Annotated in this window: 57 protein-coding genes, 3 pseudogenes and 1 riboswitch (1 of these 61 only partly in view); of the genes and pseudogenes, 37 read left to right on the top strand and 23 right to left on the bottom strand. The window is 71.6% G+C overall.

What is annotated here, in order from left to right; genetic code table 11:
* From dut to ACIP4X_RS30400, 7 genes are all read left to right on the top strand, one after another.
* Positions 1 to 33, top strand: partial view of a dUTP diphosphatase gene (dut, locus tag ACIP4X_RS30430; RefSeq protein ID WP_358737089.1) — the end only. 519 nt of this gene lie to the left of the window's left edge; only the last 33 of its 552 coding nucleotides appear in the window; its start codon lies beyond the left edge, outside the window; the stop codon is at positions 31 to 33.
* A gap of 1 nt (position 34) precedes the next feature.
* Positions 35 to 796, top strand: a complete 762-nt coding sequence (locus tag ACIP4X_RS30425; protein WP_358737091.1) for a DUF3710 domain-containing protein — start codon at positions 35 to 37, stop codon at positions 794 to 796.
* Between the two features lie 200 nt (positions 797 to 996).
* On the top strand, positions 997 to 1,689 hold the full coding sequence (locus ACIP4X_RS30420) for an ABC transporter ATP-binding protein (protein WP_358737093.1): 693 nt from the start codon (positions 997 to 999) through the stop codon (positions 1,687 to 1,689).
* A 235-nt stretch (positions 1,690 to 1,924) separates the two neighbouring features.
* Positions 1,925 to 4,468: an ATP-binding protein gene (locus ACIP4X_RS30415; RefSeq protein ID WP_401351440.1), complete on the top strand. Its 2,544-nt coding sequence runs from the start codon at positions 1,925 to 1,927 to the stop codon at positions 4,466 to 4,468.
* Complete coding sequence (locus ACIP4X_RS30410; protein WP_358737097.1) at positions 4,465 to 5,148, top strand: response regulator; 684 nt, start codon at positions 4,465 to 4,467, stop codon at positions 5,146 to 5,148. Before ACIP4X_RS30415 ends, ACIP4X_RS30410 begins: the two co-directional genes overlap by 4 nt.
* A 41-nt stretch (positions 5,149 to 5,189) precedes the next feature.
* The gene (locus tag ACIP4X_RS30405) at positions 5,190 to 5,588 is read left to right on the top strand and encodes an OB-fold nucleic acid binding domain-containing protein (RefSeq protein ID WP_358737099.1); all 399 of its coding nucleotides are present in this window, start codon (positions 5,190 to 5,192) and stop codon (positions 5,586 to 5,588) included.
* A 3-nt stretch (positions 5,589 to 5,591) separates the two neighbouring features.
* Complete coding sequence (locus ACIP4X_RS30400) at positions 5,592 to 6,356, top strand: DUF3159 domain-containing protein (RefSeq protein WP_391457287.1); 765 nt, start codon at positions 5,592 to 5,594, stop codon at positions 6,354 to 6,356.
* 145 nt (positions 6,357 to 6,501) lie between these two features.
* Here the strand turns inward: ACIP4X_RS30400 and ACIP4X_RS30395 are convergent, their stop codons facing one another.
* From ACIP4X_RS30395 to ACIP4X_RS30385, 3 genes are all read right to left on the bottom strand, one after another.
* On the bottom strand, positions 6,502 to 7,170 hold the full coding sequence (locus ACIP4X_RS30395; protein ID WP_100570644.1) for a TrkA family potassium uptake protein: 669 nt from the start codon (positions 7,168 to 7,170) through the stop codon (positions 6,502 to 6,504).
* A complete protein-coding gene (locus ACIP4X_RS30390) occupies positions 7,170 to 7,841 on the bottom strand; it encodes a TrkA family potassium uptake protein (RefSeq protein ID WP_358737103.1) in 672 nt (223 codons plus the stop codon). Before ACIP4X_RS30390 ends, ACIP4X_RS30395 begins: the two co-directional genes overlap by 1 nt.
* Before the next feature lie 132 nt (positions 7,842 to 7,973).
* A complete protein-coding gene (locus tag ACIP4X_RS30385) occupies positions 7,974 to 8,117 on the bottom strand; it encodes a hypothetical protein (protein ID WP_358737149.1) in 144 nt (47 codons plus the stop codon).
* Positions 8,118 to 8,280: 163 nt separating this feature from the next.
* Here ACIP4X_RS30385 and ACIP4X_RS30380 point away from each other — a divergent pair, with 163 nt between their 5' ends.
* The 3 genes from ACIP4X_RS30380 (at position 8,281) to ACIP4X_RS30370 (ending at position 12,539) form a co-directional block, all read left to right on the top strand.
* Positions 8,281 to 10,341: an APC family permease gene (locus ACIP4X_RS30380; RefSeq protein ID WP_358737105.1), complete on the top strand. Its 2,061-nt coding sequence runs from the start codon at positions 8,281 to 8,283 to the stop codon at positions 10,339 to 10,341.
* 147 nt (positions 10,342 to 10,488) lie between these two features.
* Positions 10,489 to 11,847: a TRAM domain-containing protein gene (locus ACIP4X_RS30375; protein WP_391457282.1), complete on the top strand. Its 1,359-nt coding sequence runs from the start codon at positions 10,489 to 10,491 to the stop codon at positions 11,845 to 11,847.
* 485 nt (positions 11,848 to 12,332) lie between these two features.
* Positions 12,333 to 12,539, top strand: a complete 207-nt coding sequence (locus ACIP4X_RS30370) for a hypothetical protein (protein WP_401351436.1) — start codon at positions 12,333 to 12,335, stop codon at positions 12,537 to 12,539.
* Positions 12,540 to 12,779: 240 nt separating this feature from the next.
* Here ACIP4X_RS30370 and ACIP4X_RS30365 read toward each other — a convergent pair whose 3' ends face one another.
* Positions 12,780 to 14,207, bottom strand: a complete 1,428-nt coding sequence (locus tag ACIP4X_RS30365; protein ID WP_391457280.1) for a hypothetical protein — start codon at positions 14,205 to 14,207, stop codon at positions 12,780 to 12,782.
* A gap of 113 nt (positions 14,208 to 14,320) precedes the next feature.
* On the opposite strand from ACIP4X_RS30365, the gene ACIP4X_RS30360 reads away from it, so the two are divergent.
* The gene (locus tag ACIP4X_RS30360) at positions 14,321 to 15,556 is read left to right on the top strand and encodes a molybdopterin-dependent oxidoreductase (protein ID WP_391457278.1); all 1,236 of its coding nucleotides are present in this window, start codon (positions 14,321 to 14,323) and stop codon (positions 15,554 to 15,556) included.
* A gap of 334 nt (positions 15,557 to 15,890) precedes the next feature.
* Here the strand turns inward: ACIP4X_RS30360 and ACIP4X_RS30355 are convergent, their stop codons facing one another.
* The 3 genes and pseudogenes from ACIP4X_RS30355 to ACIP4X_RS30345 form a co-directional block, all read right to left on the bottom strand.
* A complete protein-coding gene (locus ACIP4X_RS30355; protein ID WP_358737113.1) occupies positions 15,891 to 16,655 on the bottom strand; it encodes a class I SAM-dependent methyltransferase in 765 nt (254 codons plus the stop codon).
* Between the two features lie 155 nt (positions 16,656 to 16,810).
* A pseudogene (locus ACIP4X_RS30350) lies at positions 16,811 to 17,413 on the bottom strand (DUF2064 domain-containing protein); the annotation flags it as partial.
* Positions 17,410 to 18,105 (bottom strand): glycosyltransferase family 2 protein, encoded by a 696-nt coding sequence (locus ACIP4X_RS30345; RefSeq protein ID WP_358737116.1) that lies wholly within the window; start codon positions 18,103 to 18,105, stop codon positions 17,410 to 17,412. The gene ACIP4X_RS30345 and the pseudogene ACIP4X_RS30350, both read right to left, overlap by 4 nt.
* A 123-nt stretch (positions 18,106 to 18,228) precedes the next feature.
* Between ACIP4X_RS30345 and ACIP4X_RS30340 the strand changes: the two genes are divergently transcribed.
* Complete coding sequence (locus ACIP4X_RS30340) at positions 18,229 to 18,963, top strand: response regulator transcription factor (RefSeq protein ID WP_358737117.1); 735 nt, start codon at positions 18,229 to 18,231, stop codon at positions 18,961 to 18,963.
* A gap of 2 nt (positions 18,964 to 18,965) precedes the next feature.
* Positions 18,966 to 20,078 carry a HAMP domain-containing sensor histidine kinase gene (locus ACIP4X_RS30335; RefSeq protein ID WP_358737118.1) on the top strand — a complete coding sequence of 371 codons (1,113 nt, stop codon included), beginning with the start codon at positions 18,966 to 18,968 and terminating at the stop codon, positions 20,076 to 20,078.
* Between the two features lie 8 nt (positions 20,079 to 20,086).
* On the opposite strand, the gene ACIP4X_RS30330 is transcribed toward ACIP4X_RS30335, so the two are convergent.
* Entirely contained in the window at positions 20,087 to 21,088 is a 1,002-nt protein-coding gene (locus tag ACIP4X_RS30330; RefSeq protein ID WP_391457273.1) for an NAD-dependent epimerase/dehydratase family protein, read from the bottom strand.
* Between the two features lie 142 nt (positions 21,089 to 21,230).
* Complete coding sequence (locus ACIP4X_RS30325; RefSeq protein ID WP_391457271.1) at positions 21,231 to 21,677, bottom strand: hypothetical protein; 447 nt, start codon at positions 21,675 to 21,677, stop codon at positions 21,231 to 21,233.
* A 247-nt stretch (positions 21,678 to 21,924) separates the two neighbouring features.
* Here ACIP4X_RS30325 and ACIP4X_RS30320 point away from each other — a divergent pair, with 247 nt between their 5' ends.
* The 3 genes from ACIP4X_RS30320 (at position 21,925) to ACIP4X_RS30310 (ending at position 25,196) form a co-directional block, all read left to right on the top strand.
* The gene (locus tag ACIP4X_RS30320; RefSeq protein WP_391457269.1) at positions 21,925 to 22,401 is read left to right on the top strand and encodes an SbcC/MukB-like Walker B domain-containing protein; all 477 of its coding nucleotides are present in this window, start codon (positions 21,925 to 21,927) and stop codon (positions 22,399 to 22,401) included.
* 223 nt (positions 22,402 to 22,624) lie between these two features.
* Positions 22,625 to 22,978 (top strand): DUF2399 domain-containing protein, encoded by a 354-nt coding sequence (locus ACIP4X_RS30315; protein WP_358737124.1) that lies wholly within the window; start codon positions 22,625 to 22,627, stop codon positions 22,976 to 22,978.
* Between the two features lie 790 nt (positions 22,979 to 23,768).
* Positions 23,769 to 25,196 (top strand): non-reducing end alpha-L-arabinofuranosidase family hydrolase, encoded by a 1,428-nt coding sequence (locus ACIP4X_RS30310; RefSeq protein WP_358737126.1) that lies wholly within the window; start codon positions 23,769 to 23,771, stop codon positions 25,194 to 25,196.
* A gap of 471 nt (positions 25,197 to 25,667) precedes the next feature.
* On the opposite strand, the pseudogene ACIP4X_RS30305 reads toward ACIP4X_RS30310, so the two are convergent.
* From ACIP4X_RS30305 to ACIP4X_RS30295, 3 genes and pseudogenes are all read right to left on the bottom strand, one after another.
* Positions 25,668 to 25,832: pseudogene (locus ACIP4X_RS30305) on the bottom strand (tRNA (adenosine(37)-N6)-threonylcarbamoyltransferase complex transferase subunit TsaD); the annotation flags it as partial.
* Positions 25,833 to 25,905: 73 nt separating this feature from the next.
* A pseudogene (locus ACIP4X_RS30300) lies at positions 25,906 to 26,181 on the bottom strand (hypothetical protein); the annotation flags it as partial.
* A gap of 5 nt (positions 26,182 to 26,186) precedes the next feature.
* The gene (locus ACIP4X_RS30295) at positions 26,187 to 26,468 is read right to left on the bottom strand and encodes a transcriptional regulator (protein ID WP_401351432.1); all 282 of its coding nucleotides are present in this window, start codon (positions 26,466 to 26,468) and stop codon (positions 26,187 to 26,189) included.
* Between the two features lie 102 nt (positions 26,469 to 26,570).
* Here ACIP4X_RS30295 and ACIP4X_RS30290 point away from each other — a divergent pair, with 102 nt between their 5' ends.
* From ACIP4X_RS30290 to ACIP4X_RS30280, 3 genes are read left to right on the top strand one after another with little or no spacing between them, the layout of a single operon-like run.
* On the top strand, positions 26,571 to 27,221 hold the full coding sequence (locus ACIP4X_RS30290) for a HEAT repeat domain-containing protein (protein ID WP_401351430.1): 651 nt from the start codon (positions 26,571 to 26,573) through the stop codon (positions 27,219 to 27,221).
* Positions 27,215 to 28,252 carry a MerR family transcriptional regulator gene (locus ACIP4X_RS30285; protein ID WP_401351428.1) on the top strand — a complete coding sequence of 346 codons (1,038 nt, stop codon included), beginning with the start codon at positions 27,215 to 27,217 and terminating at the stop codon, positions 28,250 to 28,252. Before ACIP4X_RS30290 ends, ACIP4X_RS30285 begins: the two co-directional genes overlap by 7 nt.
* Before the next feature lie 11 nt (positions 28,253 to 28,263).
* Complete coding sequence (locus ACIP4X_RS30280) at positions 28,264 to 28,602, top strand: thioredoxin family protein (protein WP_358737134.1); 339 nt, start codon at positions 28,264 to 28,266, stop codon at positions 28,600 to 28,602.
* Here the strand turns inward: ACIP4X_RS30280 and ACIP4X_RS30275 are convergent.
* Together ACIP4X_RS30275 and ACIP4X_RS30270 are read right to left on the bottom strand one after the other, a co-directional pair.
* The gene (locus ACIP4X_RS30275) at positions 28,556 to 29,416 is read right to left on the bottom strand and encodes a YhjD/YihY/BrkB family envelope integrity protein (protein ID WP_391457265.1); all 861 of its coding nucleotides are present in this window, start codon (positions 29,414 to 29,416) and stop codon (positions 28,556 to 28,558) included. The two genes, ACIP4X_RS30280 and ACIP4X_RS30275, sit on opposite strands and share 47 nt — an antisense overlap.
* Before the next feature lie 138 nt (positions 29,417 to 29,554).
* On the bottom strand, positions 29,555 to 29,728 hold the full coding sequence (locus ACIP4X_RS30270) for a CsbD family protein (protein WP_391457263.1): 174 nt from the start codon (positions 29,726 to 29,728) through the stop codon (positions 29,555 to 29,557).
* A 138-nt stretch (positions 29,729 to 29,866) separates the two neighbouring features.
* Between ACIP4X_RS30270 and ACIP4X_RS30265 the strand changes: the two genes are divergently transcribed.
* Positions 29,867 to 30,037, top strand: a complete 171-nt coding sequence (locus ACIP4X_RS30265; protein ID WP_358737139.1) for a hydrophobic protein — start codon at positions 29,867 to 29,869, stop codon at positions 30,035 to 30,037.
* Between the two features lie 107 nt (positions 30,038 to 30,144).
* Here ACIP4X_RS30265 and ACIP4X_RS30260 read toward each other — a convergent pair whose 3' ends face one another.
* From ACIP4X_RS30260 to ACIP4X_RS30250, 3 genes are all read right to left on the bottom strand, one after another.
* A complete protein-coding gene (locus tag ACIP4X_RS30260; RefSeq protein WP_401351425.1) occupies positions 30,145 to 31,353 on the bottom strand; it encodes a phosphatidylserine/phosphatidylglycerophosphate/cardiolipin synthase family protein in 1,209 nt (402 codons plus the stop codon).
* A gap of 85 nt (positions 31,354 to 31,438) precedes the next feature.
* The gene (locus tag ACIP4X_RS30255) at positions 31,439 to 31,639 is read right to left on the bottom strand and encodes a DUF397 domain-containing protein (RefSeq protein ID WP_358734968.1); all 201 of its coding nucleotides are present in this window, start codon (positions 31,637 to 31,639) and stop codon (positions 31,439 to 31,441) included.
* Positions 31,636 to 32,487 carry a helix-turn-helix transcriptional regulator gene (locus tag ACIP4X_RS30250; RefSeq protein ID WP_358734970.1) on the bottom strand — a complete coding sequence of 284 codons (852 nt, stop codon included), beginning with the start codon at positions 32,485 to 32,487 and terminating at the stop codon, positions 31,636 to 31,638. The genes ACIP4X_RS30255 and ACIP4X_RS30250 overlap by 4 nt, the downstream gene beginning before the upstream one ends.
* Before the next feature lie 191 nt (positions 32,488 to 32,678).
* Here ACIP4X_RS30250 and ACIP4X_RS30245 point away from each other — a divergent pair, with 191 nt between their 5' ends.
* Positions 32,679 to 33,107 carry an ATP-binding protein gene (locus tag ACIP4X_RS30245; protein WP_358734971.1) on the top strand — a complete coding sequence of 143 codons (429 nt, stop codon included), beginning with the start codon at positions 32,679 to 32,681 and terminating at the stop codon, positions 33,105 to 33,107.
* A gap of 7 nt (positions 33,108 to 33,114) precedes the next feature.
* Here ACIP4X_RS30245 and ACIP4X_RS30240 read toward each other — a convergent pair whose 3' ends face one another.
* Positions 33,115 to 34,227: an aminotransferase class V-fold PLP-dependent enzyme gene (locus tag ACIP4X_RS30240; protein ID WP_401351422.1), complete on the bottom strand. Its 1,113-nt coding sequence runs from the start codon at positions 34,225 to 34,227 to the stop codon at positions 33,115 to 33,117.
* Positions 34,228 to 34,422: 195 nt separating this feature from the next.
* Positions 34,423 to 34,563: riboswitch (cobalamin riboswitch) on the top strand.
* A 36-nt stretch (positions 34,564 to 34,599) separates the two neighbouring features.
* Between ACIP4X_RS30240 and ACIP4X_RS30235 the strand changes: the two genes are divergently transcribed.
* Positions 34,600 to 34,815: a CbtB-domain containing protein gene (locus ACIP4X_RS30235; RefSeq protein ID WP_358734975.1), complete on the top strand. Its 216-nt coding sequence runs from the start codon at positions 34,600 to 34,602 to the stop codon at positions 34,813 to 34,815.
* 21 nt (positions 34,816 to 34,836) lie between these two features.
* A complete protein-coding gene (locus ACIP4X_RS30230; protein WP_358734977.1) occupies positions 34,837 to 35,592 on the top strand; it encodes a CbtA family protein in 756 nt (251 codons plus the stop codon).
* A gap of 68 nt (positions 35,593 to 35,660) precedes the next feature.
* Here the strand turns inward: ACIP4X_RS30230 and ACIP4X_RS30225 are convergent, their stop codons facing one another.
* The gene (locus ACIP4X_RS30225) at positions 35,661 to 36,233 is read right to left on the bottom strand and encodes a histidine phosphatase family protein (protein ID WP_391457253.1); all 573 of its coding nucleotides are present in this window, start codon (positions 36,231 to 36,233) and stop codon (positions 35,661 to 35,663) included.
* 8 nt (positions 36,234 to 36,241) lie between these two features.
* Positions 36,242 to 37,006 carry a DeoR/GlpR family DNA-binding transcription regulator gene (locus ACIP4X_RS30220; RefSeq protein WP_358734980.1) on the bottom strand — a complete coding sequence of 255 codons (765 nt, stop codon included), beginning with the start codon at positions 37,004 to 37,006 and terminating at the stop codon, positions 36,242 to 36,244.
* 91 nt (positions 37,007 to 37,097) lie between these two features.
* Between ACIP4X_RS30220 and ACIP4X_RS30215 the strand changes: the two genes are divergently transcribed.
* Positions 37,098 to 38,393, top strand: a complete 1,296-nt coding sequence (locus ACIP4X_RS30215; RefSeq protein ID WP_401351419.1) for an MFS transporter — start codon at positions 37,098 to 37,100, stop codon at positions 38,391 to 38,393.
* Here the strand turns inward: ACIP4X_RS30215 and ACIP4X_RS30210 are convergent.
* Positions 38,340 to 39,410: a LacI family DNA-binding transcriptional regulator gene (locus ACIP4X_RS30210; RefSeq protein ID WP_401351417.1), complete on the bottom strand. Its 1,071-nt coding sequence runs from the start codon at positions 39,408 to 39,410 to the stop codon at positions 38,340 to 38,342. The genes ACIP4X_RS30215 and ACIP4X_RS30210 overlap by 54 nt on opposite strands.
* Before the next feature lie 221 nt (positions 39,411 to 39,631).
* On the opposite strand from ACIP4X_RS30210, the gene ACIP4X_RS30205 reads away from it, so the two are divergent.
* The 8 genes from ACIP4X_RS30205 to ACIP4X_RS30170 all read left to right on the top strand — a co-directional run bounded on the left by ACIP4X_RS30205 (position 39,632) and on the right by ACIP4X_RS30170 (position 47,815).
* Positions 39,632 to 40,636: an asparaginase gene (locus ACIP4X_RS30205; protein WP_358734985.1), complete on the top strand. Its 1,005-nt coding sequence runs from the start codon at positions 39,632 to 39,634 to the stop codon at positions 40,634 to 40,636.
* 234 nt (positions 40,637 to 40,870) lie between these two features.
* On the top strand, positions 40,871 to 41,764 hold the full coding sequence (locus tag ACIP4X_RS30200) for a polysaccharide deacetylase (protein ID WP_326804520.1): 894 nt from the start codon (positions 40,871 to 40,873) through the stop codon (positions 41,762 to 41,764).
* The gene (locus tag ACIP4X_RS30195) at positions 41,761 to 43,158 is read left to right on the top strand and encodes an MFS transporter (RefSeq protein ID WP_358734987.1); all 1,398 of its coding nucleotides are present in this window, start codon (positions 41,761 to 41,763) and stop codon (positions 43,156 to 43,158) included. Before ACIP4X_RS30200 ends, ACIP4X_RS30195 begins: the two co-directional genes overlap by 4 nt.
* Before the next feature lie 84 nt (positions 43,159 to 43,242).
* Positions 43,243 to 44,046: an SDR family NAD(P)-dependent oxidoreductase gene (locus tag ACIP4X_RS30190; RefSeq protein ID WP_401351414.1), complete on the top strand. Its 804-nt coding sequence runs from the start codon at positions 43,243 to 43,245 to the stop codon at positions 44,044 to 44,046.
* A gap of 47 nt (positions 44,047 to 44,093) precedes the next feature.
* On the top strand, positions 44,094 to 44,843 hold the full coding sequence (locus tag ACIP4X_RS30185) for an SDR family NAD(P)-dependent oxidoreductase (protein ID WP_401351412.1): 750 nt from the start codon (positions 44,094 to 44,096) through the stop codon (positions 44,841 to 44,843).
* A gap of 23 nt (positions 44,844 to 44,866) precedes the next feature.
* Entirely contained in the window at positions 44,867 to 45,445 is a 579-nt protein-coding gene (locus ACIP4X_RS30180; RefSeq protein WP_358734992.1) for a hypothetical protein, read from the top strand.
* A 302-nt stretch (positions 45,446 to 45,747) separates the two neighbouring features.
* Complete coding sequence (locus tag ACIP4X_RS30175) at positions 45,748 to 46,767, top strand: glycoside hydrolase family 11 protein (RefSeq protein WP_358734994.1); 1,020 nt, start codon at positions 45,748 to 45,750, stop codon at positions 46,765 to 46,767.
* Between the two features lie 43 nt (positions 46,768 to 46,810).
* Entirely contained in the window at positions 46,811 to 47,815 is a 1,005-nt protein-coding gene (locus tag ACIP4X_RS30170) for a polysaccharide deacetylase family protein (protein ID WP_401351410.1), read from the top strand.
* Between the two features lie 99 nt (positions 47,816 to 47,914).
* Here the strand turns inward: ACIP4X_RS30170 and ACIP4X_RS30165 are convergent, their stop codons facing one another.
* Positions 47,915 to 49,636 (bottom strand): hypothetical protein, encoded by a 1,722-nt coding sequence (locus tag ACIP4X_RS30165; RefSeq protein ID WP_401351408.1) that lies wholly within the window; start codon positions 49,634 to 49,636, stop codon positions 47,915 to 47,917.
* A gap of 316 nt (positions 49,637 to 49,952) precedes the next feature.
* Between ACIP4X_RS30165 and ACIP4X_RS30160 the strand changes: the two genes are divergently transcribed.
* From ACIP4X_RS30160 to ACIP4X_RS30145, 4 genes are all read left to right on the top strand, one after another.
* Positions 49,953 to 50,342 carry a cell division protein SepF gene (locus ACIP4X_RS30160; protein WP_358735000.1) on the top strand — a complete coding sequence of 130 codons (390 nt, stop codon included), beginning with the start codon at positions 49,953 to 49,955 and terminating at the stop codon, positions 50,340 to 50,342.
* Between the two features lie 34 nt (positions 50,343 to 50,376).
* Positions 50,377 to 50,772 (top strand): MazG-like family protein, encoded by a 396-nt coding sequence (locus ACIP4X_RS30155; protein WP_391457237.1) that lies wholly within the window; start codon positions 50,377 to 50,379, stop codon positions 50,770 to 50,772.
* A gap of 185 nt (positions 50,773 to 50,957) precedes the next feature.
* A complete protein-coding gene (locus tag ACIP4X_RS30150; protein WP_358735124.1) occupies positions 50,958 to 51,464 on the top strand; it encodes a DUF6099 family protein in 507 nt (168 codons plus the stop codon).
* Positions 51,465 to 51,506: 42 nt separating this feature from the next.
* Positions 51,507 to 52,430: a TIGR03560 family F420-dependent LLM class oxidoreductase gene (locus ACIP4X_RS30145; protein ID WP_391457236.1), complete on the top strand. Its 924-nt coding sequence runs from the start codon at positions 51,507 to 51,509 to the stop codon at positions 52,428 to 52,430.
* A gap of 29 nt (positions 52,431 to 52,459) precedes the next feature.
* Here the strand turns inward: ACIP4X_RS30145 and ACIP4X_RS30140 are convergent, their stop codons facing one another.
* Positions 52,460 to 52,930: an NUDIX domain-containing protein gene (locus ACIP4X_RS30140; protein WP_391457234.1), complete on the bottom strand. Its 471-nt coding sequence runs from the start codon at positions 52,928 to 52,930 to the stop codon at positions 52,460 to 52,462.
* A gap of 292 nt (positions 52,931 to 53,222) precedes the next feature.
* Here ACIP4X_RS30140 and ACIP4X_RS30135 point away from each other — a divergent pair.
* The coding region (locus ACIP4X_RS30135) for a 3' terminal RNA ribose 2'-O-methyltransferase Hen1 (protein ID WP_401351405.1) at positions 53,223 to 54,231 on the top strand (1,009 nt) is incomplete at its 3' end.

The raw sequence follows: 54,231 nt of genomic DNA, 5'->3' as shown, positions 1-54,231 counted from the left end.
GCTTCGGTCGTATCCGACCGGGAAGGACAGTGACGTGTTCGGACGTCGCAAGAAGAAGGATGCCGCCGAGGACGCGGCCGGCGAGACCGAGCAGGTCGTCGACAGCGTCGACACCGAGGCGGACGTGGAGGGCGAGCGCGAGCGCGTGCGGCTCGAGCCCGGACCGCGGCCCGACGGGCCCTGGGACAGCTCCGAGGTGCGCGAGCCGGCCGAGGGCCGCGTGGACCTCGGCGGGATGTTCGTCCCGGGTGTCGAGGGCATGGAACTGCGGGTCGAGGTCGCGGGCGACGCGATCGTCGCGGCGACCGTCGTCCTGCACGACAGCGCCATCCAGTTGCAGGCCTTCGCCGCGCCCAAGCGCGAGGGCATCTGGGGCGAGGTGCGCGAGGAGATCGGCAGCGGCATCACCCAGCAGGGCGGCATCGTCGACGAGGTCGAGGGGCCGCTGGGCTGGGAGCTGCGCGCGCAGGTGCCGGTGCAGCTGCCGGACGGCACGGGCGGCTACCAGGTCGTGCGTTTCGTCGGCGTGGACGGTCCCCGCTGGTTCCTGCGCGGGGTGATCTCCGGGCAGGGCGCGGTGCAGCCGCAGGCGGCCGGACTGCTCGAGCAGATCTTCCGGGACACCGTCGTGATCCGCGGCGAGGGCCCGATGGCGCCCCGCGACCCGATCGTCCTGAAGCTGCCGAACGACGCGCAGATGGTGCCCGAGGGCGTCCAGCAGGACGAGGGCCAGTCCCGCTTCTCCGGCGGAATGGGCCAGCTCCAGCGCGGACCGGAGATCACCGAGGTCCGCTGACCGCGGTCAGCCGGACACCGTCCTCTCATCGACAGGACCCAGGGCCGTACCTCCGGGGGTGCGGCCCTTCGCCGTGCGGGGACTCTCCGCGGTCCCGGCCGGAAACCTTCGCGGACGTCCGTCCGTTTGGATATTGAACGGACGGGCGCGGCTGGTGATACTGGCGCCCTGTCCAACGGGGGCGTGAACGGGGAGGGCACATGAGCCAGGTGATCACCGAGACCATGGTGCGCGTGGAGGACGTGCACAAGTCCTACGGGCAGGGGGAGGCCGCCGTGCACGCCCTGCGCGGGGTCTCCTTCGAGGTCCCGCGGGGCGAGCTGGTCGCCCTCAAGGGCCGCTCGGGCTCCGGCAAGACCACGCTGCTGAACATCGTCGGCGGGCTCGACGAGCCGGACCGCGGACGGGTCCACGTCGACGGCAGCGACCTGTCCGAACTCGGCGAGGAGGGCCTCCTCGCCCTGCGCCGGGACCACGTCGGGTTCGTCTTCCAGTCCTTCGGGCTCATCCCGATCCTCACCGCCGCGGAGAACGTCGGCGTGCCGATGCGGCTGCGCCGCGCCGATCCGCGCGTCCGGGAGGAGCGCGTCGAGCTGCTGCTGTCCCTGGTCGGCCTCGCCGACCACGCCCGGCAGCGGCCCGGTGAGCTCTCCGGCGGCCAGCAGCAGCGCGTGGCCATCGCCCGCGCCCTCGCCAACGAGCCGGCGCTCCTGATAGCCGACGAGCCGACCGGCCAGCTCGACGCGGAGACCGGCCACGCCGTGATGGAGCTGCTGCGCGCCGTCGTCCGCAGCGAGCGGGTCACCGCACTGGTCGCCACCCACGACGCGACCTTGCTGGACCTCGCCGACCGGGTGCTGGAGCTGCGCGACGGCAGGATCGTCGAATCATGACGCCCTGACATCCTGAGTCCTGACGCCTTGACGCGCCGATCCCTTATGCCGTACGGCCGTGACGCCGTCGTATCGCCGTGGCGCGATTCCGTCCCGGCGCCGCGCACGTCGGGGGTCGTGTCCGTCAGGGTTGCGTCAAAGACGGCCATCCGCCCCCGCGCGACCCCTTATGTCGCGATTATCGGCCGTAAGGTCGACGCGGCATACGCAGCCGTGACGGGAAGACAATGGGGCCATGGGACGCGGCAAGCTTCGGATCTACCTCGGTGCGGCACCGGGCGTCGGCAAGACGTACGCGATGCTGGCCGAGGCGCACCGCAGGGTGGAGCGGGGCACCGACTGCGTCGTGGCGTTCGTCGAGCACCACGACCGGCCGCGCACCGAGGTGATGCTGCACGGCCTTGAGCAGGTCCCCCGCAAGGCGCTGGAGTACCGCGGGAGCACGTTCACCGAGATGGACGTCGACGCCGTGCTGCGGCGCGCCCCGGCCGTCGCCCTGGTGGACGAACTCGCCCACACCAACATCCCCGGCTCCCGCAACGCCAAGCGCTGGCAGGACGTGGAGGAGCTGCTCGCGGCCGGTGTCGACGTCATCTCCACGGTCAACATCCAGCACCTGGAGTCCCTCGGCGACGTGGTCGAGTCGATCACGGGCGTACGGCAGCGGGAGACCGTCCCGGACGAGGTGGTGCGGCGGGCCGACCAGATCGAGCTGGTCGACATGTCGCCGGAGGCCCTGCGCCGCCGGATGGCCCACGGCAACATCTACAAGTCGGACAAGGTCGACGCCGCCCTGTCCAACTACTTCCGGCCCGGCAACCTCACCGCGCTGCGCGAGCTGGCCCTGCTGTGGGTGGCCGACCGGGTCGACGAGTACCTCCAGCGCTACCGCAGCGAGCACCAGGTCTCCAGGATCTGGGGCTCGCGCGAGCGGATCGTGGTCGGGCTGACCGGCGGCCCCGAGGGGCGCACGCTGATCCGCCGGGCGGCCCGGCTGGCCGAGAAGGGAGCCGGCGGGGAGGTCATGGCCGTCTACATCGCCCGCAGCGACGGACTGACCGCCGCCTCCCCGAAGGAGCTGGCCGTCCAGCGCACCCTCGTGGAGGATCTGGGCGGCACCTTCCACCACGTCGTCGGCGACGACATACCCGCCGCGCTGCTCGACTTCGCCCGCGGGGTCAACGCCACCCAGATCGTGCTGGGCTCCTCACGCCGCAAGACCTGGCAGTACGTCTTCGGGCCGGGTGTGGGCGCCACGGTGGCCCGTGAGTCGGGCCCCGACCTCGACGTGCACATCGTCACCCACGGGCAGGTCGCCAAGGGGCGCGGACTGCCGGTGGCCCGCGGCGCCCGGCTCGGCCGCGCCCGGATCGTCTGGGGCTGGACGGTGGCGGTCGCCGGACCGGTGGCCCTCGCGCTGCTGCTGAACGCCGGGGACCTCGGCCTGGCCAACGACATGCTGCTGTTCCTGGCCCTGACGGTGGCCGCGGCGCTGCTGGGCGGGCTGCTGCCGGCACTCGCCTCGGCAGCCGTCGGATCGTTTCTGCTGAACTACTACTACACCCCGCCCCTGCACCGGCTCACCATCGCCGACCCCAAGAACATCGTCGCCATAGCGATCTTCGTCGGCGTCGCCGTGTCCGTGGCCTCGGTGGTGGACCTCGCCGCCCGCCGCACCCACCAGGCCGCCCGGCTGCGCGCCGAGGCGGAGATCCTCTCCTTCCTCGCCGGCAGCGTGCTGCGCGGCGACACCAGTCTGGAGGCGCTCCTGGACCGGGTCCGCGAGACCTTCGGCATGGAGTCGGTGGCGCTGCTCGAACGTCTGAGCGACGTGGACCCCTGGACCTGCGCCGGCCGCGTGGGCACGGGCGGACCGCTCCAGCGCCCGGAGGACGCCGACGTGGACATGCCGGTCGGGGACCACATGGCGCTGGCGCTGACCGGACGGGTGCTGCCCGCCTCCGACCGCCGGGTGCTGGCCGCCTTCGCCGCCCAGGCCGCCGTCGTGCTGGAGCGCAGGCGCCTCCAGGAGGAGGCCGACCAGGCCCGCGCCCTCGCGGAGGGCAACCGCATCCGCACCGCGCTGCTCGCCGCCGTCAGCCACGATCTGCGCACCCCGCTCGCCGGGATCAAGGCGGCCGTCTCCTCGCTCAGGTCCGAGGACGTCGAGTGGTCAGAGGAGGACCGCGCGGAACTGCTCCAGGGCATCGAGGAGGGCGCCGACCGGCTCGACCACCTCGTGGGCAACCTGCTCGACATGTCCCGCCTCCAGACCGGCACCGTCACCCCGCTGATCCGCGAGATCGACCTCGACGAGGTGGTGCCGATGGCGCTGGGCGGGGTGCCCGAGGACAGTGTGCACCTGGACGTACCGGAGTCCCTGCCGATGGTCGCCGTCGACCCCGGGCTGCTGGAGCGCGCGGTCGCCAACCTGGTGGAGAACGCCGTGAAGTACAGTCCGCCGGACGAGCAGGTGCTGGTGTCCGCCAGCGCCATGGCCGACCGGGTCGAGGTCCGGGTCGTCGACCGCGGACCGGGTGTCCCCGACGAGGCCAAGGACCGTATCTTCGAGCCGTTCCAGCGGCACGGCGACGCCCCGCGCGGGGCCGGTGTGGGCCTCGGCCTCGCCGTGGCACGCGGCTTCGCCGAGGCCATGAGCGGCACGCTCAACGCCGAGGACACGCCCGGTGGCGGTCTGACGATGGTCCTCACCCTGCGGGCCGCGGAGCGCCTTCGCGGCCCCGCGCGACTCGCCGAACCAGAAAGGCAAACCACATGACGCGGGTGCTGGTGGTCGACGACGAGCCGCAGATCGTGCGCGCCCTCGTGATCAACCTCAAGGCACGCAAGTACGAGGTCGACGCCGCCTCCGACGGCAGGACCGCCCTCGACCTCGCCGCCTCCCGCCATCCCGACGTGGTCGTGCTCGACCTCGGCCTGCCCGACATGGACGGCGTGGAGGTGATCAGGGGCCTGCGCGGCTGGACCCGGGTGCCCATCCTGGTGCTGTCCGCCCGGCACTCCTCCGACGAGAAGGTCCAGGCGCTGGACGCGGGCGCCGACGACTACGTCACCAAGCCCTTCGGCATGGACGAGCTGCTGGCCCGGCTGCGGGCCGCCGTCCGCCGCGCCGAGCCCGTCGGGAGCGGCGAGGACGGCGTGCTGGTGGAGACCGAGGACTTCACCGTCGACCTGGCCGCGAAGAAGGTCAACCGGGCCGGCAAGGACGTACGGCTGACCCCGACCGAATGGCATCTGCTGGAGGTGCTGGTGCGCAACACCGGCCGCCTGGTCAGCCAGAAGCAGCTGCTCCAGGAGGTGTGGGGGCCGTCGTACGGGACGGAGACGAACTATCTGCGCGTGTACATGGCACAGCTGCGCAGGAAGCTGGAGGCCGACCCCTCGCACCCCAAGCACTTCGTCACCGAACCGGGGATGGGCTACCGCTTCGAGAAGTGAGCGGTTACGTCCCCCTCGGGGACCCCCGGTACGCTTCAGACATGAGTGCTGTTCCTCGTTCAGACAAGCCGGTGGGCCGATTCCGGCGCATGCTCGACCGGCTTTCCTCGTCGCAGGAGGACCTGGAGTCCGAGGAGCTGCGCGAGGACGCCGAGACCGCGGGCTGTACCCGTATCGGCGACTGCAGCGACCGGCAGATCGTCACGGTTACTGGTACCTTGCGCACGGTCACCCTGCGTCCGCGTGCCGGAGTCCCGGCCCTGGAGGCCGAGTTGTTCGACGGCACGGCCGCCCTGGACGTGGTGTGGCTGGGCAGGCGCTCCATCGTCGGTATAGAACCGGGGCGCAGGCTGATCGCATCGGGCCGGATCTCGATGAGCCGGGGCCGCCGGGTGCTGTTCAATCCCAAGTACGAACTGCGACCCCTGGGACGGGAGTAGCCGGTGACGTCACTCGACAAGCCGACCGAAGACACGACCGCCGACCACGATGCCCGGGCGGTGACGGAGGCCGCCCTGTTCGAGGCGTTCGGCGGGGTGCGGGGCATGGTCGAGACGGTGCTGCCCGGCCTCCTCTTCGTCACCATCTTCACGATCAACAAGGACCTGCACTGGTCGGCGATCGCCGCGCTGGCCGTGTCGCTGGTGCTGGTCGTGGTCCGGCTGGTGAGGCGGGACACCGTCAAGCACGCCTTCAGCGGTGTCTTCGGTGTCGCCTTCGGTGTCGTCTTCGCGATGATGACCGGCAACGCCAAGGACTTCTACCTGCCCGGCATGCTCTACACGCTGGGCCTGGCCGTGGCGTACATCGTGACCACGCTGGCCGGGGTCCCGCTGATCGGTCTGATGCTCGGCCCGGTCTTCAAGGAGAACCTCTCCTGGCGCACCCGCAACCCGGGCCGCAAGAAGGCCTACGCCAAGGCGAGCTGGGCCTGGGGCCTGATCCTGCTCGCCAAGTGCGCGATCCTCTTCCCGCTGTACTGGTGGGCCAATACCGCCCAGCTCGGCTGGGTCCTGGTCATCCTGAAGATCCCGCCGTTCCTGCTGGCGGTCTGGCTGACCTGGGTCTTCCTCGCCAAGGCGCCCGCGCCCATCGACGTGTTCGCGGAGATGGAGGCGGAGGAGAAGGCCGAGGAGGAGCGCAAGGCGGCCCTGACGCGGGAGCACGGCGAGGAACCGGCCGCAGGCCGTCACCGCCGCCAGAACTGAGCACCGCCGCCAGAACTTGACACCTCCGTGCACGGCGAAGGGGCGCCCCGGATCTCCGGGCGCCCCTTCGCCGTACACGGGCGCCGGTGCTCGTACCGGGCGCCCCTCGCCGCCGCGCGGAACCCGCACGCGTGCCCCGGCGCGCTCAGCGCTCCCGGCGCACCGACAGCAGGTCCTCCAGCTGCTCCTCACGGGCCTGCGCGGCCACGAACAGCAGCTCGTCACCCGCCTCCAGGGAGTCCTCCCGCGACGGGGTGAGCACCCGGGTGCCGCGGATGATGGTGACCAGCGAGGTGTCCTCGGGCCACTCGACGTCCCCGACCTGGGTGCCGGCCAGCGCCGACTCCTCCGGCAGGGTCAGCTCCACCAGGTTGGCGTCGCCGTGGCTGAAGCGCAGCAGCCGTACCAGGTCGCCGACGCTCACCGCCTCCTCGACCAGCGCGGACATCAGCCGCGGCGTGGACACGGCCACGTCCACGCCCCAGGCCTCGTTGAACAGCCACTCGTTCTTCGGGTTGTTCACACGGGCCACCACCCGCGGCACCCCGTACTCCGTCCTCGCCAGCAGGGAGACGACCAGGTTCACCTTGTCGTCGCCCGTCGCGGCGATCACCACGTTGCAGCGCTGGAGCGCGGCCTCGTCCAGCGAGGTGATCTCGCAGGCGTCGGCCAGCAGCCACTCGGCCTGCGGCACGCGCTCGACCGAGATGGCGGTCGGCGCCTTGTCGATGAGAAGGACCTCGTGGCCGTTCTCCAGGAGCTCGCCCGCGATCGAGCGACCGACCGCGCCGGCACCGGCAATGGCGACCCTCATCAGTGACCGCTCTCCTCTTCCGGGCCCTCGGCGAACGCCGCCTCGACCTTCTCCACGTCGTCCGTCCGCATCATCACGTGCACGAGGTCGCCCTCCTGGAGCACCGTCTGCGAGCTCGGCAGGATCGCCTCGCCGAGACGGGTCAGGAACGCCACCCGGACGCCCGTCTCCTCCTGGAGCCTGCTGATCTTGTGACCCACCCACCTCGGGGAGGCGTGCACCTCGGCGAGCTGGACGCCGCCGGTGGGGTCGCGCCACAGCGGCTCGGCACCCGAGGGCAGCAGCCGGCGGAGCATCTGGTCGGCCGTCCAGCGGACCGTGGCCACGGTCGGGATCCCCAGGCGCTGGTACACCTCGGCGCGGCGGGGGTCGTAGATACGGGCCGCGACGTTCTGCACGCCGAACATCTCGCGGGCCACCCGGGCCGAAATGATGTTCGAGTTGTCCCCGCTGGAGACGGCAGCGAAGGCTCCGGCCTCCTCGATGCCCGCCTCGCGCAGGGTGTCCTGGTCGAAGCCGATCCCGGTGACCCTGCGGCCACCGAACCCGGGGCCCAGCCGGCGGAAGGCGGTGGGGTCCTGGTCGATCACGGCGACCGTGTGCCCCTGCTGCTCCAGGGTCTGGGCGAGAGCGGAACCCACTCTCCCGCAGCCCATGATGACGATGTGCACGACCGTCCTTCCGATGTCAATAGCGACTGCTCAGCCCCATCAGGGTCTCAGACAGAGGGACAAGCTACACATGCCCGGTCCGGGGCGGGCACCCCCTGTCGCGTCCTTAACGCCTCCGCGGTGCGCGGCGCCTCACTCGGCCCCGAGGCGTCCCACTCCGGTCCGCTCGGCCTCGAAGGGCCGGCGCCGCGTGATGCTGCGCACGCTGCGCAGGGTCAGGAATCCGAGGCCGAGCAACGCTGCGGCGGCGCCGATCAGCTCCGCGGTAGGGGGCACGGGACCTCCGGGGGGTCGGCGGGGAGCGGGGTCCAGACATCAAGGCACGGCGAACACCCCGCCTGCGGAATTCGCAGGGTCTTCGGTACCGGAATTCACTCGTGAGGCAGATCTGGACCGGTGGGTGCACGACCCCGGGGCCCAACGCCTACGATGCTCTGTTGTGTCCAAACTGACCGACGTGCCCAAACGTATTCTGATCGGGCGCGCACTGCGCAGTGACCGGCTGAGCGAGACGCTCCTGCCGAAGCGCATCGCCCTACCCGTCTTCGCCTCCGACTCGCTGTCCTCCGTGGCCTACGCGCCCGGCGAGGTGCTGCTGGTCCTGTCCGTCGCGGGCGTGTCGGCGTACCACTTCAGCCCCTGGATAGCGGTCGCGGTGGCCGTGCTGATGCTGACCGTGGTCGCCTCCTACCGGCAGAACGTGCACGCCTACCCGAGCGGCGGCGGCGACTACGAGGTGGCGACCACCAACCTCGGCTCCAAGGCGGGCCTGACCGTCGCCAGCGCGCTGCTGGTCGACTACGTCCTGACCGTCGCCGTCTCCATCTCCTCCGGCATCGAGAACCTCGGCTCCGCCGTCCCCTTCGTCGTCCAGCACAAGGTGCTGTGCGCGGTCGCCGTGATCGTGCTGCTGACGCTGATGAACCTGCGTGGGGTGAAGGAGTCGGGCACGCTCTTCGCCATCCCCACGTACGTGTTCGTCACCGGCGTCTTCATCATGATCGCGTGGGGCGCCTTCCGCGGACTCGTCCTCGGCGACACCATGCGGGCGCCGACCGCCGACTTCCACATCAAGGCCGAGCACCAGGGACTGGCCGGATTCGCCCTCGTCTTCCTGCTGCTGCGCGCCTTCTCCTCCGGCTGCGCGGCGCTCACCGGCGTCGAGGCGATCTCCAACGGCGTCCCCGCCTTCCGCAAGCCGAAGTCCAGGAACGCGGCGAGCACGCTGGCGATGATCGGCCTGCTGGCCGTGACGATGTTCTGCGGCATCGTCACGCTGGCCATGACGACCGGCGTCCGCATGTCCGACAACCCGGCCGCCAACCTCCTGCGGGGCGGCGTCCCGGTCGGCCCGGACTATGTGCAGAACCCGGTGATCTCCCAGGTCGCCGAGGCCGTCTTCGGCAAGGGCAGCTTCCTGTTCCTCATCCTGGCCGCGGCGACGGCGCTGGTCCTCTTCCTGGCCGCGAACACCGCGTACAACGGCTTCCCGGTGCTCGGCTCGATCCTCGCCCAGGACCGCTTCCTGCCCCGCCAGCTGCACACCCGCGGCGACCGGCTCGCCTTCTCCAACGGCATCGTGCTGCTCGCGGGCGCCGCCATCCTGCTGACCGTCGTCTACGGCGCCGACTCCACCCGGCTGATCCAGCTGTACATCGTCGGCGTGTTCGTGTCCTTCACGCTCAGCCAGGTCGGCATGGTCAAGCACTGGAACCGCCACCTGGCCACCGAGCGGGACCCGGCCCGGCGCAGCCACATGATCCGCTCCCGTGCCATCAACACCTTCGGCGCGTTCCTCACCAGCACGGTGCTGGTCGTCGTCCTCGTCACCAAGTTCACGCACGGCGCCTGGGTGGCCTTGCTCGGCATGTGCATCTTCTTCGCGACGATGACCGCGATCCGCAAGCACTACGACCGCGTCACCGAGGAGATCGCGGCCCCCGACGGCCCGGACGACGACACCGTCCGGCCCTCCCGCGTCCACTCCGTGGTCCTCATCTCCAAGATCCACCGTCCCACCCTGCGCGCCCTGGCGTACGCCAAGCTGATGCGCTCGGACACCCTGGAGGGCCTCACCGTCAACGTGGACCCGGCCGAGACCCGGGCGCTGCGCGGGGAGTGGGAGCGGCGCGGCATCGACGTACCCCTGAAGGTGCTCGACTCGCCCTACCGCGAGGTCACCCGCCCGGTCATCGAGTACGTCAAGAGCCTGCGCAAGGAGTCCCCGCGCGACGCCGTCTCGGTGATCATCCCCGAGTACGTCGTCGGCCACTGGTACGAGCACCTGCTGCACAACCAGAGCGCGCTGCGCCTGAAGGGCCGGCTGCTGTTCACGCCGGGCGTGATGGTCACCTCGGTGCCCTACCAGCTGGCCTCCTCCGAGGCGGCCAAGCAGCGTGCCCGCAGGCGCCAGGAGTGGAGCGCGCCGGGTGCGGTGCGGCGTGGTCCGGCCCAGGAACGCCCGAAGGAGCCGAAGGAGTCGCCGGCGGCCAAGGGCTGACGGGCCCGAAGGGCGGGCTCGTACCCTGATGGGCCTGCGGGCTGGGGGCGGCCCACGTACCTGATGGTGAAGGGCCGGACAGCACCCACGTAGACTGGTGGGCTGTTGTCCGGCCGTCCGCCTTTCCCGATCTGGAGTCACCCCACCATGCACGCAGAACCGAAGAACTCGCGGGTGGGCCAGGAGCAGGGCGCCTCGCTGGTGGGCCAGGAGTACGAGGTCGAGATCGGCCCCGTCGCGCACGGCGGCCACTGCATCGCCCGTACCGCCGAGGGCCAGGTGCTGTTCGTACGGCACGCGCTGCCCGGTGAGCGGGTCGTGGCCAAGGTGACCGAGGGCGAGGAGGGTGCCCGGTTCCTGCGCGCGGACGCGGTACGGATCATCGACGCCTCCAAGGACCGTATCGAGGCACCCTGCCCCTACGCGGGCCCCGGCCGCTGCGGCGGCTGCGACTGGCAGCACGCCAAGCCGGGCGCCCAGCGGCGACTCAAGGGCGAGGTGCTCGCCGAGCAGCTGAAGCGGCTCGCGGGCCTCACGCCCGAGGAGGCCGGCTGGGACGGCACGGTGATGCCCGCCGAGGGCGACAAGCTGCCCGCGGGCGAGGTCCCGCAGTGGCGCACCCGTGTGCAGTACGCGGTCGACCCCGCCACGGGGAAGGCCGGCCTGCGCCGCCACCGCTCGCACGAGGTCGAGCCGATCGACCACTGCATGATCGCGGCCGCCGGGGTGAGCGAGCTGGGCATCGAGCGGCGCGACTGGACGGGCATGGAGTCCGTCGAGGCGATCGCGGCGACGGGCTCCCAGGACCGCCAGGTGATCCTGACCCCGCGCCCGGGCGCCCGCCTGCCGCTGGTGGAGCTGGACAAGCCGGTCTCGGTCCTCCGGGTCGACGAGAAGACCGGCGGCGTCCACCGCGTGCACGGCCGCCCGTTCGTCCGCGAACGCGCCGACGGCCGCACCCACCGCGTGGGCGGGGGCGGCTTCTGGCAGGTCCACCCGAAGGCGGCGGACACCCTGGTCACGGCGGTCATGCAGGGCCTGCTGCCCCGCAAGGGCGACATGGCGCTCGACCTCTACTGCGGCGTCGGCCTCTTCGCCGGCGCCCTGGCCGACCGCGTCGGCGACAAGGGCGCGGTCCTCGGCATCGAGTCCGGCAAGCGCGCGGTGGAGGACGCCCGGCACAACCTCGCCGACTTCCCCCGCGTCCGCGTCGAACAGGGCAAGGTCGAGTCCGTCCTCCCGCGCACCGGCATCACCGAGGTCGACCTGATCGTCCTCGACCCGCCCCGAGCGGGCGCCGGCCGCACCACGGTCGCCCACCTCACCTCCCTCGCCGCCCGCCGCATCGCCTACGTCGCCTGCGACCCGGCCGCCCTCTCCCGAGACCTGGCGTACTTCCGCGAGGGCGGTTACCGGGTACGGACGCTGCGCGCGTTCGATCTGTTTCCGATGACGCATCACGTGGAGTGCGTGGCGATTCTGGAGCCTGCAGCAAAGGGCGCCTGACCTGCGATTTTCTGTTTCAGGGTAGCTTCTTGACCTGTTTCCCCGGCGAGCGAATGGTGAACGTGCGGCATCGCTGCCGGGCTCCGCAATCCGGGCTCCGCGAGTGATTCCGTTCAGCGACCGTGAGGCCGCCTGGGTAGAAGGCGAACCAGTCCGTGAGCGGACGGGCCGGCCCAGCGGCACGCAAAACAGGAAACCTTGGACGGAGAGGCATGTGGTGCCGATGAACCGGAAGCGGGAACGGAAGGCACCCCTCGGCAGGCCGACGTGAGCTTCCCCGAGGCGCCGCGCCGCGACTGCCTCCCCAGGGTGCGCAACCGGCTCGTCGCTGGTTCCCGGCTGTTCCTCCCGTCCGCCCTGCTGCTCGCCGGAGTCGGTGAGGCCGGTCGGCTCGTCGGCTGGGTGACGCCGACCACGACTCTGGGGCCGACGGCATATCTTCTTTTGGCCCGGTCCGACGCCGGCGCCGTGGGGTGCGATGGCGCATGGCCCTGCTGGCCCACGGCACGGCAGTGGTCTGCGGCCTCGTCTGTCTCGCCGTCTTCGGGCTGTGGAACCACCCGTCCGTCGTCCCCCAGGACCACAACACCGCACGGCAGATCAGCGCTCAGGCCCTCGCGGTGGGGGCGACCGTCTTCCTCCCGCACGTGTTCGACGTCCCCCACCCCCGGCCGCCGCCACTGCGCTCCTGATCACGTCCGGGATCTGCCGTCCGGGCCCACCGCTCTACGGCATGCTGGCCGGACTGGCCCTGGTCATCACGATCGCCCCTCTCCTCACCGCCATGACGGATGCGTGTACGGCACGCAGCGCGCTTTGGTGGCTGAGCCGGCCGACCGACTTGTCGTGCTCGGAACGTAGGACCGTGTCAATCCCGCCCCGGCCGTCACGGTGATCGGCGTGGCCTCAAGCTTCCGCCTCCTCGGGAGCGGTCACCACCCGGTGAGCAGCAGGTGGTTGAGGAGCAGGGCGAGCAGTGCCTGGGCGGTGAGCCAGGCGCGGGCGGAAGCCACGCCTGTTCGGGTGGAACCGAGAGCTTGGGGGCGGGTGAGGAACGCGCACGCCGGGAGCAGCCACAGTGCGAAGGGCAGCCAGATGCGTTCCGTCTCCGCCTTGCTCATGCCGGACAGGTCGGCGGCCAGCAGGGCGAGGAGGGCGGCGGAGACCAGGAGTGCGAGGCGGGCCTCGGCCGTCCGGGCGGGCACGTCGCCGCGGCGCCGGACGAGCACCGCACCGGTCCGCCGCAGGCCCGCCGCCGTCGCCAGGCCCGTGACGAGTACCGTGCAGGCGAGGTTGGCCCACACCCAGTAGCCGTAGGGACGGACACCGCCGGCGCCCTGGTAGTAGCGCGTGACCAGCAGGTGGTACGCCTCCCACCAGTTGAACCCGGCGAGCGTGAACGCCGTCGGGACCACCGCCAGTCCGGCGATCAGGGGCACCAGCAGGGCGGGGCGCCCCCGGATTCCTTGTCGGCCGAGTACCAGTACCGCCGCCGCTATCAGTGCGACGAGCGTGAGGCCGTACGACAGGTAGCCGGTCAGGCCGAACAGCAGCCCGGACGCCCCCGCCCACCACAGAGACCGTCCGGTGACCGCCAGTGCCAGCAGCGCCACTGCCCACGCGGCCACCGCCGCGAAGTACGCGTCGGCCGAGGTGCCCATCCACACGGCGGCCGGAGCCAGGACGAGGAAGGGCGCCGCCCCTCGGGCGAGTGACTCGTCGGCCAGGGCGCGGACCGTGATCAGCACGGCCGCGCAGGCCGTCGCCCCGACGGTGATGCACCACGGCCCGGCCCAGCCCCCGCCCCGCAGCCCGACCCGGTCGAGCAGGACGAAGGTGAGCGTGGCCGCGGGCGGGTGGCCGGCGACGTGGGCGGGCCAGTTGTCGGGGGAGCCGAGCAGGATGTGCTGGGTGAAGCCCCGCAGCGCCGCTGGGATGTCATGGAAGCGGTCGATGACCTGGAGGTACTCGTGGCGGGTGGTGAGCCGGGCGGCGATGCCCCGCTGCCAGCCGTCGATCAGGGCCAGGGAGTAGGTCCAGGCCATGGCCGTGCCCCACGTCAGGGGAAGCAGGGCCCGCCAGGGGAGACGGGCCGCGAGGGAGGGGCCGTACGCCACTGCGGCGATCGCCACCAGGACGGCCACCGGGGTGCCAGGGCCGAGGTGGGGTTCCCATGACGCCAGCAATGGGGGCCAGTTGACGAACAGCGTACGGCGGGTCCCCTGGATATGGCGGCCGACCAGCACGGCCGTCGTCACGAGCAGCGCGGCGGCCCCGGCTGCGTACAGGTCACGGCTCCGGCCACGGGGCACGCCGGAGCGCGCGGTGCCGGGCTCGGTGGAGGGCAGGGTACGAATCACACCGGAACGCTAGGCCGCACGGTCGCTCACGGTCCGCTGTGCGGGCCCGATGTCAGCATTCCGTCATGGGTTGCGCACCCTTTCGCGGAGTGGTTCCGGCCTACCGTCGGGACATGCGCGACCCTGACGCCCCACGGCTTCCCTCCTCGCCCGGCTTCTGGCGCAGCCCCCTGCGCGGCCCCTGGTTCACCTCGGTGCTGGGCCTTGTCCTGCTCGTCGGCATCACGGTGCTGTTCGTGACGGGTCTGGTCTCGTACGCCGCCTACAACCCCGGTCTGTCGCCGGTGAACGACAAGACACCGGACAAGGGGATCCTCGGCTTCTACCTCTTCGCCTGGCCGACGAGCCCGCACTGGCTCTACCGGCTCAACCAGGGCGTCCACGTCACCCTGGGCATCACCCTGATCCCCGTCCTGCTCGCCAAGCTGTGGTCCGTCGTGCCGAGGCTGTTCGCGCTGCCGCCGGCCCGCTCGCTCGCGCACGCCCTGGAGCGGATATCGCTGCTGCTCCTGGTGGGCGGCGCACTGTTCGAGTTCGTGACCGGCGTGCTCAACGTCCAGCTCGACTACGTCTTCCCCGGCTCCTTCTACCCGCTGCACTTCTACGGAGCGTGGGTGTTCTTCGCCGCGTTCGCCGCCCATGCCCTGCTGAAGACGCCCACGGCGCTGCGCAATCTGCGGCACCTGCGAGAGGAGAGCAACGACCTGGTGTCCCCGCGCCCCGCCGAGCCGACCGTCTCCCGCAGGGGCGCCCTGTGGTTCGTCGGGGGCGGCTCGACGCTGCTGTTCGCCACCACGGTGGGACGGAGCTTCGACGGTCCGCTGCGGCGCACCGCCCTCCTCGCACCGCACGGCGGCGGCGACCCCGGCACCGGCCCGAACGGCTTCCAGATCAACAAGACCGCCGCCTACGCCGGGATCGACGCGGCGGAGACGGGCGAGGATGCCTGGCGGCTCGTCGTCACGGGACGTACGGGCACCGTCCGCCTCCGCCGGGAGGAGCTGCTCCGGCTTCCCCTGTACAGCGCGGCACTGCCCATCGCCTGTGTGGAGGGCTGGTCGACGTCGGACCAGTGGTGGCGCGGGGTGCGGCTGCGCGACCTCGCGGCGCTCGTCGGGTACGACGACCCGCCGGACGTGTTCGTCGAGTCCCTGCAGCGGAGCGGCGCCTTCCGGAAGGCCGCCCTGCGCGCCAACCAGGTGGCCGATCCGCGTTCCCTGCTCGCCCTGTACGTCAACGGCGAGGAGCTGTCCCCCGACCACGGCCACCCGGCGCGCGTCATCGTGCCAGCCGCGCCTGGTGTGCTCAACACCAAGTGGGTGGCCCGGATGACGTTCGGAGACCTGTGATGCTTCCCCGGCTTTCCCGGCTTCCCCGAGTTCCGCTCGGCGGCGGCCCCCTGCAACTCCTGCTGCTTGCCTGCTCGTTCGCGCTTGCCGCCTACGCGGGTGTGCGGCTGCTCATGGGCGACTGGTACGGCGTGGTGCTGTGGTTCGTGGGGGTGGCGCTGCTGCACGACCTCGTGCTGCTGCCGCTGTACGCGGTCGCGGACCGGGCGGTCGTCCGGGGACTCGGCGCGGTCCGGCGCCGGGAGTGGGTGCCGTACGTGCGCGTACCGGCAGCCCTTTCCGGGTTGCTCCTTCTCGTGTGGTTCCCGCTGATCAGCGGCATGGTGGAGCGGCGCTACCGGTTCGGCACCGGGTTGCCGGCGGACGTGTTCCTCGCCCGCTGGCTGCTGATCACCGCCGTCCTCTTCGGCGGCTCGGCGCTGCTGCTGGCGCTGCGGCTGCTCCGGCTGCGCAGGGCGGCGAAGCAGCGTCCGCCGACTGTCCACTGACCGGCCCGCTCCCAGCCCTGTGCGTACTGGAGCAGCGCCCGCGTGCCGAGCCGCGCCCAGGGGAAGGGCGCGTCGGTTCCACCGGCGTCGGTGAGGCCGACGACCTGCACCTGGGCGCGTTCGTCGACGTCCACCGGGGCGGTCTCGGCGATCAGTAGGCCGCCGGGGCGCAGAAGCCCGGCCACCCGGTCCAGGAGCGCACACGGGTCACCGCCTATGCCGACGTTGCCGTCCATGAGCAGGGCGGTGTCCCAGCGCCCCTCGTCGGGCAGTGGCTCGAAGACCGAGCGTCGCAGCGCACGGCCCCCGAGTCGCACGGTGTGGTCCACCGCGGCCTCGCTGACGTCGATCCCGAGGACGGCCCGGCCCCGGGCGGCGAGTTCCGCCACCAGGCGCCCGGGCCCGCATCCCACGTCCAGCACGGTTCCCTCGCAGCGGTCCAGTACGTCCCGGTCGACCGCGTCGGCCCCGGAGCACCAGCGTTCCACCTCCAGCGGCAGCAGCCAGCCGTCGGTGCGACGAAGGAACAGCGGGCCCCGGCCGGCGCGCAGGGCGGCGTCGTACGGGTCGGCGGTCGCCCAGGGGAGGGCGGCGGTGGGCGGGGCGGTCATCGGCGTATGGCCAGGGGCAAAGCCGGCTCCGTGACGGGCCGGGGGTCTGCCGGGGAGTCCGGTCGGTCGGTGGGTGGGGAGGTCGGTCCGGAGTCCGCTTTCGTGGCCAGGGACGAGTCGCCCCCCTCGACCGTCCGCCCATCCGGCCCCGCCGTCGCCGTGCACCGGGCCAGCCGTGCCGCGAAGCGGCCGTGCGGGGCCAGGACGGCGACGGCGTGGGCGTCGGCGGCGGTGTCGACGTCACGGAGGGACGGCAGGTCGCGCACCCGCAGGCCTGCGGCGAGGAGCCGGTCCCGTAGGACCGCTCCCGTCACCGAGGTCGACATGGGCACGCCCCGCAGCAGACCGGGATCGGGGCGCGCCAGGCCGAGCGCCCAGAAGCCGCCGTCCTCGGCCGGGCCGAAGTGGGCGTCGCAGTCGGTGAAGTCCACGGTGAGCAGTTCCGGCGTCACCTGCGGGGTGTCCATGCCGATGAGCAGGGCCGGGCCCTCGCAGCGTGCGAAGGCGTCCGCCAGCCGCTCGTCGAGACCGCCCGCGCGCTGCGGTACGACGCAGAAGCCGGGCGGCAGCCAGGGGCCGGGGGCGCCGTCCAGGACGAGGAGGCGCCGGGAGGCGGGCGTGGCCGCCACGGCGTGCAGCGTGTCCGCGAGGGCCGCCTCGGCCAGCCGAGCCGCCTGACCGGGCGTGAACGGCGGAGTGAGCCGGGTCTTGACCCGGCCCGGCCGCGGCTCCTTGGCGATGACGAGGAGCGTGGTCAACGGATGGTTCCTCCTCCGTGCGCTGGGGGTTCGCTCAACACGCGGCTCATGTCCCGTACGGCCTGCCAGGTGCCGCGCCAGGTGCCCGTCACCTTCGAGTCCCCGGTGCGTGGCAGATACGGCACGTCGTACTCGGCGATCCGCCAGCCGGCGTCGGCGGCGCGCACGACCATCTGGAGCGGATAGCCGCTGCGCCGGTCGGTGAGGCCGAGGGCGAGCAGCTGCTCGCGGCGGGCTGCGCGCAGGGGACCGAGGTCGTGCAGCCGCAGCCCGGTGCGGCGCCGCAGCATCCGCGCGAGCGCCAGATTGCCGGCGCGGGCATGCGCGGGCCACGCGCCCCGGCCCCGCGGACGCCGTCGGCCGAGCACCAGGTCGGCCTCGCCGTCCCGGATCTCACGGACGAAGGGGACCAGGAGCGATGGGTCGAGGGAGGCGTCGCCGTCGCAGAAGCACACCACCTCGGCGGTGGCGGCGGTCAGCCCGGCGTGGCAGGCGGCGCCGAAGCCCCGGCGCGGCTCGTGCACGACGGTCGCGCCGCACGCGCGAGCGACCTCGGCCGAGCCGTCGGTGGAACCGTTGTCGACGACGAGCGCGCGCCAGCCCGGCGGGATCCGTTCGAGCACCCAGGGAAGGGCCTCGGCCTCGTTCAGGCAGGGCAACACCACGTCGACGTCCGAAGAAGTCCTCGTCACGGTCTCACCCTACGAATACGAATCGGGGCATACCGGACGCCCGCTCCTTACGAAACGCGGACGTCCAGGGCCGGGGCGGTGTCCGGGTGCGCCGCCGCGACGGCGCGGTGCCACGCTGGAGGCATGCCGCAGGAGCCGTCTGAACGCCCGGGGGCGCAAGCCGCCGACGAATCCCCCCGAATCCTGGTCGTCGACGACGATCCGACCGTCGCCGAGGTCGTCGCCGGGTATCTGGACCGCGCCGGTTACCTCGTCGACCGCGCCGACGACGGCCCGACGGCCCTTGCCCGGGCCACCGCGCACCGGCCGGACCTGGTCGTGCTCGACCTGATGCTGCCCGGCATGGACGGCCTGGAGGTGTGCCGGCGTATTCGGGGCCACGGCCCCGTGCCGGTCATCATGCTCACGGCCCGCGGTGAGGAGGACGACCGCATCCTGGGCCTGGAGGTCGGCGCCGACGACTACGTCACCAAGCCCTTCAGCCCCCGCGAGCTGGTGCTGCGCGTGGAGTCGGTGCTGCGCCGCAGCAGGCCCGCCGCCGCGGGACACCGACTGGGGTCGGCCGGTCTGACCGTCGACCCGGCGGCCCGCCGGGCCACCAAGAACGGCGCCGAACTCGCGCTCACTCTAAGGGAGTTCGACCTGCTCTCCTTCTTTCTGCGCCATCCGGGACGGGCCTACGGCCGGGAGGACCTGATGCGCGCGGTGTGGGGCTGGGACTTCGGCGACCTGTCGACCGTCACGGTCCATGTACGCCGCCTGCGCGGCAAGGTGGAGGACGACCCGGCCCGGCCCCGCCTGATCCAGACCGTGTGGGGCGTGGGCTATCGCTTCGGCCCCATCGAGGACGAGGATTGACCGTGCGTGACACCCTCCTCATCGCCCTGTACGCCTTCGCCGGTGCCGCCGCCACGGGCGTGGCCGGAGCGGGCGTACTGCGCCTGATCCGGCGCCGCTCGCTGACCGCCTCGCTCGCTGTGGTCGCGACGGTCGGGGTCGTCGCGATGCTCGCGGGCACGCTCGCCGTCGCCCGCGCGATGTTCCTGTCGCCGCACGACCTGACCGTCGTCACGACCGTCGTAGCCATGGCGGCCGTCGTATCCCTGGCCACCGCGCTGCTGCTGGGCCGGTGGGTCGTCGCCCGCAGCCGCGAACTCGCGGTGGCCGCACGCTCCTTCGGCGACGGCGGCGACTTCGCCGCGCCCCGGGGCCCGGCCACCGCCGAACTGGACGAACTGAGCCGCGAACTGGTCGCCACCAGCGCCAGACTCGCCGAATCCCGGGAGCGGGAACGCGCGCTGGAGACTTCCCGGCGCGAACTCGTCGCCTGGATCTCCCACGACCTGCGTACGCCGCTGGCCGGCCTGCGCGCCATGTCGGAGGCTCTGGAGGACGGCGTCGCCGCCGACCCCGACCGCTACCTGCGGCAGATGCGCACCGAGGTCGACCGCCTCAACGACATGGTCGGCGACCTCTTCCAGCTCTCCCGCATCCACGCCGGCACCCTGCCCCTGGCTCCCACTCGTATCTCCCTGTACGACCTGGTCGGTGACGCGCTGGCGGGAGCCGACCCGCTCGCCCGGGAGCACGGGGTGCGGCTGGTGGGTGACGGCATCGAGCCGGTACCGGTGGAGGTGGACGGCAAGGAGATGAGCCGGGTGCTGGGCAACCTGCTGGTCAACGCCATCCGCCGGACGCCCGCCGACGGCACTGTCGCGGTCGCCGCGGAGCGTTCTCCCGAGGGCGTGGTGCTGTCGGTGACGGACGGCTGCGGCGGCATCCCCGAGGAGGACCTGCCGCGCGTCTTCGACACCGGCTGGCGCGGCACGCACGCCCGGACGCCCCCGGCCGGCGCGGGCCTTGGCCTCACCATCGTCCGGGGGATCGTGGAGGCGCACCAGGGCCGGGCCACCGTGCGCAACATTCCCGGCGGTTGCCGCTTCGAGGTGGTGCTGCCCGCCGCCGCTTCCTGACCGCGCGCCTACGTTCCCCGCATTCCGGCCCGCGCGAACTCCGTCATGCCTTCCTCGAAACCGACTTCCGGCTTCCATCCCAGCCCGGCCCGCAGCCGCGACGAGTCCGCGGTGATGTGCCGTACGTCCCCGAGCCGGTACTCGCCGGTGACGACCGGCTCGGGACCGCCGTACGCGGCGGCCAGCGCCCGTGCCATCGCGCCGACGGTGTGCGGTTCGCCGCTGCCGGTGTTGTACGCCGTGAGCGCACCCCGGGCGGCTCCCGCCTCCAGCGCCAGCGCGTTGGCCGCCGCCACGTCCCGCACGTGCACGAAGTCCCTCAACTGCCGCCCGTCCTCGAACACGCGCGGTGACTCGCCCCGGGCGAGGGCCGAGCGGAAGAAGGAGGCGACGCCGGCGTACGGGGTGTCGCGGGGCATTCCGGGCCCGTACACGTTGTGGTAGCGCAGCGACACCGCCGACCCGCCGGTGCAGCGTGCCCAGGCGGCGGCCAGGTGCTCCTGGGCGAGTTTGGTCGCCGCGTACACGTTCCGGGGATCGGTAGGGGCGTCCTCGCCCACGAGGCCGGGCAGTAGGCCGTCCCCGCACACGGGGCAGACGGGCTCGAACCGGCCGGCGTCGAGGTCGGGGACGGCACGCGGCCCGGGCCCTACGACCCCGTGCCGCGGGCACTCGTACCTCCCTTCCCCGTAGACCACCATCGACCCGGCCAGCACGAGGCGCCCGACGCCGGCCTCCTCCATGGCGGCGAGCAGCACGGCGGTGCCGAGGTCGTTGCGTGAGACGTACTCCGCCGCGTCGGCGACCCCGTTGCCGAGCCCGACCATCGCGGCCTGGTGACACACGGCGTCCACACCGGACAGGGCGCCGGCGACGGCTGCCGGGTCCCGCACGTCGGCGCCGGGATCCCTCCGCACGTCGAACACGAGCGGCTCGTGTCCGCGCTCCCGGAGCGCGGCGACGACATGGGACCCGATGAACCCGGCACCGCCGGTGACCAGTACACGCATACGGCCACGCTAGGCCCGCACCGCCCCGCATCACGGGTCCGCACCCGCACGTCATCACTCCGTAAGGCATGCACAGAAGTGCTTCATCCCCGTCCCGGCCGACACCGTGACCCGCATCCTCGCCGGTGTCGCGTACGGCACTTCACTGCCCGTCGGTCACCCCGCGGCCGTCTCCACCGACGGTGCCTGGCGTCTCGCGATCGCCACCGGGACCTGGAGCAAGCCGGAACCGGCTTACATCGGCGCCCTCGCACGGCGGCGGGCCCGGCAGCGCAGGATCGGTGAACTGACCGAGCGCATCGGCGAGATGAATGCCTCCCTCGCCGCGCTCGACGAACAACTGCGCGGCCTCGGCGCTCGCCGCGCCCGACTGGACGCCGACCGCGCGGCCCGACCGGATTACCGGGAACTCGACACCCGTCGGCGTGACTGGGACCGAGCCGAGGAAAAGGTGGCCGCCAGGGACGACGCCGTGCGCGACGCGGCTGCCCATCTGGCCCGGTGCGAGACCGAGGTGGCGGCCGCTCTGCGCACGCTCAGCCGCCGGGCCGCAGAACACGGACTGCCCACCGACCGCGACCGGTTGCATCAACTCTCCACCGACATCGACAGGTTCCGGGACACCGCCGACAGCTGGGTGGACGCCCGTCTCACCGCCACCGCCGCCGGCGACAGGGCCCGCCAGATGGCCGCACAGGCAGACCGCTCGCGCCGAGCCGCCGAGGAGCAGGCCGAGGGCGCCGCCGCCGCCGAAGCGGAGGCGGCGGGACTGAGGGCGCGTCTTGAGGCGGTGGAGGCCACCGTCGGCGAGGACTACCGGCAGATCGTCGCACGCGTTGCCGAGGCGCGCGCCGAACTGCGCCGCTGCCGCGAGCTGGGAGGAGCAGCTGGGCGAGGTGCTCGACTACACCGCCTGGCAGCGCTTCACGGTGCGCCTCGACCGGGCGAACGGAACCGGCTGGCAGCCGCTGACCAAGAAGCTGCACGGCGCACTCTCCGGCGGAGAGAAGGCCATCGCACTGCATCTGCCCCTGTTCGCCGCCGTCGCCGCCCACTACGAGGCCGTGCCCATGGCGCCCCGGCCCATCCTGCTCGACGAGGTCTTCGTCGGCGTGGACGCGGTCAACCGCGGACAGGTCTTCGCCCTGCTCACCGCACTCGACCTTGATCTCATGGTCACCTCCGACCACGAGTGGTGCAGCTACCGGGAGTTGCCAGGTATCGCGGTCCACCAGCTCCTCACCGACGGCGACGACGACGCTGTCACCAGCGTCCGCTTCGTCTGGAACGGCGCCGACTGGGAGACGGAATGACCCACCCTGAACCGGCCCCGGGCGAACACACTCTGCGCCGTCCCGAACTCCGCCCGCTCTGGCTCACGGTCCACAGCCGCCTCTCCTCCGGCCGACCGGTCACCCGGGTGCGCCCCGGACCGCTCGACGATGCCCGACGCGAGGCCCTCGCCGACCTCCTCGGCCTTGACCGTCTGCCGGACCCTCGTCCCTCCGACGCTTCGGCTCGGGCTGTCCGCCGCTCGTGTGCACATCCGGCTGGCCCAACAGCGCGGCCATCCACCTTCTGCGCCTCCTCGCGGACCAGGGAGCCATCCTCCGCTGTCACGGCGACTTCGATGGCGAAGGCATCCGCATTACCGCCCATCTCCTGGACAAGACCCCGGCCCGGCCTTGGCGCATGACGGCGGCGGACTACCGTGCCGCGAGCGCCCGCACACCGCACGGACCTGAGCCCGGCCGTCTCACCGAGGCTCCTTGGGATCCTGAGCTGACCCGTGCCATGACCGACCGCGGCACCGCCGTGGTCGAGGAACTGGTGGCTGACGTCCTGTTGGCAGACCTGGCCGAAGAGGTCAGGCGAGGAAGCCGCTTCTGATTTGCTGGTACTCCCTGTTCACGGGTTTTGGGCGGGTAGGGCGACCTGTTTTTGCGGGGTACGGAAGGTGGACGCCGGGAAACCCCGTCCGAGCCGCGGTTCCCAACGGTTCGGGGGCGATTCGCGGGCCGGCGCCACGCGGCCACGGTGCCTTCCTGACGCACGGATGACGCCGGTTCCGAACAGCCGTCAGACGCAGGGAGGCGACGCGGGCGTGGTGGTGGAGTGGGAGGGGGCAGCCACGGACGCGGTGACCGCCGGCACGGCGGTCACGAGGAGGTGGAGCAGTCGTCGCCGACATGTCCGGGGGCGCCCGGGACCCCTTTCCCGGTCACCCGAGGAGAGGGGCGAAATTTCTGACGCTGTTCGGAAATCCGGTGCGCCACGGATGCTGGAGGCGCGGCCGACATGGCGTCGATGCCGTCCGCGAGATCGTTGTACTCCGGCGTCAAGCGGTGTTACACCTGGCCATTTGGCGGTGTGACATGCGCCGTCTCGCGCGTCGGCCCTGCGAAATGTTTCGGCGTCGGCAGCGACACATGTGAGAGGTATTGACGCTGTTCATCGGTTCCCTATGATTCAGGATGCTCGACACTTCGACCCTTGTTCGATATCGCGAACGAACGCACCCTGAGTCGCTCCATCGCACGGCAGGGAATCTCCGGGCCGCCTCCCTGAACGCCGAGCCGCAAGGAGTGGTGCCGCGTGTGTACCTGTCATGTTCTTGTCAATCTGCGCCGGCCTCCGACGAGGCCGGCCGGAACCGCCACTCAAGGTTGAGGAAGTCCCCATGCGCAGAAGAGGTTTCACCCGCAGGCATCCGTCCGCGGTGCTCGTGGCCGCGGTCGCGGCCCTGGCCGCGTTGGCGGCGATGCTCGTCGCCACCACCCCGGCTCAGGCGGCCACCAGTGGCGCCTTGCGCGGTGTCGGTTCGAACCGGTGTCTCGATGTGCCGGGTGCCGGCCAGGCCAACGGAACATACCTGCAGATCTACGACTGCTGGGGTGGGACCAACCAGCAGTGGACGTTGACGGACGGCAACCAGCTCACCGTGTACGGCGACAAGTGCCTGGATGTTCCGGGCCACGCCACCGCGGCCGGTACCCCGGTGCAGATCTGGTCCTGTTCCGGCGGTGCGAACCAGCAGTGGCGGGTGAACTCCGATGGCACGGTCGTCGGAGCGGAGTCCGGGCTGTGCCTGGAGGCCAGGGGGGCCGGTACGGCCAACGGTACGGCGGCGCAGATCTGGACGTGCAATGGCGGCAGCAACCAGAAGTGGACCGGCCTGTCCGGGGCGCCCCCGACAGACGGCACGTGTTCCCTTCCGTCGACGTACCGGTGGACGTCGACGGGCGTGCTGGCTCAGCCGGCGAACGGGTGGGCCGCGGTGAAGGACTTCACCACCGTGACGTACAACGGCAAGCACCTGGTCTACGCGTCGAACGTGTCGGGGTCGTCGTACGGCTCGATGATGTTCAGCCCCTTCACGAACTGGTCGGACATGGCGTCGGCGGGTCAGACCGGGATGAGCCAGGCTGCGGTGGCGCCCACGCTGTTCTACTTCGCGCCCAAGAACATCTGGGTACTGGCGTACCAGTGGGGCGCGTGGCCCTTCATCTACCGCACGTCGAGCGACCCCACCAACCCCAACGGCTGGTCCTCTCCGCAGCCGCTGTTCACCGGGAGCATCTCCGGCTCCGACACCGGCCCGATCGACCAGACGCTGATCGCCGACGGTCAGAACATGTACCTGTTCTTCGCAGGTGACAACGGCAAGGTCTACCGCGCGAGCATGCCGATCGGGAACTTCCCGGGCAACTTCGGATCGTCCTACACGACGATCATGAGCGACACGAAGGCCAATCTCTTCGAGGGCGTACAGGTCTACAAGGTTCAGGGCCAGAACCAGTACCTGATGATCGTCGAGGCGATGGGCGCGAACGGGCGTTACTTCCGCTCCTTCACGGCCTCCAGCCTGAGCGGCTCGTGGGCCCCGCAGGCCACCAGTGAGAGCACCCCCTTCGCGGGCAAGGCCAACAGCGGCGCCACCTGGACCAACGACATCAGCCACGGTGACCTGGTCCGCAACAACCCCGACCAGACCATGACCATCGACCCCTGCAACCTGCAGTTCCTCTACCAGGGCAAGTCCCCCACCGCGGGCGGCGACTACAACCAACTGCCCTGGCGGCCGGGTGTCCTCACCCTGCAGCGCTGACGTTCCCGGTTCACGGCGTCGGCGGTTCCACCCGCTGACCGACACTCACCGCATCGAGGAACCCCAGTCGTGCGGCGGCCGGGGTTCCTCTCACCTTGACGACCGCCGGAACGCCTCTTCCGTGATGGTCGCCGCCGGCGTCCGCGGTGGCTCGGTGGTCGTCGGCTGCCGGCAGCACCTCCGGCCATGACGGGTTGGCGAGCGGGGTTGCGGCGATGCCTCAGGGCTGAGTCGCGGGGCTGGACCGTCGCTCGAGTCAGGTAGGGGCTGACTGCGAGCCACCGGGTGCGCCGGCTCGTACGGGGGGCGTGGCGGCACAGGGCCATGGCAGGGTCGAGGGAAGACGACAACGCCCTTGCCGTCCGGGGAAGGATGGGTGGCCTGGACCCGGCCCTGACCGCGGTAGAACGACATCGCCCGGGACGCCTGGACAGAAGTGAGCAACCAGGAGCGCTCCTCAGGGGCGTCTTCGGCGACCGCTTCCAGGAGTGCGGACGGGTCGATGGAAACGTCCAGCGGGGCGGGTTCGGTGCCGGCCCGGACGAGGAGATCACCGACCGCGGCGATCATCGCGCCATTGTCCGTGCACAGCCGGAGCGGCGGCACGCACAGCTCGATGCCGGCCGCGCGGCAGCGGAAGGGCGCAGGTCAGTTGCTTCTGGCCATGACGCCGCCGTCGGTGTCCCGGACGGCGCCGGTCTCATCCGGATGTTCCGATCACATCCTCCTCCGCGACTGGCCCGTACTGGCTTTCAGCGACCGGCCGCCAGAAGACTTCTTTGAGGATGTCCACCTCGCACTCCTGCCCGGTGGCTGGGTCGGACACTGTGAAGCGGGCGGACAAGGGTGCGGTCTCCAGCGCCTGCGCGCTCCAGCCGCGGGCTTCCAGGCCCGCGCGTACGGCATACCCGCCGGTGAGGTCCAGGGCACAGGGGGAGCCGAGCGCGATGACATCCGCCAGGAGTCGCGTGTGCGACTCCGGCATGTTTGTCACGCCGCTGCCCGGGTGCGGGAGGCGAGCTGAGGGAAGGCGTCTTCTCGTACGGCGCGAACGGTGCGGCCGACGAGGGTGCGCGGCACCGGCCACAACTGGAGCAGCAGGTCCCGGTTGAGGTAGCGGGGCAGATCGTCGCGCAGGCCCTCGTGCAGGACAGTTCGGTACAGGCCCATGCGCCGGCGAGGCTTGCCCATGTCGTACGACGTCATCCCCGACCAGGCCATGCGCAGCAGCGCCGGCCTCGACCGCGCCCCGGGTCCGGCGAGTCTTCTCATCCGCCGACAGCGGGCTTGACCTTGACATGGTGGCAAGGTGTCCCCTGGGCGCAGGAGGTGGTTTCGATCGAAGCGACAAACGGAACCCCGCAGAACGCCCGCGTGGTCGACGCTCTGAGCGCCGCGGACTCGTCGGTCCGGCTTCAGGCGGTTTTGGCGGTCGGCTCGAAGCCCGACCCCGGCTTCCTGGAGACGCTCGTCGAACGGTGTGCGGTCGAGCCGGACTTCTTCGTGCGGGACATGCTGACCTGGGCGTTGACCCGCCTCCCGCCGGAGATCACCCTGCCGCGGATTCGACAGGAACTCGACTCCGGGCGCACCCGGGCCCGCAGCCAGGCGTTGCACACGCTCTCCAAGATCGGCGACAAGAGCGCCTGGGCCTGGATCACGCGCGAGATGCTGCGTGACGTCGACGACGAGGTCGCACGGACCGCGTGGCGCGTCGCGGTCGTCCTCGTGCCCGAGGACGAGAAGAGGGACCTGGCCGACGAACTGGTCACACAGCTCGGTCGCGGCGACCGCACTGTGCGGCTGAGTCTGAGCCGGGCCCTCGTCGACCTCGGCGACGTGGCAGAGCCTGCCCTGGAGAAGGCCGCGGCGAGCTCCGACCCGGCGGTGGCCGCGCACGCCAGTGCCACCGGGCTGCTCCGGCGGAACCCGGAGACCGGTTTCGACGCGGCCGTCGACGAGGCGAGGCGATTCGTGAGCCTCGGCCCGGAACGAGCCGCTGCCGTGGAGAGCGCGGAATGCTGATCGGTGATGTGGCCCGTCGCTCGGGGGTGAGCCCCCGGATGCTCCGGCACTACGACGCCCTCGGGCTGGTGCGACCGACGGGCCGCACCGTCGGCGGCTACCGCGAGTACTCCGCCGAGGACGTCCGCAGGATCTTCCACGTGGAGAGCCTGCGGTCCCTCGGGCTCTCGCTCAAGCAGATCGGGAGCGCGCTGGAGGACCCCGCCTTCACGCCGTCCGCCCTGGTCAGCGACCTCATCCGGTGGACGGAGGAGCGCTTGGAGCGGGAACAGGAGCTGTTGCGGCGGCTCCGCGCCGTCGACGCGTCGGCGCCCACGGACTGGCAGGACGTCCTGCGCATCGTCGAACTCATGCAGGGGCTCAACTCGGCCAGTGCCGCGCGCAGGCAGCAGGCCGTCCTGACCCGCCCGGAGGGCGTTTCGGTCCCCGCCGAGCTGCTGGCCGGGGCGGTCCTGACCGAATCCGACCCCAACGTCGCGGGCGCCCTGCGCTGGGCACTCGCCCGCTCGGGCGGCGACGGCGTGGCGGCTCTGGCCGCCGGCGTGCACTCGGAGGACGTCGACATCCGGCGACGCGCGGTGCTGGCCATCGCCGAGATGGCCGAGGCCCCGGGAGCGGCCGCGGTGCTCGCGGACGTGCTCGGGGACCCGGACGCGCGGGTGCGCGGGCGTGCCGCTCTGGCGCTGGGCAGGCGCGGCGTGACCGGGGCCGTGCCGGCACTCGTCCGCATGGTGGTCGAGGGTTCCCACGACGTCGAGGCGGCGGAGGTACTGGGAACGCTGTCCCAGGACCCCGGGTGCGCGGACCGGATCATGACCGCAATGGTCGACGAACTCGCCGCGCCGACCGCCGACTCCGCGACGCGGATACGTCTGACCCAGGCGCTCGTCGAGCTGTCGGGGACCTCCGCACAGGAGGTCCTTCGCCAACTGGCCCAGGACGACGACCGCACTGTCGCCCTCGTTGCCTCGGCCTTCGTCACGGTGGTCGACCAGCGGTCTCCCGAAGACCGAGGCGACGGGGATTCCTGAAGAATGGCGGCGTGTACATCGAACTTCTGTACTTCGCCGGCTGCCCGAACTGGACCGTCGCCCAGGCGCACCTCACCGAGGCACTCGCCGCCGCAGGCCTCTCCGACCTGGGCGTGACACTCCGCGCCGTCGAAACGGATGAGGAAGCCCAGGCACTGCACTTCCCCGGCTCTCCCACGGTTCGCATCGACGGCCAGGATCCGTTCCCCGCCGCCGCTGAGACATACGGCCTGACCTGCCGCGTCTACTCGACGCCGGGCGGCCTCGCAGGCGCGCCCAGCGTCGAACAGCTCGTCCAGGCCCTCACCCGGCCTTTTTCCTCTGAGCAGGCTTCGCCAGCTCCGCGTTGAACTGGGCACCGACCAGAAGGGCCAGGTTGGCCAGCCACAGCCAGACCAGGAAGACCACGACGCCCGCCAGTGAGCCGTAAAGGCGGTGATAGGTGCTGGCGTGGGAGGTGTAGACGCCGAATCCGAGCGACACGACCAGCAGGAGCCCCACCGCCAAGGTGCCGCCGGGGGCCATCTTCCGTACGGGGCGGGAAGGCGCGGGGCCCGAACGGTACAGCACGAGCACCAGGGCGACGGCGACCGCGGCCAGGACCGGCCACCGCAGCGCACCCCAGACGGCCTGCGGCCCGGTACCCAGGTCCAGCGCCCGGCTCAGACGCCGGGTCAGGTTGCCGGTGAGGAACAACGCCAGGATGGTCGTGAGAAGCAGCGAGATCAGGACGAGCGCCGTGGCGATGATCCGCGGAGCGGTGCGCCAGACCGGCCGATGCGCGCTGACGCCATGCATGGCGTGCAGCGCCCGGCGGAAGACGCTCAGATAGCTGGATCCCGACCACAGGGCTCCCGCTCCGCCGACAAAGATCAGCGTCCATGCCGTCGACGACTGCTCGGCCATCTGCCGCAGGGTGCTGCGCAGCAGAGCGCGGGACGCCACCGGGGCGGCCTGCGAGACGCGGTCGATGACCTCCGGTCTGGCCGTCGGAATGGTCAGTCCCACGATCGAGAGGATCACCAGCAGCACCGGAAACAGTGCCAGGACCGCGTAGTACGTCAAAGCGGCGGCCCAGTCCGTGACGTCGTCGTTCCAGACCGCCACCGGCGTACGGCGCAACGCCGCCGCCCATCGGCCCGCCCGACCGTCTGCATTGGTCATGAGGCGGATGCTCTCATCTCCTGTCCTCGGGCCGCTCGGTGAGTATGTGCCGATGAGATCTGGGAGAGGAAGTGAAAGGGGCCTTTCCGGATCACGTCCGGCAAGGCCCCTTTCAGTTCCCCGATTCCAGGGGTGAGGTCAGTGCTTGAACACGTCCTTGACCTTTTCCTTGGCCTCGCGGGCGTCACCCTTGCTCTTCTTCGCCTGCCCCTCGGCCACCATGCGGTCATTCCCGATGGCGCTTCCCGCGGCTTTCTTGAGCTTGCCCTCGACCTGCTCGGTCTTTGCCCTGGCCTTCTCGCCTGCAGTCATGAAACAGCGCCTCCTCGTCACTTGTGTACCGCTGTGGCGGTAACCCGCTTGTGCCCCGGCTTTCCCTTCATAAACAAGAAACCGTTGCGGCATGCCGGTGGCATTGCGGGGCAGACGGGGGACAGGAGGTTGATAAATATGGTTCCTTTGCTGCTCGTCCTGCTTCTCGCGCTGGTTCTCTTCGGTGTCGGCTTCGCCATCAAGATCCTTTGGTGGGTCGCCATCGCCGTCCTGGTGCTCTGGCTTCTCGGCTTCGTCATGCGCTCCACCACCGCCGGCGGTGGCCGAGGCCGCTGGTACCGATGGTGACCTGACTCGCATGACGCGTCCGCTTCGCGGGGCCGGCCGATGTGACGGCCGGGCCCCGCGTATTTGTGCGTGGCGCGGCACCGCTGAGTCGCAGGTGCCGTGACGGCTCAAAGAAAGCGGCGGAGCGGTGCCACCGCCAATTCTCCGGCGCGTTGCAGCATTGCCCGTCGTCTCCATCGAGTGAGGTCGATGTCCACGCTGTGCGTCAGGTCGGCTTCGTAGTCGCGGTCGAGTGCCGCGGTGAACGTCTCGTCCAGGACGGCGAGCATGACCTCTTCGTCGTGGTCCATGGACCGACGGTTGAAGTTGGTGGATCCGATGAGGGAGGCGACCGAGTCCACGGTGATGATCTTGGCATGCATCATGGTCGGCTGGTACTGACGGATCCGCACACCGGCCCGCAGCAGACGCGTGTAGTGGTGCTGACCAGCCAGTTGACAGGCACGCTGGTCGGTGTGGGGGCCGGGCAGCAGGATCTCGACCCGCACGCCGCGACGGGCGGTTTCGCACAGCAGGTCGATGAAATAGGTGTCGGGAGCGAAGTAAGCGGTGGCCAGCCGAAATCGTTCCTCGGCGGAAGTCAGCATGACGCGGACCAGGGTCTGCATGTCCTGCCAGCCGATGCTCGCGGAGCCGCGGACGACCTGTACCACCGACGAGCCGGCCTGCGCGTGTTCCGTGAAGCGGTCGCGGTCGTCGAACAGTTCGTCGTGGCACTCCGCCCAGTTCTGTGCGAACGCCGCCGCGATGCCGTCCACCGCCGGACCGCGCACCTGGACGTGGGTGTCGCGCCACTCGGCGGGGTTGCGCGCGTTGCCGCACCACTCCTCCGCGATGCCGACGCCCCCGGTGAAGGCGGTCCGCTCGTCGACGACGAGGGCCTTTCGATGGCAGCGGTGGTTCTGTTTGAACGGCGACAGCCACACGGGCTTGCGGAACCAGGCCACCTGCACGCCCGCCGCGCTCATGAGGTCGAGCAACCGCCGCTCTATCTCCCTGGCGCCGAAGCCGTCGAGCAGCAGTCGCACGCGCACCCCCGCGCCGGCGCGGTCGGCCAGAGCGACGGCGAAGTCGTGGGCGATCTGACCCCGCCAGTACACGAACGTCATCAGGTCGATGGTGTGCCGAGCCGAACGGATCGCCCCGAGCATCGCGGGAAAGATCTCATCACCGTTGCGCAGAGGCACCAGGTCGTTGCCTTCGGTGGCGGCCACGCCTATCAGCCGCTCCAGGCGGCGGCGCAGTCGCTGCTTGCGCGCTGCTGCGTCAGGCGTGGTGCCGCGAGCAGGGGGTGCCGGTACACCGTCGAGTATCACGCCGCATCCCCCACTGAGACAGAGAGCCGGAACGCCTCGGGCTGCCGGACGAGCCCGGACAAGCGGATGCCCGGTGGCCGCCGCCTTACTCCGGCCGTCCGCACGCGTCGGCCGCCAGCGTCGTGAACGCCGACCAGGCGTCGGGGGACACGGTCAGTGCCTGCCTGTCCGTGTCCTTCGAGTCCCGGATGAGGACGGTGCCGGGGCGCAGGGCGACCTCAACGCAGTTGCCGCCTCCACCGCCGCTGTAGCTGCTCTTGAACCAGGCAAGTTCGGTGGTGGTCATAGCACTCCTCGCATCTGCTTCAGCAGGCTCGCGGTGGCCTGATGGCTCAGTGCCTGTGAGCGCATCTTGCCATAGCGCTGAAGCATGGCGCTTGCGGCTTTTGTGTCGGTGACGAGCATGCTGCAGTCGTGGGCCTCCACGTAGCCGACCCATCGCCTCTCGGCTGTCTCAGCGAGATAGAGGGGGCCTTCGAAGCCCGCGTGATCCTCTTGGACCAGAGGCATGACCTGGATCTCCACGTTGCGGAGACGGCCCACGTCAAGCAGGTTGTCGAGCAGCGCCCGTGTGACGTCGACACCGGCCAAGCAGCGTTCGAGCAGAGCCTGCTCGATGATGAAGCTGAACGTGCTGTTCGGCCGCTCCCTCAAGAGGCGCTGGCGTTCGAGCCGGGCCGTGACCTGGTGCTCGAACTGCTCCTCGGACAGCGGCGGCAGGCGCCGGTCGAAGAGGGCGCGAATGTACGGCTCGGGCTGAAGCAGGCCCGGGATGACAGTGCACTCGTACGCGAAAAGCGAGTTCGCGTCCTCCTCGACCCCCGCCCACTGCCGGAACCACGACGCCAGACCCGCCTTCCGTGTCAGGCTCTTCGCCGCGGCCTCCAGTACGCGGGCCGCGACCGTGCCCAGGACCTCGTCCGACCGCTTCAGCAGTTCCTTCGGCGGGAATCGCTTGCCCTGCTCGATCTTGGCGATGTACGCGGGTGAGTAGCGCACCAGCGGGGCGAACTGCTCCTGGGTCAGGGCTGCTTCCTCCCGCAGGGCCTTGAGGACCGCGCCGAAGGTCTTCAGGCTGTCGGAGAGTTCCGGCTCGCAACTCCCGCCCGCTCCGCCACCGTTGTCCGTCGTCATCGCAGCCGCCTTCCCCTGTGCCACCGGGCCGTGCCCGTGCCGTACCGTTCGTCGTCCGGGCTGCGCCACGCCAGACCGATCCATGCTCACGCACGGCGACCGACCCAGTCCAGTGCGTGAACCAGTACAACGTGATCTGTATCGGCGGCGGACCTGCCGACGGGCCGTCGACCGGCAGCACGCTGGCCCACATGCCAGCCCTGAACCACGAATCCACCACCCCCACACGCACGTTCGCGCAGCGTTTCTCCGCGACCAGGCGCGGTGCCCGCCTGGCCCGGCTGCTCGCCGGGCATCAGCTCACCGAGTGGGGGCATCCCCGCGGGACAGAGGCGCATGACACCGTCGTGCTCGTCGTCGCCGAGCTCGCGGCGAACGCCGTTCTCCACGGCCGTGTCCCTGGGCGGGACTTCGCGCTCGTCCTGTCCTTCGAGGAGGGCCGGGACGTCGTCCGGGTCGAGGTGACCGACACCCACCCCGACCGGCCGGCGCGCAGGGCTCCGGGGCCGGACGAGGACGGGGGCCGTGGCCTGGTACTCGTCGACGCGCTCGCCGCCGACTGGGGCGTACGCGACCGCCTCGGCCCCGGCAAGACGGTCTGGGCCGAGTGCGCGCTCTGAGGAGGGTTCAGTTCCCCAGGGACGACAGCGCGGCCGCGACCCGTTCGGCCGCCTCCGGCGGGGTCGAGGCGTGCGGGGAGAGCCGGAGGGAGTCGGCGCGCACGGTCGGGGTGACGCCCTCGGCGTGCAGCGCCTTGGCGACGAGGGACGGATCGTGGTCCGGCACGGTGAAGGAGAGGATGCCCGCGCGCCGCGCCGGGTCGGCGGGGGAGAGGACACGGCCGCCGTACGACTCGACGGCCTCGGTGAGTTCGGCGATCCGTACGGCGATCGCGGCTTCGATCGCGTCGACGGTGTGCCGCTCGACGAGGTCCAGCGCGGCCGCGAACGCGGCGGCCGTCACCGGGCTCAGATTGGTGATCGACCACCGTCGGGCGTCCGGGGCGGGCGGGTGCTCGGCTCCGTCGAAAACGCCGACGTCCTCCACGCCCGTCCAGCCGGTGAGGACCGGTTCAAGGGATTCCAGGGCGCGGTCGGACAGGGTGGCGAAGCCGGTGGACCATCCGGCGCGCAGCCACTTCTGGCCGCCCGCGACCACCACGTCGGCGGCGTCCCAGGGCAGGGCGGCGACACCGAACGCCTGGATGGCGTCCACGATCAGCAGCCGGTCGGGGCCGATCGCCTCGCGCAGCGCCGCCAGGTCGGCGCGGAAGCCGGTGCGGAAGTCCACGGCGCTGACCGACACGGCCACGACGTCGTCGCTCAGCGCGGCGTGGACCAGTTCGGGGGTGACTCCGGAACCGGGCGCGGGGTCGAGCCAGTGGGGCACGGCCCGGCCCAGGTCCGCGCTGCGCCGCCACGGGTAGTGGTTGGCCGGGAAGTCGGTGCGCGGCGCGAGCACCACGCCCTCCCGTACCCCGAGCGCGGCGTGGAACAGGCCGGTCGACGCGTTCGGGAGCAGCACGGTGTGCCGGGCGTCGGTGCCCGCGAGGCGGGCGGCCGTGTCCTGCGCGGTCTGCTCCGCGCGCATCAGCGTGTCCACCGTGGTGTGGTCGGCGCGCGCCGATGCCTCCAGGGCCCGCGCGGTGGCGGTGACGGCGTCCCGGGACGGCGGCCCGAAGCGTGCGAAGTCCAGGTACCCGGCGGGTGTGTCGAAGTGGTCGGCGTACGACGTGAGCACGGGGCTCGTCCCTCCGGGGTGGTGCGGGCGGATCGGGTGGCGCGGCGGGCGGTGGAACGGAGTCCGGTGGCTGCCCGGAGCCCGCCCGCGCATCCTGCCACAGCGCTTCGGACGCTCCAGGTGGTGAGGTGCGGTCGCGCGGGTTCAAACGGCTCGGTGGAGAAGATCACGTCCGCGGCCGCGGTCTTGGCCGGGCGGGCGGCACGCGATACGGTCTGTCCGCTATCGACGACGGCGAGACGGAAGCCGGTGGGAATCCGGCACGGTCGCGCCACTGTATGCGAACGCCCCCGGGCGTGCGTGAGTCAGACCCGTGGCTGTCGTCCTGTGTACCACCGAGATGGGACGCGAACTCCCAGAGGAGGTTCTGCCATGGCGCAGACCGTCGCTCAGCCGACTGCCATCCCCGCACCCGCCCCGCTGCCGCTGAAGGCGATAGCCCCCTGGGCGGTCTTCTTCGGCGTTCTCATGCTGGTCCTGCTGTACTTCGTCGGCGCCGAGCAGGGCGCCACCTCCGTGTTCAGCGGCACGGACGTCCACGAGTGGGTGCACGACGCCCGCCACCTGCTCGGCTTCCCCTGCCACTGAGCCGAGGGACGCCGCACGCTCATGAACTCCGCAACGGTAAGAAACCTCCTGGTGCGGGGCATGCTCGCCGGCCTCGCCGCCGGTGTGCTCGCCCTCGTAGTCGCCTACTTCCTCGGTGAGCCGCTCGTCGACAAGGCGATCGGCTTCGAGGAGGCGCACGCCCACTCGCACGACGAGATGGAAGTCGTCTCCCGCTCCGTCCAGTCCACCGCGGGCCTGGCCACCGGCATCCTCGTCTACGGGGTCGCCTTCGGCGGTATCGCCGCGCTCGCCTTCTGCTTCGCGCTGGGCCGCGTCGGCCGCTTCTCCCCGCGGGCGACCGCGCTGCTGCTGTCCGGCTGCGCGCTGCTGGCCGTGTACGTCGTGCCGTTCCTCAAGTACCCTGCCAATCCGCCCGCGATCGGTGACGAGGACACCATCGGCAAGCGGACGACCCTGTACTTCCTGATGATGCTGCTCAGCATCCTCCTCGCGATCGCCGCCACCATCCTGGGCAAGCGCCTCGCGCCCGCGCTGGGCACGTGGTACGCGACGATGGCCGCGGTGGCCGCCTTCGCCGTGGTGATCGGGCTGGCGTACGCCTTGCTGCCCGTCATCAACGAGGTGCCGTCGGACTTCCCGGCCACCGTGCTGTGGCGGTTCCGGCTCTCCGCGCTGGCCATCCAGGCCGTCCTGTGGGGCGGGTTCGGGCTGGTCTTCGGCGAGCTGGCCGAGCGGATGCTGAACCCCCGCCCCGCGACGGCCGCGTCCGGGCAGGCGGTACCGGCCGCGCACTGAGCCCCTCGGCATCCTTCAGCGCGTACGACAGGGCCCCCGGAATCGTCCGGGGGCCCTGTCGCGTTCGGTCAGGGCGCCGCCAACGGCTGTCCGAGCCGCAGGTTCCAGCGGCCGGCCCGTCCGCTGAGTTCCGTGGCCGTCAACGGCGGTACGTCCAGCCGCCAGAAGCCGGCCAGGGGCAGGTCCAGGACATGGACGGCGGCGGCCCGTACGACCTCCGGCTCGACCACGGCGAGGGTACGGCCGTCGGTGTCCCGCGTGGTGTCCAGCAGGCGTCCGACCCGTTCGCACACGTCCCGCACCGACTCCCCGCCGTGCGGCGCGCAGTCGGGGTCGGCGAGCCAGCGGCCCACCGCCTCCGGCTCGGTGGCCATCACCTCCTCCAGGGTCCGGCCCCGCCAGCGGCCCGCGTCCAGACCCGCCAACTCGGCCGTCTCCACGCCGTCGAGGCCGAGCGCCGAGGCCGTCTCCCGGCAGCGCACACTCGGGGACAGGAGCACGCGGGCGGCCGAAGGCAGCGACCCGGCCGCCGAACGAGCCTGGGTGGCACCGCTGTTGTCGAGCGAGTCGCCGTCGTCGAACCGGGCCTGCCGCAGCGACGGGCTCGTCGCGGGCGAGATGAGCGTGATACGCCTGGTCAACGTCACTCCTACCGTGCGGTGTCGACGGACGTACCCGCGGCGCGCAGTGCCTCGACCTCGTCGGGCGGCGCGGATTCGTCGGTGACGAGGGTGTGCAGCCGCGCGACCGGGGCGACGAAGGCGTGTGCCGTCCGGGAGAGTTTGCTGCCGTCGGCCACGGCGAGCACGCGCCGGGCGGATTCGATCGCCGCCCGCTTCACCGCCGCGTCGTCCAAGTCGTAGGCGGTCAGGCCCTGTTGCGCGTTGAGGCCGCAGCAGCCGACGACGGCGGTGTCGAAGCGCAGGGCCGCCAGCGAGGACAGGGTCAGGGGGCCGGTGAGGGCACCCTCGCCCGGCCGGGGCCGCCCGCCGGGCACGAGGAGGGTGGTCTGCCCGGGGCTGTCGGCGAGCACGTTGACGGCCTGGAGCGACAGCGGCATCACGGTCACCCGCCGGCCGCGCAGTGCCCTGGCGACCTCCAGGCACGTGGTGCCGCTGTCGAGGACGACCGTCTCCCCGTCGGCGATCAGGGCGGCCGCCTCCGCGCCGATGCGCTCCTTGGCCCGTGTGCCCTCCTGCGCGCGCAGGGTGAAGGGGGGCTCCTCGCCGCGCAGCAGCAGGGTCCGGGCGCCGCCCCGGAAACGCTCCAGCACGCCTTGGGCCGCCAGGGTCTCCAGATCGCGGCGTACGGTCATCTCCGAGGCACCGGTCAGCTCGGCCAGCCGGCCGACACCGAGGCTGCCCGCCTCCCGTACCGCGTCCGTGATCTGCCTCAGGCGGTCCATGTTCCCCATGGCCGTGATTGAACACCATGCGACAGTAAACAGGAATGCTGTGAGAAAGAGTGCCTTTCAAACAAGCAGAATGTTCGATACGTTCGTATCCATGGAGCGATCCCTTCGTGTCGCGCGGCTGGCGACCTTCACCTACTTCATCCTCAACGGGACCCTGCTGGGGATGTGGATCGTGCAGATCCCGCCCATCGAGCACCGCGTCGGCGTCAGTCACGCCGTCCTCGGCGGCTTCCTGCTCCTGCTCGGGGCGGGCGCCTTCGTGGGGATGCAGCTCGCGGGTCCGGTCGCCGACCGCCTCGGCACCCGGATCGTCGTGCCCGCCTCGGGTGTGCTGTGCAGCGCCGCCCTGGTGCTGCCCGGACTGGCCTCCCAACCGTGGATGCTCGCCGCCGCCCTGATCGTGCTCGGGTTCGGCAACGGCTGTCTGGACGTGAGTATGAACGCCCATGCCGTCCAGGTCGAGAAGGCGTACGCACGCCCGGTGATGTCGGCGTTCCACGCCACGTTCTCCGTCGGCGGCGTGCTGGCCGCCCTCGCCGGGGCCGCCGTCGCGAGCGCGGGCTGGACCCCCGGGGCGACGCTCGGCACGGCCGCCGCGCTGGGCGTGGTGGTGTCCGTGTGCGCGGCCCCCGGTCTGCTGCCCTCCGCCGCGTCCACTGCCGCGGGGCCGGCCGCGGACGCCGAGGGCGAGTCCGGGGCCGGGTCCGGCGGGCCGGCCGAGCAGGCGGGCCGCGCGGGCACCCGTATCTGGATCCTGGCCGTCCTCGCGCTGATGGTCATGCTGTGCGAGGGGGTCGCCAACGACTGGAGCGTGCTGCACCTGCGGACCGTCCTCGGCGCCTCCGAGAGCACCGCGGCCTTCGCCTACGGCGCGTTCGCCGCGATGATGACCGTCGGCCGACTGCTCGCCGACCGCATCTCGGCCCGCTTCGGCCCCGCCGCGATCCTGCGGTACGGCGCCTCGGTCGCCGCCGTCGGCATGGCTGCCGCTGCCCTGTCGCCGTGGACCCCGCTCGCCCTGGCCGGCTGGGGGCTGTTCGGCGCCGGGCTCTCCGGCTGCGTTCCCCAGCTCTTCAGCGCCGCCGGTCACGCCGACGCCGACGCGGCCGGCGCCAACGTCTCCAAGGTCGCCGGACTCGGCTACCTGGGCATGCTCGCGGGACCGGCCGTCATCGGCTGGCTCACCCGCCTGGTCCCGCTGAACCTGACCTTCTTCCTGCCCGTGGCCTGCTGCGTCGTCGCGGCGGCGACGGCCGGGGTGCTGCGGTCGCAAAGGACCGCGGCCGCGGTCGCGGGCGGAGTCCTTGTCCCCGAGGCGGGGCCGTCGGCCGCGTCATCCCTCCGGGGTGGGCAGGGTGGCGCCGAGGGTCGAGGCGCGGGCCACTAGTGCGGGGCGCAGCCGCCGGGAGCGGCCCTGCTTGCCGTTCAGCATGGCGACCAGGGTCGTCGCCGCCACCTCGCCCATCCGGTACATCGGGGAACTCACGGAGGTCAGGGACACCGGGAGGGCCGCCGCCAGGGGTACGTCGTTGTAGCCGACGATCGCCACGTCCCGGCCGACCGTGAGCCCCGCGTCGCGGACCGCCGCCATCACGCCGATCGCCGCGAAGTCGTTGACCGCGAAGACGGCGGTGGGCCGCGGCCGCAGAGCGAGCAGCCGCTCGGCCGCCGCCCGGCCGCCCGGCACGTCGAAGCGGGACGGTACGACGTGGCTCCCCGGTACCGGCAGGCCCGCCTCGGCGAAGGCGTCGACAAAGCCCTGGGTGCGCTCCGCGCCCGTGCTGGCGTAGGGCTCGCCGGCCACCACCGCGACCCTCCGGTGGCCGAGTTCCAGCAGGTGCTCCGCGGCCAGTCGCCCGCCGAGGAAGTCGTCGGTGGTCACGGAGATCCGGCCCGGCAGCCTGCGGGACACCAGCACCAGGGGGACGCGCCGGCGGGCCAGTTCGGCGACGAGGTCGGTGTCGGAGCGGGCGTCGCCGAGCACCAGGCCGTCGACGCGCCGGGCGAGCAGGGCGTCGGCCCGCCGCCTTTGCAGCTCCGGGTCGTCGGCGGTGTTGGCGACCACGGTGTGGTACCCGGCCGCCGCCGCGGCCGCGTCGATGCCCTCGTAGACGGTGGCGAGCACGATGTCGGTCAGCCTCGGGACGAGCACGCCCAGCATCCTGGAGCGGCCGGTGCGCAGCGCCGCCCCGGCCGGGTCCCGCTGGTAGCCGAGTTCCTCGGCGAGCGCCCGGATCACCGTGGCGGTGTCGGCGGCCACCCCGCTGCGTACGTTCTCGTCCGGGCTCAGTGCCCGTGACACCGTGGAGACGTGGACCCCCGCCTGCCGGGCTATCCGCGCGAGTGTGACCGGGACACGACCGGTGTCCGCACCGGCCCCCGCCCGCGCTCCCTGCCGATCCACGCTGGCTGCCCCTCTTCTCGTTTCGTCCGGGTTCTTCTCGGTGTTCCTCGACGGTTCCCGGGTCTCGCCGGGCTCCTTCCGGAACCCCCAGGTGCCCCCGCGTCGCGCCCTTGAGCTTCGCACATCCCCGAACCGTCCGGCCAGACAAGTGTGCGGCAACCCATTGACCCGCCGCAATCGTTTGCATAGCCTCTCCGCAATCGATTGCGGAGAGAGGGTCCATGCGTCGTATCCAGGTCGTGGCAACCGGCGGCACCATCGCGAGCCGGTCCGGGGCGGAGGGCCGCCGGGCGACCGTGCTCGCGGAGGAACTGGTCGCCTCGGTCGGTGCGTTGCCGGAAGGCGCGGAGGTGAGCGTGCGTGACGTGGTCACCCGGGGCAGCTACGCCTTCGACACCGCCGACCTGCTGGCGCTGGCCCGCGAGGTGCGCGGCGCACTGCGCGACGGCGCCGACGGGGTGGTGATGACCCACGGCACCGACACCATGGAGGAGACCGCCTTCCTGCTCGACCTGGCGTTCGACGAGGCGCGGCCGATCGTGCTGACCGGCGCGCAGCGCCCGTTCGACGACCGTGCCGCCGACGGTCCGGGCAACCTGGGCGACGCCCTCGCCGTGGCCGCCGACGACGCCGCCCGCGGGCACGGCCCGCTGCTGGTCTTCGACGGCTTCGCCTTCCCCGCCCGCGGGGTGCGCAAGAGCGACACCATGTCGGCGCACGCCTTCACGGCACCCGGCCGCGGTCCCGCGCTGCGCGTGGTGGGCCGGCGCGTGGTCCCGCTGTGGCAGCCGGCGCCCAGTCCGCGACTGCCCCTCGACCTCGACCTGCCCCGGCTGCCCCGGGTGGACGTGGTCCCGGCGTACCCCGGCGCGGACGGACTGTTCGTCCGGGCGAGCCTGGACGCGGGCGCGGCGGGGGTCGTGGTGGCGGCGGTCGGCGCGGGCAACGCCGGGCCGGAGCTGGTGGAGGCGGTCGCCGAGGCCGTGGCGGCGGGCCACCCGGTGCTCATCTGCTCACGGGTGCACTCCGGCCCGGTCGAACCCCTCTACGCGGGCGGCGGAGCCGAACTGCGACGGGTCGGCGCGATCTTCGCCGACGATCTCAGCCCCTGGCAGGCCCGGCTGCTGCTGGCCGCCGCGAGCACGGTACCCGGACGGTCGTCGGCCGCACTGGTCCGCGCCTGGCTCGCCGGACGGGACCCGTCGTCCGAGACCGGCTGCTCCTGACCGCTTCCCGACCGCCGGACTCCCGGCTTCCGGCCCTGACTCCCCGTCCCGTCCCCACTCCCCGATCCGTCCCGACCCCCCCGTCCCGACTCCCTGACCCGTCCCGGCTCCCCGATCCGTCACGACCCCCGGCCGGACTTCCTTCGACTTCCTGACCCGTCCCGATCCCCCCACAGCAACCCACCCCATCAAGAGCCCACCCACAGCAACCCCATCAAGAGCAAGGAGATGTCGATGACCAAGGAAATCCTCGTCGGCTTCGGTGTGGACGTAGACGCCGTCGGCGGATGGCTCGGCTCCTACGGGGGCGAGGACTCGCCCGACGACATCTCCCGCGGGCTGTTCGCGGGCGAGGTCGGTGTGCCGCGCCTGCTGGAGCTGTTCCGGCGCCGCGGCCTGACCCAGACGTTCTTCTGGCCCGGCCACTCCGTCGAGACCTTCCCGGAGGAGTTCGACGCCTGTGTCGCCGCCGGCCACGAGATCGGCGTGCACGGCTACAGCCACGAGAACCCGATCGCCATGAGCCGCGAGCAGGAGGCCGCGGTCCTGGACCGCTGCATCGAGCTGATCGAGACCCGCTCCGGCCGCCGCCCGACCGGCTACGTGGCCCCCTGGTGGGAGTTCAGCCCGGTCACCAACGAACTCCTCCTCGAACGCGGGATCAAGTACGACCACTCGCTGATGCACCGGGACTTCGAGCCGTACTACGTGCGGGTCGGCGACTCCTGGACGAAGATCGACTACAGTCGGCCGGCCGAGGACTGGATGAAGCCGCTGGTGCGCGGCCGGGAGACGGACCTCATCGAGATCCCGGCGAACTGGTACCTCGACGACCTGCCTCCGATGATGTTCATCAAGGCCAGCCCGAACAGCCACGGCTTCGTCAACCCCCGTGACATCGAGCAGATGTGGCGCGACCAGTTCGACTGGGTGCACCGGGAGATGGACCACGCCGCCTTCACCATGACCATCCACCCGGACGTGGCCGGCCGCCCGCAGGTGCTGCTGATGCTGGAGCGGCTGATCGACCACATCAACTCCCACGAAGGCGTCCGCTGGGTGACCTTCGACCAGATCGCGGACGACTTCGCCGCCCGCAACCCGCGTCAGAAGGGCGACAGCAGATGACCACCGCGCAGGGGCAGCAGACCGTCCACGAAAGAGACTGGCCGCGCGGCGGCGCGCCCTCCGACGAGGTCCTCTTCAAGGGCCCCCCGACCCTCAGCCGGCGCACCATCACGACCACCACCGTGGTCTGCTTCCTGGCCTGGGTCTTCTCGGTCTACGACTTCGTGCTCTTCGGCACCCTGCTGCCGAAGATATCCGAGACGTTCGGCTGGAGCACCGGACAGGCCACGGCCATCGCGACCGGCGTCACGGTCGGCACCTTCGTCGTCTCGCTGATGGTCGGGCCGATGCTGGACCGGTGGGGGCGCAAGCCGAGCCTGATCGTCACCACGGCGGGGGCGGCGCTGTCCTCCGGCTTCACCGCCCTGGTCGGCGGCGCCGCCTCGCTGATCGGGGTCCGGGCCATCTCGGGCCTCGGCTACTCCGAAGAGGTCGTCAACAGCGTCTACCTCAACGAGATGTACGGCAAGAGCCGGCGGCGCGGCTTCATGTTCAGCCTGGTGCAGAGCGGCTGGCCGGTCGGCGCGCTGCTCGCGTCGGCGTTCGCCGCCGTACTGCTGCCGGTGATGAGCTGGCGCTGGATCTTCCTCCTCGCCACCTTCCCGGTGGTGGTCATCGTCGTCGCCGGGGCCAGGCTTCGTGAGTCGCCCTCCTTCGTCGCCCTGAAGCGGACGCGGGAGCTGCGCAAGGACGGGCGCGAGGCCGACGCGGCCCGGCTGGCGGAGCTCTACAGCCTCGACATCACCCGGGACGACGAGTCCGGTCTGCGTCAGCTCTTCGCCCCGGACCTGCGCCGCCACACCCTGTGCCTGTCCGGAGCGTGGCTGTTCAACTGGATGGGCATCCAGGTCTTCTCGGTGCTGGGCACCACGATCCTCACCGACGGCAAGGGCGTCTCGTTCTCCAGCGCGCTGGTCGTGCTGATCCTGGCCAACCTGGCCGGTTTCCTCGGCTACCTCTTCCACGGGTACCTCGGTGACCGGATCGGCCGACGGACGACCATCATCGTCGGCTGGAGCATCGGCGGCATCGTGATGACGGCGATGCTCTTCGGGCCGAACAGCAGCGCGTACGTCATCCCGATGTACGCCCTGGGGCTCTTCTTCCTCCTCGGCCCGTACTCCGCCATGGTGTTCTACATGGGCGAGTCGTTCCCGGCCCGGGTCAGGGGGATCGGCTCCAACACCGCCCACGTGATGGGCCCGGTGGGCGCGATCATCGGCTCGGCGCTGCTCAGCGCCGTCATCGGGCTCGGTGCGAGCGCCACCATGGCCGCGTTCCTCGCGGGCGCCCTGGGGATGTTCGTCTCCGGCGTCCTGATGCTCGGCGCCCGCAACGTCAGCCAGGACGCGGACGAGGAGTCCGCCCCCGCGGCCGCGGTGCCCGCCGCCTGAGCAGCCCCTCCTCCCTTCCCCTCCCTGTTCCGGTGCGTGGCGGCCCGCACCCGCCACGCACCGGGACCCCATGAAAGGCAGGACATGTCCTCCCACGAGCACACCGCACCCGCCCGCGACGACGGGCTGGCCGGGAAGGTGGCCGTCATCACCGGCGGCGCGAGCGGCATCGGCCGCGCCCTGGCCGTGGCGTACGCGCGCGCCGGGGCCGACAGCGTCGTCGGCTTCTACCCCAAGGACCCGCACAGCGCGGAGGAGACCGTACGGCTGGTCGAGGCCGCCGGCGGCCGATGCACCGCGGTCGCGGTCGACGTCCGGGACAGCGGGCAGGTCGACGCCCTGGCCCGATCCGCCGTGGAGACGTACGGACGGCTGGACATCGCCGTAGCCGGAGCCGGGGTGCTGCGCCGGGCGGCCCTGGCCGAACTCGACGACGACGCCTGGAACGACATGCTCTCGGTCGATCTGACCGGCGTGCTGCGCACCTTCCGCTCCGCCGCCGCGGTGATGACCGGCCCCGGTGCCATGGTGGCGGTCTCCTCCATCGCCGGCGGGGTCTACGGCTGGGACGACCACGCGCACTACGCCGCCGCCAAGAGCGGGGTGCTGGGGCTGTGCCGGTCGCTGGCGACCGAGCTCGCCCCGCGCGGCATCCGCGTCAACACCGTCATCCCCGGGCTGATCGAGACCCCGCAGTCGCTCGACGAGACCAACTCGCTGGGCCGCGCGGGTCTGGAGCGGGCCGGCCGGAGCATCCCGGCGGGCCGGGTGGGCCACGCCGACGAGGTCGCCCGTGCGATCCGCTTCCTGACCAGCGACGACGCCGCGTACATCACCGGCCAGGAACTGATCGTGGACGGCGGTCTGACGGTCCGGTGGCCGGAGTGAGGACGGAGCGGCGGCAGCACACGGAACAGCGCGGAAAGGTGAACGGCATGGGAGTCCTCCAGGACCAGGTCGCCCTGGTGACCGGCGCGGCGAGCGGCATCGGCACGGCGATCGCCGACGCCTACGCGACCGAGGGCGCGCGGCTCTTCCTGGCCGACCGCGACGCCGACCGGCTCGCCGCCCTCGCCGAGCGCTACGCCCGGCAGGGCACGGAGACGGCCACCGCGGTCGTCGACGTGGCCGACGCGGAGCAGACCCGGCACATGGTGGAGAGCTGTGTGGCCGGACTGGGCGCCCCCGACATCCTGGTCAACTCCGCGGGGATCCTCACCGAGGTCCCGCTGGTCGAGATGGACGTCGAGACCTGGGACGAGATGATCGCGATCGATCTGCGCAGCGTCTTCCTGTGCTGCCGCTGGACGGTCCCGCACATGGTCGCCCGCGGCAGCGGCCGGGTCGTCAACATCGCCAGCCAGCTGGGCATCAAGGGGGGCGAGGGCCTGGTGCACTACTCGGCGGCGAAGGCCGGCGTCATCGGACTGACCAAGGCCCTCGCCCGTGAGGTCGCCCCGCACGGGGTGCTGGTCAACGCGATAGCCCCGGGCCCGGTGTTCACCCCGCTGGTGGAGGGGATCAGCGAGGACTGGAAGCAGGCCAAGCAGGCCGAGCTGCCCCTCGGCCGGTTCGGGGTCCCGGCGGAGGTCGCCCCCACGGCCGTGCTGCTGGCCAGTGATCCGGGCGGCAACCTCTACGTGGGGCAGACGCTTGGACCCAACAGCGGCGACATCATGCCCTGACGTTCCGACAGGAGGGAGTCTCGATGTGCGGAGCCTGCGGCGCGGGCCGTTCCGTACCGCGCTGGGAGGACGTCCTGGCCCCGCCCGGCCGTTCGGTCCTGGCCGCCCGCGCGGCGCGGACCGAACGGCTCCTGGGGCCCGGACCGGGACTGCGGGTGCGGGCCTGGCTGTCCGCCGGATACCTGCTCGGCGACCGGGTCGGCCGTACCGTGCACGCGGCGGACCTGGACACGCTGTGGCGTGCGGCCGCCGAGCGCGGCGCACGGCCGGCGGGCTGGCGGCCGCTGCGGGGCCCGGCCGCCACCGTGCCCGTCGAGGTGCCCGGCGGCTGGGACCCGGCCACGGTCGCGGTGTGGTGCGCCGCCGTGGCCAGGACCGAACCGGACGTCTCGCTGGAGGTCACCCTGCCCGACCCCGGCGGGGCGCGCACCGTGCTGGTGGAGATCGGGTCGGGCGCCGTACGGGCCAGGGTCCTGGAGGCCGCCCCGGACGGTCCGGAGCGCGGGGGCGTGATCCTGGTCGGCGGAGCCGGTGCGGCCGGTGCGGCCCGGCACCTGGCGGAGTGTCATCAGGCGGTGCGCACGTCTGCGGACGGGCGGTAGTGGGCCGGGCCGACGGCCGTCGAAACTTTCGAAGGTGTCGGCCTGCCAGTTGATCTAGCGCTTGGAGACCTCGTCGAAAGCGCTGGAATGATTCCGGCCTCAATGGCTCTGAGCAGGGACAACATACTTCCTCCGGTCTTCCGTGCTGAGCGAACGTTTCGAAATTCTGACCGAAACTGTTGACACCCGTCGGGCCCGGCTCAACACTTCACACCGCTGCGTCACCTCCTGGCAGCCGGCCGTTCCGCGAGGTCCTGTCGTGCTGCCCGCCCCCACCACCTTCACGAGGAGGAAGCACGGACATGAACACGCTCGTCGGGACGACCGGCCGCGGACGCGGTCGCTTCACGTGGTTCATCAGGAGTCTCTGCGCCGCCGCTCTGGTTGTCATGGCCGCGATGACTTTGCCGGGCACCGCCAGCGCCGACACGGTCATCACCTCGAACCAGACCGGCACCAACAACGGCTACTACTACTCGTTCTGGACCGACGGCGGCGGCTCGGTCTCCATGAACCTCGCCTCCGGCGGCGGCTACAGCACCCAGTGGAGCAACGTCGGCAACTTCGTGGCCGGCAAGGGCTGGGCCACCGGCGGCCGCAAGGCGGTCAACTACTCGGGCAGCTTCAACCCGTCCGGCAACGCCTACCTGGCCCTCTACGGGTGGACGACCAACCCGCTCGTGGAGTACTACGTCGTCGACAACTGGGGCACCTACCGGCCCACCGGAACGTTCATGGGCACCGTCACCAGCGACGGCGGCACCTACGACATCTACAAGACGACGCGGGTCAACGCCCCCTCCATCGAGGGCACTCGGACCTTCGACCAGTACTGGAGCGTCCGTCAGTCGAAGAAGACCGGTGGAACCATCACCACCGGCAACCACTTCGACGCCTGGGCCGGCAAGGGAATGAAGCTGGGCAGCTTCAACTACATGATCCTCGCGACCGAGGGCTACCAGAGCAGCGGCAACTCCAACGTGACCGTGAGCGACGGCGGTTCCGGCGGTGGCGGCACCGGTGGCGGCGGCACGGGCGGTGGCGGTGGTGGCACCGGTGGGTGCACCGCGACGCTGTCGGCGGGTCAGCAGTGGAGCGACCGCTACAACCTGAACGTGTCGGTGAGCGGTTCGAGCAACTGGACGGTGACGATGAACGTCCCGTCGCCCGAGAAGATCATCGCGACCTGGAACATCACCGCCAGCTATCCCAGTTCGCAGGTACTGGTCGCCAAACCCAACGGCAACGGCAACAACTGGGGCGTGACCGTCCAGACCAACGGCACCTGGACCTGGCCCACGGTCTCCTGCAGCGCGAGCTGACCCGGCCGACACCGAAGACCTCTTCAGAAAGGTCCCAAGCCGTATGAGTACCAGACCACTCGCGTCACTGCGGTCCCTGGTCGCGGGACTGGCCGTCGCGGCGCTCGCCGTGGCCGGCTCCCTCACCGTCGAGGCCGCTCCGTCGTACGCCGCCACCTGCAACGGCTACGTCGGGCTCACCTTCGACGACGGGCCGTCCAACGACCACACCCCGGCCCTGCTCAACGCGCTGAAGCAGAACGGGCTGCGGGCCACGATGTTCAACGAGGGCCAGTACGCGGCCTCCTACCCGGCCCAGGTGCGGGCCCAGGTGGACGCCGGCATGTGGGTGGGCAACCACAGCTACACCCACCCGCACCTGATCCAGCAGAGCCAGTCGCAGATCGACTCGGAACTCTCCCGGACCCAGCAGGCCATCGCCGCCGCGGGCGGCGGTACGCCGAAGCTGTTCCGGCCGCCCTACGGCGAGACCAACTCCACGCTGAAGTCGGTCGAGGCCAAGTACGGCCTGACCGAGATCATCTGGGACGTCGACTCGCAGGACTGGAACGGAGCGAGCACCGACGCGATCGTGCAGGCCGTCTCCCGGCTGGGCAACGGCCAGATCATCCTCATGCACGAGTGGCCCGCCAACACGCTCGCGGCGATCCCGCGGATCGCCCAGACGCTGGCCTCCAAGGGCCTGTGCTCCGGCATGATCTCCCCGCAGACGGGCCGCGCCGTGGCCCCCGACGGAGGCGGCTCCGGCGGTGGCGGCGGCGGTGGTGGTGGCGGTGGCACCGGTGGGTGCACCGCGACGCTGTCGGCGGGGCAGCAGTGGAGCGACCGCTACAACCTGAACGTGTCGGTGAGCGGTTCGAGCAACTGGACGGTGACGATGAACGTTCCGTCGCCGGAGAAGATCACCGCGACCTGGAACATCAGCGCGAGTTACCCGAGTTCGCAGGTGCTGGTGGCGAAGCCCAACGGCAACGGCAACAACTGGGGTGTGACGATCCAGACCAACGGCACCTGGACCTGGCCGACGGTCTCCTGCAGTACCAGTTAGTCGTCCGGCGGCGCGGCGGGACCACGGCCGCCGCGCCATCGGCGGTTCGCGGAGAGCGCGAGCGCGCGCGGGGGCCACCGGAAGCGGACCCCCGCGCGCTCAACCCTTCTTCGGCGCGGTCGACTTCGACGCTGTTTGCTTTGGCGCCGTCGACTTCGGTGCCGTCAGTGAGATGTCCTGGCTCGACAGCGTCTGCGGGATGGCCGTGAACGCGCGCAGACGGATGCGGACACCGCGCCGGGGGACGGTGTACCTGCCGCCGGGAGCCCGCAGTTCGAGGCGGACGGTGGAGTGACCGGGGATCGTGGCCGGACCCTTCGCCAGGGACCAGAACTTGCCCGAGCCCTGCCCCGTGGTGAGCATGAAGTGGGGCGTGAGGGGATCGCCGCCGGTGTTGGTGACCTGGAGGCTCAGCAGGGAGACATGCCGGGCCGAGGGCCGCTGCACCCCCGTGACCCGCATGGCCAGCGGCGGCCTGCCCGTCACCGCCAGGGCCGCGCTGAGCAGCGCGGGTACGACCAGGAGCCCGACCGCCGCGATCCGGGCCGGGCGCCGGTGCGGCCCCGACAGCGGGCGCGGCCGGGGCTGCCAGGCCCGCGCGAACTCCGAGGGCGGCGCCGTGACCACGGCCGCGAGCCACAGCGGGGTCATCATCAGGTAGTAGCCGTCCTGGGAGCGCGTCGCCAGGAAGAAGGCGCACCAGGGCAGCACGGTCGCCGCCGGGCCGAGCCGCCGCACGAAGAGCACGAACAGGGCCAGCAGGGCCGCGGCGAGGAGCACACTCGCGTGCGAGTACCAGTCGAGGCGGTCGCTGCCGTCGGTGAAGTACAGGGAGACGTCCATCAGGCCCTGTCCGTGCAGCACCGCGCCCTGGGTCAGCGGCAGCGCGACGCCGCTCAGCCAGTCGCCCGGCTCGTGCACGATGAAGTACGCGTTGACCAGCAGCCATACGGTGACGGCGGTCCCGAGCACCCGGAGCAGCACCGACAGGGCCTGCCGGTGGCCGAGTTCGCCGCGGCGCACCGCGTAGAGCCCGGCCAGCAGGAACGGGGTCACGAACCAGGGGAGTTGCTGCGCCGCGCACGCCGCGCCCAGACACGCGGCCCGGGCCAGGCCGGCCGCGCCGAGCCGCCCGCCCTGGCCGATCCGGGGCCAGCGCACCACCACCGGGATCAGCAGCGCCAGGGCGAGTATCGCCGGATAGCCGAGGCGCCCGTAGGTCGGCAGGAAGCCGAAGCCCAGGCACACCATGGTGGCCGCCGGACGCCACCGCAGCGGCAGCATCCGCCACAGGAGGACCGCGCCGGTGATCAGCGCGCCGGTGGCCACCGCCGTCGCGGGGGCGCCGCCGTGCCCGAGCCACAGCAGGGGCGCGGTCAGCAGCACCGCCAGCGGGGGGTAGCCGTAGGTGTAGTCGTAGCCGCCGTACACGGTGGGGGTGAGCGCCACGCGGCCGTGGAAGAGCCAGGGCCAGGGCTGCCCGTACACCGGGTGCCCGGCGACCAGTTCCCTCGCCGCCTGGGTGGTGAGGACGGCCTCGTCGCCGCCCGCGTGGTTCAGGACCCAGGTGCACAGGGCGAGCGTCACCGCGGTCAGCAGCACGCACAGGTCCACGCGGGCCAGGGACCGCGTCCGGCGTACCACCAGGGCCAGTACCCCGCAGATCAGGATCGAGGCGTAGCACAGGGAGATGACGCCGGCGACGGGGAGCAGCCGGGACGCGGCCTGCGTCCACACCGCCCGGGTGCCGATGAAGAGGCTGACGACGGCCAGCAGGGTCAGGACGCGATGCCATTGGGCCGGTGGTTCCGGGGCGGACACCGCCGACAGTGTCCGCCGACCGGGTGCCACCAGCTGTTGTTCTGCCAAGTGCACGACATGCGAACGTAATCGGATCCGGTGAGCGGCGCGTGGCGAGGGGTGAAGAGTCCGGTGTGAACGCGGTAAGAAGCCTCTTTACGGCAGGAAACGGTCAGACTGTGTGCCGTCGGCGATCCATATGGGTTGAGAAGATGCCTCTTTCGGACACTCTCGCCACCTCCTGTCGCGCACCGTGTCGCTGTTGGGCCGAAAGGGTGACGTGACGTAAGAATTGGCTGGTGCAGGTGAGGGTAGTGAGTCAGGGCAGGGGGCGCCGATGAACAGGCGCGACGTCACCGATGAGCAGTGGGAGGGGCTCGCCCAGGTCGTCCCGCTGCGCGGCCGCGACGCCTGGCCGTCCGCGGTGGACCACCGGGTGCCACCGGAGGCGACGACGGAGGCGCGCCGCCGCTTCGTCGTCCTGCGGGTCAATGTGTTCGCGGACGCCCGGGACGTCGCCGAGACGTTGATGGCGGGCGTCCCGGTGCTCCTCGACCTCACCGGTGCCGAGGGTGAGGTCGCCAAGCGGGTCCTGGACTTCAGTACCGGTGTGGTCTTCGGGCTGAGCAGTGGGATGCATCGCGTCGACCGCAATGTCTTCCTGCTCACGCCGCCCGGCACCGAGGTGAGCGGACTCATGCCGGGCGCGGCGGCCCCGGGCCGGTGAGTCCCGGTTCCGCGCCGGTGGTACACCTGGTGCCGTGACTGAGGAATCCGAGCATCCGGATCTGGCCGGGTTGCAGCGGCGGCTGGCGGAGTTCGCCGCGGCGCGCGACTGGCAGCCGTACCACACACCGAAGAACCTGGTCGCCGCCCTGAGCGTGGAGGCGTCCGAACTGGTCGAGATCTTCCAGTGGATGACGCCGGAGGAGTCGGCCGGCGTCATGGCCGACCCGGGCGCGGCGCACCGCGTACGTGACGAGATCGCGGACGTCCTCGCGTACCTGCTGCAACTGTGCGAGGTGCTCGGGGTCGATCCGCTGGCGGCACTGGCGGCGAAGATCGACCGGAACGAGCGGCGGTTCCCGGTGCCGGGCGAGGCGCGCGAGTCCGGGGAATCCGGGGAATCCGGGGGAGCGGAGGGCTCAGTGGAGTGAAGAAGGAGGGAAGCCCACCCTCCGCCGTCACTCTCCGAATTCGTTCATCCGACCGAAACCGTTTTGTTGTCCGCAGATTTCCGTCTTCCTCTGGCTTTTCGCCCCAGGCGCCTTCACTTTGGGTAGTGAACAAAGGTGTTCGGGCGGACGTGCGAACAGCACGTCGGGACAGACAGGGGCAGCGCATGGACGCGGTGCGGCTCATCCTGGCGAGCAGACGTGCCCTGGCGGGCAGCGGCGAGGCCCCCGCCATCCTGACCGAGGTGTGGCAGGCGCAGGCCCTGGCGCAGGCGATCGGCAGCCGCCTCGCCGTCTCGGGACCGCCCGAACTACGGGGCGAGGCACTGGGGTTGACCGAGCTGGCCGGCCGCGGCTGTGGCGTACTCGGCGCGCCCGACCTCGATCCGGCGGACCTGCTGGCGGCCCGGCTCACCGAACTGGACGACGCCCGGCAGGCGTTGCTGAACCTGGACGTCCTGCTCGGCGAGACCGGCATCGCGCTCGTCGGCGTCGCCAGCTCGGCCGCCGACGAGGCCATGTACTGGCAGTGCATGGAGGCGATCGACGCGGCGGACGAGTCCCGCGACCGGGTCCGCGAGATGGTGCGGAAACTGGCCGCGCGGGAGGAGGCGCCGCCGGAGCGTGAGGCGATTTCACCCGACCGGGGGCGGGAGGGCGGCGGGCCCCGGTGAGGCCCCCGCGCCGGCCGGACGGCCGGCGTGCAGGATGGGGGCATGGATCTCCGCATCTTCACCGAGCCCCAGCAGGGGGCGACCTACGACACCTTGCTCACCGTGGCGAAGGCCACGGAGGATCTCGGGTTCGACGCCTTCTTCCGCTCCGACCACTTCCTCCACATGGGCGACGTGGACGGCCTGCCCGGGCCGACCGACGCCTGGATCACCCTGGCCGGACTCGCCCGCGAGACCAAGCGCATCCGGCTCGGCACCCTGATGACCGCCGCCACCTTCCGGCTGCCCGGCGTGCTCGCCGTCCAGGTCGCCCAGGTGGACCGGATGTCCGGCGGCCGGGTCGAACTGGGCCTGGGCGCGGGCTGGTTCGAGGAGGAGCACAAGGCGTACGGCATCCCCTTCCCGAAGGAGAAGTTCGGCCGCCTGGAGGAGCAGCTGGCCATCGTCACCGGGATGTGGGCGACGGAGGCCGGCAAGACCTTCGACTTCCGCGGGACGTACTACGAGCTCACCGGGTCGCCCGCGCTGCCGAAGCCCGCGCAGGCGAAGGTCCCGGTGCTCGTCGGCGGGCTCGGAGCGACCCGCACGCCGCGGCTCGCCGCCCAGTACGCCGACGAGTTCAACGTCCCGTTCGCCTCCGTCGAGGACAGCGAACGGCAGTTCGGCCGGGTCCGGGCCGCCGCGGAGGCGGCCGGCCGCGGCGCCGACGACCTGACGTACTCCAACGCCCTCGTCGTCTGCGTCGGCCGGGACGACCAGGAGGTCGCCCGCCGCGCCGCCGCGATCGGCCGTGAGGTCGACGAACTGAAGGCCAACGGACTGGCGGGCTCCCCGGCCGAGGTCGTCGACAGGATCGGCCACTACGCCGCGATCGGCGCCGGCCGGATCTACCTTCAGATCCTCGACCTGTCCGACCTCGACCACCTGGAACTGATCTCCGGCCAGGTGCAGTCGCAGCTGTCCTAGGCGCCGTGGCGGTCAGGGCATGCCGTGGGTCACGCCCACGGCATGCCCTCCCGCAGGCATACCGCCGAGGCGCTCAGCGCCGCCTCGTGCAGCGCGGTGAGGGTCCGCGCACCGGCGACGAGCCGTGCGCCGGGCAGATCGGCCGGGGCGAACCAGCCGTGCCGGTCGTGCTCGGCGCTGAGCCGCACGGCCGTGTCCGCGCCGCCGGGCAGAGTGCCGCCGTAGAAGAAGCAGTCCAGGACCGGGCCGGTGCCCAGCACGTCCACGCGGTGGTCCACGCCGATCAGCCGTGGCACCGGCTCGAGTTCGAGACCCGTCTCCTCGCGCATCTCCCGCCGGGCCGCGGTCCAGGGGTCCTCGCCGTGGTCCAGCATCCCGCCGGGCAGCCACCAACGGCCCGCCCCCGGCTGCCCGGAGCCGTAGCGCAGGAGCAGGACGCGGCCCTCGCCGTCCAGCACCACCACACACGCGGCGAGGAGCGCCTGCGGCTGCGTCCTCACCCATTCCTCCCGCGGCATCCACTCCACCACTGATCGCCTCCCGGACGCTCTCGGCCGGCACCCCCGCCGCCGCGGTCTCGGCCCGGCCGCGCCGGTACCGGCTGTTTTTCCACTGCCTCCTGACAACGACGCTCAGGCCAGGGGGAAGTGGGCGGCGAATATTGGAAGGCACAGGTCCGGCCCCTGTGCGAAGGTGAGGACGTCGTCCTGCCGGGCCCCCGGGATCACCGTCCTCGGGGGCTCCGGCATACCCGGCACCACAGCCGTCCGTCCAGCCGGAGAGGCCCTCCGCATGTTCCTGACCATCACCACCATCGGCACGCCCGAACACCCGGCGACCGACCTCGGTTTCCTGCTGCACAAGCACCCGGGCAGGGCGCAGGCGTTCTCCACCTCCTACGGCACCGCGCACGTCCTCTACCCCGAGGCGGACGATCTGCGCTGCACGGCGGCGCTGCTCCTGGAGGTCGACACGGTGGCCCTGGTCCGGCGCGGCAAGGCCAAGGGACGCGGCGGCGCCCCCGACGCGACGCTCGCCCAGTACGTCAACGACCGCCCCTACGCGGCCTCTTCGCTGCTCGCGGTGGCGCTGAGCGCCGTCTTCTCCAGCGCCCTGCACGGGGTGTGCCGGGCACGGCCCGAACTCCCGGACCGGCCACGTCCGTTGCGCATCGAGATACCGGCGCTGCCCGCCCGCGGCGGCCCCGCCCTCGTGCAGCGCCTGTTCGCACCGCTCGGCTGGACGGTCTCCGCCGAACCGGTGCCGCTGGACCCGGAGTTCCCCGAGTGGGGCGACTCGCGGTACGTGCGGCTCGTGCTGGAGTCGGAGGCGATCACCCTCGCCCAGGCGCTGCGCCACCTCTACGTCCTGCTCCCCGTCCTCGACGACGCCAAGCACTACTGGGTCGCACCCGACGAGGTCGACAAGCTGCTCCGGGCGGGCGAGGGCTGGCTGCCCGCGCACCCGGAGCAGAAGCTCATCACCAGCCGCTACCTCTCCCGCCGCTGGTCCCTGACCCGGGAGGCGATGGAGCGCCTGGAGCTGCTGCGGCTGGCCGAGGCCGACGACAGCGGCGTCGAGGAGCTCGACAACGCCGTGGAGGCGGAGACCGAGACCGAGGAGAAGCCGACTCCGCTGGCCGTGCGGCGACGGGACGCGATCGTCGCCGCGCTGCACGAGCACGGGGCCGCCCGGGTCCTCGACCCCGGCTGCGGACAGGGCCAGTTGGTGCAGGCGCTGCTGCGGGACGCGCGGTTCACGGAGATCGTCGGCGTCGACGTGTCGGTACGGGCGCTCACCA

The organism is Streptomyces sp. NPDC088817 (assembly GCF_044750345.1).
Taxonomy (GTDB): Bacteria; Actinomycetota; Actinomycetes; order Streptomycetales; family Streptomycetaceae; genus Streptomyces.
Note: the sequence above shows the minus strand (reverse complement) of the source record. Positions and strands in the feature narration are given on the sequence as shown.

What these genes read in the sequence shown, in the direction of transcription:
- ACIP4X_RS30420 (WP_358737093.1), top strand. Translation starts at nt 997, where the DNA reads ATGAGCCAGGTGATCACCGAGACCATGGTGCGCGTGGAGGACGTGCAC.
- ACIP4X_RS30415 (WP_401351440.1), top strand. Translation starts at nt 1,925, where the DNA reads ATGGGACGCGGCAAGCTTCGGATCTACCTCGGTGCGGCACCGGGCGTC.
- ACIP4X_RS30410 (WP_358737097.1), top strand. Translation starts at nt 4,465, where the DNA reads ATGACGCGGGTGCTGGTGGTCGACGACGAGCCGCAGATCGTGCGCGCC.
- ACIP4X_RS30405 (WP_358737099.1), top strand. Translation starts at nt 5,190, where the DNA reads ATGAGTGCTGTTCCTCGTTCAGACAAGCCGGTGGGCCGATTCCGGCGC.
- ACIP4X_RS30395 (WP_100570644.1), bottom strand. Translation starts at nt 7,170, where the DNA reads ATGAGGGTCGCCATTGCCGGTGCCGGCGCGGTCGGTCGCTCGATCGCG.
- ACIP4X_RS30375 (WP_391457282.1), top strand. Translation starts at nt 10,489, where the DNA reads ATGCACGCAGAACCGAAGAACTCGCGGGTGGGCCAGGAGCAGGGCGCC.
- ACIP4X_RS30370 (WP_401351436.1), top strand. Translation starts at nt 12,333, where the DNA reads ATGGCCCTGCTGGCCCACGGCACGGCAGTGGTCTGCGGCCTCGTCTGT.
- ACIP4X_RS30360 (WP_391457278.1), top strand. Translation starts at nt 14,321, where the DNA reads ATGCGCGACCCTGACGCCCCACGGCTTCCCTCCTCGCCCGGCTTCTGG.
- ACIP4X_RS30355 (WP_358737113.1), bottom strand. Translation starts at nt 16,655, where the DNA reads ATGACCGCCCCGCCCACCGCCGCCCTCCCCTGGGCGACCGCCGACCCG.
- ACIP4X_RS30340 (WP_358737117.1), top strand. Translation starts at nt 18,229, where the DNA reads ATGCCGCAGGAGCCGTCTGAACGCCCGGGGGCGCAAGCCGCCGACGAA.
- ACIP4X_RS30330 (WP_391457273.1), bottom strand. Translation starts at nt 21,088, where the DNA reads ATGCGTGTACTGGTCACCGGCGGTGCCGGGTTCATCGGGTCCCATGTC.
- ACIP4X_RS30325 (WP_391457271.1), bottom strand. Translation starts at nt 21,677, where the DNA reads ATGCAACCGGTCGCGGTCGGTGGGCAGTCCGTGTTCTGCGGCCCGGCG.
- ACIP4X_RS30310 (WP_358737126.1), top strand. Translation starts at nt 23,769, where the DNA reads ATGCGCAGAAGAGGTTTCACCCGCAGGCATCCGTCCGCGGTGCTCGTG.
- ACIP4X_RS30295 (WP_401351432.1), bottom strand. Translation starts at nt 26,468, where the DNA reads ATGAGAAGACTCGCCGGACCCGGGGCGCGGTCGAGGCCGGCGCTGCTG.
- ACIP4X_RS30285 (WP_401351428.1), top strand. Translation starts at nt 27,215, where the DNA reads ATGCTGATCGGTGATGTGGCCCGTCGCTCGGGGGTGAGCCCCCGGATG.
- ACIP4X_RS30275 (WP_391457265.1), bottom strand. Translation starts at nt 29,416, where the DNA reads ATGACCAATGCAGACGGTCGGGCGGGCCGATGGGCGGCGGCGTTGCGC.
- ACIP4X_RS30270 (WP_391457263.1), bottom strand. Translation starts at nt 29,728, where the DNA reads ATGACTGCAGGCGAGAAGGCCAGGGCAAAGACCGAGCAGGTCGAGGGC.
- ACIP4X_RS30265 (WP_358737139.1), top strand. Translation starts at nt 29,867, where the DNA reads ATGGTTCCTTTGCTGCTCGTCCTGCTTCTCGCGCTGGTTCTCTTCGGT.
- ACIP4X_RS30255 (WP_358734968.1), bottom strand. Translation starts at nt 31,639, where the DNA reads ATGACCACCACCGAACTTGCCTGGTTCAAGAGCAGCTACAGCGGCGGT.
- ACIP4X_RS30250 (WP_358734970.1), bottom strand. Translation starts at nt 32,487, where the DNA reads ATGACGACGGACAACGGTGGCGGAGCGGGCGGGAGTTGCGAGCCGGAA.
- ACIP4X_RS30245 (WP_358734971.1), top strand. Translation starts at nt 32,679, where the DNA reads ATGCCAGCCCTGAACCACGAATCCACCACCCCCACACGCACGTTCGCG.
- ACIP4X_RS30235 (WP_358734975.1), top strand. Translation starts at nt 34,600, where the DNA reads ATGGCGCAGACCGTCGCTCAGCCGACTGCCATCCCCGCACCCGCCCCG.
- ACIP4X_RS30230 (WP_358734977.1), top strand. Translation starts at nt 34,837, where the DNA reads ATGAACTCCGCAACGGTAAGAAACCTCCTGGTGCGGGGCATGCTCGCC.
- ACIP4X_RS30220 (WP_358734980.1), bottom strand. Translation starts at nt 37,006, where the DNA reads ATGGGGAACATGGACCGCCTGAGGCAGATCACGGACGCGGTACGGGAG.
- ACIP4X_RS30215 (WP_401351419.1), top strand. Translation starts at nt 37,098, where the DNA reads ATGGAGCGATCCCTTCGTGTCGCGCGGCTGGCGACCTTCACCTACTTC.
- ACIP4X_RS30205 (WP_358734985.1), top strand. Translation starts at nt 39,632, where the DNA reads ATGCGTCGTATCCAGGTCGTGGCAACCGGCGGCACCATCGCGAGCCGG.
- ACIP4X_RS30200 (WP_326804520.1), top strand. Translation starts at nt 40,871, where the DNA reads ATGACCAAGGAAATCCTCGTCGGCTTCGGTGTGGACGTAGACGCCGTC.
- ACIP4X_RS30195 (WP_358734987.1), top strand. Translation starts at nt 41,761, where the DNA reads ATGACCACCGCGCAGGGGCAGCAGACCGTCCACGAAAGAGACTGGCCG.
- ACIP4X_RS30190 (WP_401351414.1), top strand. Translation starts at nt 43,243, where the DNA reads ATGTCCTCCCACGAGCACACCGCACCCGCCCGCGACGACGGGCTGGCC.
- ACIP4X_RS30185 (WP_401351412.1), top strand. Translation starts at nt 44,094, where the DNA reads ATGGGAGTCCTCCAGGACCAGGTCGCCCTGGTGACCGGCGCGGCGAGC.
- ACIP4X_RS30180 (WP_358734992.1), top strand. Translation starts at nt 44,867, where the DNA reads ATGTGCGGAGCCTGCGGCGCGGGCCGTTCCGTACCGCGCTGGGAGGAC.
- ACIP4X_RS30175 (WP_358734994.1), top strand. Translation starts at nt 45,748, where the DNA reads ATGAACACGCTCGTCGGGACGACCGGCCGCGGACGCGGTCGCTTCACG.
- ACIP4X_RS30170 (WP_401351410.1), top strand. Translation starts at nt 46,811, where the DNA reads ATGAGTACCAGACCACTCGCGTCACTGCGGTCCCTGGTCGCGGGACTG.
- ACIP4X_RS30160 (WP_358735000.1), top strand. Translation starts at nt 49,953, where the DNA reads ATGAACAGGCGCGACGTCACCGATGAGCAGTGGGAGGGGCTCGCCCAG.
- ACIP4X_RS30150 (WP_358735124.1), top strand. Translation starts at nt 50,958, where the DNA reads ATGGACGCGGTGCGGCTCATCCTGGCGAGCAGACGTGCCCTGGCGGGC.
- ACIP4X_RS30145 (WP_391457236.1), top strand. Translation starts at nt 51,507, where the DNA reads ATGGATCTCCGCATCTTCACCGAGCCCCAGCAGGGGGCGACCTACGAC.